The sequence below is a fragment of the Arthrobacter sp. yr096 genome, assembly GCF_900108925.1.
Lineage (GTDB): Bacteria > Actinomycetota > Actinomycetes > Actinomycetales > Micrococcaceae > Arthrobacter.
Genome location: NZ_FNYI01000003.1, coordinates 576,509 through 634,179 on the forward strand (window position 1 = coordinate 576,509; position 57,671 = coordinate 634,179).

Consider the following 57,671-nt stretch of genomic DNA (forward strand, 5'->3'; position numbering starts at 1 on the left):
GATGACGGCTTCGTAGCTGCGGCCCAGGTCCTTCGGATCGACGGGCAGGTACGGGACTTGCCAGGTGAAGTCATCCACCGGCTTGCCCGCTGCTGCGGCATCCTTCTCCAGCGCTTCAAAGCCCTTCTTGATAGCGTCCTGGTGCGATCCGGAGAAGGCGGTAAAGACGAGGTCGCCGCCGTAAGGGGAACGCTCCGGAACAGGCAGCTGGTTGCAGTACTCCACCGTGCGGCGGACTTCGTCGATATCGGAGAAATCGATCATTGGGTCCACACCCTGGACGAACATGTTCAAACCCAGTGTCACCAAGTCCACGTTGCCGGTCCGCTCACCGTTGCCGAACAAGCAGCCTTCGATGCGATCGGCGCCTGCCAGGTAACCGAGCTCGGCTGCGGCTACTCCAGTGCCGCGGTCATTGTGCGGGTGCAGGGAGATAATGATGCCCTCGCGGGGGTGCAGGTTCCGGTGCATCCACTCAATCGAGTCCGCGTAGACGTTCGGAGTTGCCATCTCCACGGTTGCCGGCAGGTTGATGATGACCTGATTGTCAGCAGAGGCCTCAAAGACATCAGCGATCGCATTGCAGACGCGTGCGGCGTACTCGAGCTCGGTGCCCGTGAAGGACTCCGGCGAGTATTCGTACGTGATGTGGGTGTCTTCCAAGGTCTCTTCGTACTTCTTGCACAGCCTGGCGCCCTGCAAGGCAATGTCCAGGATGCCGTCTTCATCCTGGTTGAACACGACGCGGCGTTGCAGAACAGACGTGGAGTTATACAGGTGCACGATGGCCTGCTTGGCGCCAACCAGGGACTCGTAAGTCCGCTCGATCAGGTGCTCACGCGCCTGCGTCAGGACCTGGATGCTGACATCGTCAGGAATATGGCCACCTTCAATGAGCTGGCGGACGAAGTCGAAGTCAGTCTGGGATGCCGATGGGAAACCAACTTCGATCTCCTTGTAGCCCATCTTGACGAGCAACTGGAACATTTTCAGCTTGCGGGCAGGACTCATGGGATCGATCAGCGCCTGATTGCCGTCACGCAGGTCCACTGCGCACCAGCGGGGCGCTTTGGTGATGACCTTGTCCGGCCACGTGCGGTCCGGTACCTCGACGGTGATCTGGTCCTGGAACGGCAGGTAGCGGTGAATCGGCATACCGGAGGGCTTTTGTGCATTACGCATGATGTGGCCTTTTCTCTAAGAACTAAGTGAAAGCTTAGCCGGACACAACGGAACTCCGCGGCGAGGATGGCCCAGCGTCAGATAGCTTTCAGGCCTCGCCGCGGCAGCTAAGAAGAAGCATTGCCGTACGCACAAAATGACAGTAACACGATGCGTATGATGACAGTGCAACACCTCATACAACGTCCACTATGCAGACGCCGCGACGGTGGAAACGCCTCCTGCAGCGTCCACACAAGGAGCCACAGTGCCACAGTCGGGGATCACTCTTTCCAACATCGATCACAGCGTCCGGCCCCAGGACGACCTGTACCAACACGTCAATGGCGCGTGGCTCAACAGCACAACGATCCCTGACGACCGGCCATTGGAAGGTACCTTCACCGCGCTGCGGGACGGCGCCGAGCTGGCGGTCAAGGCGATTATTGAGGAAGCTGCCAGCAAGGGTGAGTCAGCAACCGGCGTCGAACAACAAGTTGGCGGCCTGTATGCCAGCTTCATGGACGAGGCCACGGCAGAGGCGAAGGGCCTGGACCCTGTCCGCGGCCGCCTCAAAGATGTTGAGGCCACGGGGACAGCAACGGAACTTGCTGCGCTGATCGGCCGCCTCTTCCGCGCCGACGTCTCAGGTCTGTTCCCCATTTACCCTGCCCCGGATGCCGGAAATCCTGAGCGGATCCTCCTCTACATTGGACAGGGAGGCCTGGGATTGCCGGATGAGTCCTACTACCGGGATGAAAAATTTGCGGAAATTGTGGCAGCGTACGGCAAATACATCGCCAGGCTGTTCACCCTGGCCGGCCTTCCTGACGCAGAGGGAGCCTCGCAACGGATCGTGGGACTCGAAACCGCCCTGGCATCCCATCACTGGGACAACGTCACGCTGCGGGACCCGCAGAAGACCTACAACCTGAAAACTGCCGATCAGGCCGCAGCGCTTTTCCCCCTGCTGGACACATGGTTCGCGGCTGCACGCGTGGATGCGGCCAAACGCAATGAGATTGTGGTCAGCACCCCGGACTTCTTTGCCGGTGCCGCCGCACTGTTGGAGTCCGAGCCCCTGGACACGTGGAAGGAGTGGCTGGCGCTCAGGGTCCTTAGCTCCGCTGCCCCCTACCTGTCATCGGAATTCGTGACCACGAACTTCGATTTCTACGGAACCACCCTCAGTGGCACTCCCCAGAACAAGGAGCGGTGGAAGCGGGGCGTTGCTGTGGTTGAAGCAGCTCTCGGTGAGGCAGTCGGCCAGATCTACGTGGACCGCCACTTCCCTGCAGGCCACAAAGCCCGGATGGAGACCCTGGTGGGTAACTTGATCGCGGCGTACCGGGACAGCATCTCTTCCCTTGAGTGGATGGGCGAAGAAACCAAGAAGGAAGCGCTCAAGAAGTTGGAAGCGTTCCGCCCCAAGATCGGCTTCCCGGAGAAGTGGATAGACTACTCCGCCGTGGAGATCGACCCCACGGACCTTCTGGGCAACGTTGAGCGCGCCCATAATGCTGACGTCGATCGTCACCTCGATGAAATCGGGAAACCTGTTGATCTCACCAAATGGCTGATGACACCCCAAACGGTAAACGCCTATTACCACCCAATGCTGAACGAGATCGTGTTTCCGGCCGCCATCCTCCAGCCACCGTTCTTCAATGCCGACGCTGACGACGCCGTGAATTACGGCGGGATCGGTGCTGTGATCGGGCACGAAATCGGGCACGGGTTCGACGACCAAGGCTCGCAGTTCGATGGCAGCGGAGCCTTGCGGAATTGGTGGACAGAGGAAGACCGCACGGCGTTTGAGGCACTCACCGCACGGTTGGTGGCGCAGTACGATGCCCTGTCCCCTTATGCCGCTCCGGACCACAAAGTGAATGGCAAACTGACCCTCGGTGAGAACATCGGCGACCTCGGCGGACTCACCATTGCCTACAAGGCTTACCTGCTGAGTTTGGGCGGAGTAGAGCCGGAAGTCATCGACGGCTTTACCGGACAACAGCGGTTCTTCATGTCTTGGGCTGCCGGTTGGCGCCAGGTGATCCGCACGGAGGAAGCGATCCGCAGGCTGGCTACCGATCCGCACTCCCCCAATGAATTCCGTACGAACGCCATCGCCCGGAACCTCGACGCCTTCCACGAGGCCTTCAACGTGAGTGCCGAGGATGGCATGTGGATGGAATCCGGAGAGCGCGTCAGTATTTGGTAGAACAAGTGGAAAGGCCGGACCCGTTCTATGAGAACGGGTCCGGCCTTTTATTGTGGCTTGTTGATGCCAAGGCTTCTACTGATCGATATACAGCGGATTCACTTGCTGGCATACGGCATCCTTGGCCGTCTGGTTGACGACGTCGGAGGGAACAGCTGTGGCACCGTAGGCCGTGCCGCTCGCGAAGTCGGTTCCAACATACAGCTGTACACCTGCCACGCCGGGAGCCTGCTGAACCTGCGCCGCCGGAATTCCATACAGCGTGGCAACGTCGGCGGCCACATCGGCAAATCCGGCTCCGTAGTAAACAAAGGTCTGATCCACGGGGTTCGCCAGATACGAAACCGCCTGGGTAAAGCCATTGCCCGTCAGGACGGCCATCATTTCCTGTGCCCTCGCGGCAACACCGCTGCCGTTGGCAACCGCTACAGGTTGGATTGTTTTATCGTACGCAGGCGCCGCCGGAGTCGTTGCCGTGGGCTGGGGCGCGGGAGTCGCGCTGGACGACGGATTGGACGTTGCTCCTGGCGTCGTCAGGTCAAGGTCCGCACGCAGAGCGGAGAAGAGCTGGGACGCCTGCGGTTCAACGAGCTCCAATCGGTTCGGATCCACAGCAGCTGCCTGAGTGGGAACTGCGACGAACGCCACCTTGGAAACATCAATGTCCTTCAACCGGCCACCAATGGTCAACAAGGACGGCACGGATGCCAGCCCCTCATCAACTGTCAGGTTCTGCGTTACGACGTCGGCAATCTGGAGGAGCCGCTGCGGGTTGCCCAAGGTGCCTTCGTCCTTGAGTTTCCTTGTCAGGGAAGACAAGAACGCTTGCTGGCCCTTGATACGGCCGAGGTCACCGCCATCGCCGAAAGCGTGCCTGGTCCTCAGGAAGGCCAAAGCCTGTTCGCCCTCCACCAGCGAATCACCCTTGGGCAGGCGCAGGCGGGAGTCCGGGTCAAAGACCGGATCGCTGACGCAAACGTTGACTCCACCAACAGCATGGGAGAGCTCCTTGACGGCGTTGAAGTCCGCCATCATGAAGTGGTCGATCTCCAGGCCTGTCAGCTTGTTGACGGTATCCACCGCACAACCAATGCCGGCTTCAGCCATGGCCTCGTTAATCATCACGCCGCTGCGGGCGGGGAACGTCTGGTTGTTGGTGTGATCCGTGCATTGGGGGACGTCCACCAGGAGGTCGCGGGGGAAACTCATAACACTGACGCGTTTGTTGTCCGCGGAGATATCCAGCAGCATCATCACATCGGAGTGACCGTAGCCCGTGGAGTCCTCAGACGTTCCGTAGCCGGAGTTCTTGCCGTCACGGGTGTCCGAACCAAGTATCAGGATTTGCAGGCGGTCAGACTTGTCGTTGGCCAACGCTTCACCGGAATCGCGGGACTCCCCGGCACTCAGCGGCGCCTTGGTGATATTGCTCTGCAGGCGGATGAACCAAAAGGCGGCAAAGGCCACCCCGGCAACGAGGGCAACGGAGACTACTCCGGTGACAATCTTCAGCCAGAGCGGCAGGCCTTTGCGTTCCTTCATGTGGCGGGGAGTGCCCTCTGCATCCTCACCATGGCGGGCCGCAACGGAGCCAGCGGTGCCGGTGCCCTGCGGGCGGGCGTCACGACGTCGCACTATTCGGTTTACCTTTCCTCAAACACGTGGATTCCCGTCATCATAGTTGCCGATTCTGGGAAGTTCCTTATCGGGCCAAAGCCACGCCGGGACGTATGACGCCCTTAGAACCCGAGTTTGACCAACTGCTTGGGGTCCCGCTGCCAGTCTTTGGCTACCTTGACGTGCAAGTCGAGGTAAATCCGGGTTCCCAGAAGAGTCTCGATTCCCTTGCGGGCGTTGGTACCCACTTCACGCAACCTGCTTCCGCCCTTGCCGATGATGATTGCCTTCTGCGAAGGACGCTCTACATAGAGATTCACCCGAACATCCAGCAGCGGATTGTCCTCCGTACGACCTTCACGGGGAACGATTTCCTCCACCACTACCGCCAGCGAGTGAGGGAGTTCATCACGGACCCCTTCCAGAGCGGCCTCGCGGATCAGTTCGGCGATCATGACGGCCTCGGGCTCGTCCGTTAGCTCCCCATCCGGGTAGAGCGGTGGGGACGACGGCATGTGGCTGATCAGCACATCCGCAACAGTAGAGACCTGGAAACCATCTGCGGCGGATACGGGGACGATGTCCGCCCAGCCCTGCTCGCCAAGGACTTCGCGCCCCAAAGCCGCTACGGCCAGCAACTGCTCAGTCAGTGCCTGGCGGTCCACGAGGTCCGTTTTGGTCACGAGCGCAACAATAGGCTTGCGACCCACTGCGGCCAATTGCGCGGCGATGTACTTGTCGCCGGGGCCGATTTTTTCATTTGCGGGCAAGCAGAATCCGATGGCATCGACTTCCGCCAGCGTGTCTGCGACAAGTTCGTTAAGGCGCTTTCCCAGCAGGGTGCGCGGCCGGTGGAGTCCCGGTGTGTCCACCAAGATCAGCTGGGCGTCATCTCGATGGACGATCCCGCGAATGGTGTGGCGCGTTGTTTGCGGCTTGGCAGAAGTGATGGCCACCTTCTGGCCAACCAAGGCATTGGTCAGCGTTGATTTGCCGGCATTCGGGCGGCCCACCAGCACGGAGAAGCCTGCGTGGAAGCCGCCGAAATCACTATCGGCATCGAATTTCTTATTTTGCTTGCTCACGTGGAACTCCCTGTTGCGTTGAGTCGGCGTCATCGAGTAGGTCTTCAAAGTCAGTGTCTTCCTTTGGCATGGCTGCCGCAATGATGTGGCTGACCCTGTTTCGGCGACCCTCCAGCCTATCCGCCCTGAGTGATATTCCGTTCACTTCAACGGAGCTTCCGACAATGGGAACCTGACCCAAGGCCTTGGCGAGGAGACCACCGACGGTGTCTACCTCGTCGTCGTCGAGGTCAACGTCAAACAATTCGCCAAGGTCATCGATGCTCATGCGTGCACTTACGCGATAGGTACCGTCACCGAGCTCCACCGCTTCTTCCGCGGCTGCGTCGTATTCATCAACGATTTCGCCCACGATTTCCTCAATGAGGTCCTCGAGGGTCACCAGCCCTGCGGTACCGCCGTACTCGTCAATGACGATGGCCACGTGGGTGGACTCTTGCTGCAGCTCCCGGAGGAGATCGCTCACGGGTTTGGATTCCGGGACGTAGCGGACATCGCGCGCGAGTGAATCGACATCATGGGCTTGTAAGCCCGGTTCGCCACGATGCATGGCCGACGCGACGTCCTTGAGGTAGAGAATGCCACGGATCTGATCCGTATTCTCACCAATGACGGGGATCCTGGAATAGCCGGAACGCAGAAACAGGCCCATGGCCGTCTCCAGATCCGAACCCGTCCCAATGCTGACAATGTCCGTTCGGGGAACCATGACGGAACGCACCAGGGTGTCGCCAAAGTCGAACACTGAATGAATGAGCTCGGCCTCGTTGTCTTCGATCATGTCCGATTCCGCGGCACGATCCACGAACTCGCGGAACTCTTCTTCGCTGACGAAGGCGTCATCGCCGCTCGGAGCACCGGGAGCCACGGCCTGACCGAGTGCCACCAGCCAGCCGGGAATGGGGCCAAGGATCCAGCACAGGAAACGGATCAATGGAGCCGTGAACCGGACTACAGGGCCTGAGTGCGCCCGACCCAACTGCCTGGGCGACACACCCACCAGGACGAATCCGATCACGGCCATGATGCCAGTGGCGGCAAGGCCGGCAAGCCACACATTGTCCAGCAAGCTGTGCAGAACCACGGCCACGGCTACGGCGGCGGCCATTTCAAACCAGACGCGCCAGAAACGTAAAGCGCGCATATGGGCAATGGGTGCCTTGAGGATGCCACCCAGCGCTTTGCCTTTGCTCTTAAGAATCGATTGCTCTGCTTCATGCCGGGGCAGGAAGTTGAACGCGGCCTCGGCTGCAGTCAGCAGGGCGACGAAACTCAGGAAAACCAGCGCCATGCCAACCAGGATGATCCCGGTCACTGCATGGTCTCCATGGGGGCATCCTTGCCCAGGAATTCAGACAGCAGTTCCCGCTGCAAGCCGAACATCTCTTCCTTCTCCTCAGGCTCGGCATGATCGAACCCGAGCAGGTGGAGTATGCCGTGGGTGGTCAACAGCAACATCTCATCCTGGGTAGGGTGCCCGGCGTTCCGGGCCTGCACTTCGGCAACCTGTGGACAGATGGCAATGTCTCCCAACATCCCCTGTGGCGTTGGCCTGTCCGGAGTTCCGGGAGTGAGCTCATCCATCGGCACGGACAGCACGTCAGTTGCTCCGGGCTCGTCCATGAGCTCGATGTGGAGCTTCTCCATGGCCGGTTCATCCACCAGCAGAATGGAAAGCTCGGCCTGGGGGTGGATGTAGAGCCGCTCAAAGATGAAGCGGGACAACGTCACCAGTTGCGCCTCGTCCACGGCAACGCCGGACTCGTTATTGACTTCAATGCTCATTTACGTTCTCCACGCTTGAAATGTGTTCCTGCGGCGTCAGTAGTGTGCGCGTCATCCCACTTGCTGTAGGCGGAGACGATGTCCGCCACGAGCCGATGCCTGACGACGTCGGCCGCCTCCAGAAGTGAGAAATTGACGTCATCGATGCCGGTGAGGATTTCGCGGACTATTCGCAAGCCGGAGGTGGATCCGGAGGGCAGATCGATTTGTGTGACGTCACCGGTCACCACCATTTTTGATCCGAAGCCCAGGCGGGTCAGGAACATCTTCATCTGCTCCGGGGTGGTGTTCTGTGCTTCGTCCAAGATGATGAAGGCATCGTTCAACGTTCGTCCGCGCATGTAGGCCAGTGGTGCGACTTCAATGGTCCCCGCCGCCATAAGCCGCGGTATGGATTCAGGGTCCATCATGTCGTGCAACGCATCATAAAGAGGCCGCAGATAAGGATCGATCTTGTCGCTCAGGGTTCCGGGAAGGAATCCCAGCCGCTCCCCCGCCTCCACGGCGGGCCGCGTCAAAATGATCCGGCTGACTTCCTTCATTTGAAGCGCCTGAACAGCCTTTGCCATGGCCAGATATGTCTTGCCCGTACCTGCCGGGCCGATCCCGAAGATCACCGTGTTTGCGTCGATGGCATCCACATAGTTCTTCTGGTTCAGCGTCTTGGGCCGGATGGTTTTGCCCCTGCTGGACAGGATGTTGTGGGTCAGGACATCGGCAGGATTCTGCACTGACTGGGTGCTCAAGAGGGAGACGAGCTGCTGAAGGACGTCCGGTGTGACCACGGTGCCCTTCGACACCAGCCCGCGCACTTCCTCAAGGAGGCGCATGATTCGCGGGATAACCGTGGAAGGGCCGGTCATGGAAAGTTCGTTGCCCCGGACATGGAAATTGACGTCCTGGAACTGCTCCTCGATGTACCGCAGGGCCTCGTCGTGGCTGCCCAGCGAGTGAACCATCTGGTCGGAGTTGTCGAACGTGACAATCTCCGTGCGCGTGCCCGGTAACGTGTGCGGGAACTCGGTAGGCGACTGGTTGCCGTTACCGGTCCTGAGCCGCCCATTCAAAGATTCACTCATAGTGCTGGCCGTCAGGCCTGTTCTCCTCCGGTTGGGTCGTATTAACGCCATCGATTCGACATATGCGGCCGCCTGAAGACGCCCGCCTTGATGCCGGAATGAACTCAATCCTACGCCAGCACCGCCCACGGTGAACCTAACCGGCCGGGCGCATTCCGGCCCCCACGCTGATAGCGGACTCTATGTCTCAACTCGGCATCAAGCGGGTATCAATCACGTTTCAGTTGGCGCCCGGCCCCAAAAACCCGACCGACCGTCGTCGGCCATGTGCCAAGCTGGCATAGGCGGGGACCACCACTGCCCCGCAGCCAGCCACCGCCGACGGCTGTTTGAACATGAACTTCAGGACAGGAAACTCCATCAAGGATTCAGCCAACAACGCTAAAGGCGCGCGCCAACGGAAAAAATCCGCAATGGCCGTGCCTGCGATGTTTGCTGTCCTCTTCCTCACCGGATGCATCGCCAATGGCGAGGGCGCTCCAGCTACGTCAGGGCCGCCGTCTCTGACCGTCCAGGACGCACCTGCAAGCAATGCTCCCCTGGAAACGACCCAGGCCTCCACCAAGATTCCCGTGTATTGGATCGGGCGGAGCAAGGAAGAGGTCTACCTCTACCGTGAGTTCAGGGACATCTCCGGCGACGGAAATCCCGTGACAACTGCGCTGCGGATCATGATGGCCCAAAAGCCCCTGGACCACGATTTCTTCACGCCCTGGCAGGAACCTGCAAGCCTGGCCACCTCAATCTCCGGGAAGAACGTGATCACGGTCGATATTTCCCGTGATGCCTTCAATTCGAACCTTGATGCAGGGATGGCGCAGCGGGCCATCCAGCAATTGGTGTACACCGCTACGGCGGCGGCCTCGTCCTCCGGCCTGATCAATTCAGGCCAGCAAATCCAGGTGGTCATCCTGGTTGACGGACACAAGGACTATATGGCGTTCGGCCAAGTGCAGCTGGGCCAACCTATGGCGCGCGATGCATCGCTCGTGGCACCCCTGTGGATTATTGACCCGCAGGAAGATACGTCACTGCCGGCAGGTGCGGTCAAGTTCAACGGCCGCAGCACGGACGGTTCCAAACCCGTGAACTGGCAGATCCTCCAAGACACGGGCAAAGGCGAAAAAGCCAGCCTCCTGACCGGGCAGGTGAAGGCGACCGGCGAGCCTGGACAGTACGGCGTCTTCACCTTCAGTGCAACGCTGAAGCCCGGCAAGTACGAGTTGCGGGTCTCACAGGCCGATGATGCCGGCAAGACCATTGAAGCCACTACGGATACCCGGCTGTTCAGCGTCGGCTGATTTGTTCTACCAGCGGCCCAAAACGTCGCTGGCGAGAACGACGGCGGCGGGACCCGCCGTCGACGACCGCAGGACGTGGTGACCCAGGAGTGCCGTCACGGCCCCGGCGTCGCTGAGACGCGTCACCTCACGTGGCGAAATTCCGCCCTCCGGCCCCACAATCAAGAGAACTTCCCGAGGTGCGTCGCGACGCGCTTCACGGGACGCCTCCAATTCCTCGAGGACCGCACGCAAGGGATTCTTGGCGTCTTCATGAAGGATGATGGCCAGATCCGCGTTCTCTACGGCTTTGGCCAGCGCCCCGGTATCCAGGATTTGCCGCACTTCCGGTATCCATGCCCGCCGGGCCTGCTTGGCCGCAGCGGTGACCACAGACTGCCACTTGGCATGGGCCTTTGCCGCGCGATCTCCCTTCCACCGCACAATCGAGCGCTCCGACTGCCACGGAATCACGGCATCTATTCCGAGTTCCGTAGCAGTCTCAATGGCAAGTTCATCGCGATCACCCTTGGCCAGGGCTTGGACAAGCACCAAACGCACGTCCGGCTGATCCTCGAACACAACATCCGAGGCCGTGACCGTCAATGTGCCAGGCCCCGTTTCGGCAACTGTCCCTGTAAGCCTGGCCCCCTTACCATCAGCGATGTCAACGGGCTCTCCCACGGCCAGGCGCTTGACCGTGACGGCGTGCCGGGCCTCAGGCCCTTCCAGGACAAACGTGGAACCGGGGTTCACGTGGCCGAGGCTGCCGACTGGTGCGAAGAAAACGGGATTGCTCACCGCTACAGGTTACCGAGCTTGTCCCGCAGCTTGGCGAACATGCCGCCGCTGGCAACAAGCTTTCCCTCGGTGAACTGCTCCCCGCGAAGCTTGGCGAGCTGCTGCAACAATTCTTCCTGGGCGGGGTCGAGCTTGGTGGGTGTCTCAACGTGGAGGTGCACTTTGAGGTCCCCGCGGCCGTAACCCCGAAGATGAGTGACGCCGAGTCCGCGAAGGGTGATGATTTCACCTGACTGGGTGCCGGACTTCACATCAATGTCCTGCGCGCCATCGAAGGTCTCGAGCTTCAGTTCCGTGCCAAGGGCCGCGGCAGTCATGGGCACGCTCAGCGTGGCGTGAAGGTCATCGCCTTCGCGCATAAACATGGCATCGTTGTTGACCCGGATCTCCACGTAAAGGTCGCCTGCAGGGCCGCCCGCTGGCCCCGCCTCGCCCTGTCCGGACAGCTGGATCCGTGTACCGGTTGCAACGCCGGCAGGGACCTTGATGGTCAGGGACCGGCGGCTGCGAATACGCCCCTGTCCATTGCACTCGTTGCAGGGATCCTTGATAACAGATCCGAAGCCTTCGCAGGAACCACAGGGCGCGGTGGTCATGACCTGGCCCAGGATGGAGCGGACCGCACGCTGAACCTGGCCGCTGCCGCCACAAATATCGCAACGTTCCGGGTGGGTACCCGGGCGGCAGCAACTGCCGTCGCACGTGGGGCAGACAACGGCCGTGTCCACTTCAAGTTTCTTGTTGACGCCGAACACGGCATCCTTGAGGTCAATGCGGACGCTGATGAGTGCATCCTGGCCGCGACGGACACGGGACGCCGGTCCGCCATGCCCTCCACCACCGCCAAAGAAGGTGTCGAAGATATCCTGGAAGGCGAAGCCCTGGCCGGAGTATCCACCGCCGAAGCCGTTGTCAGTGCCGTTCTCGTTGCCCGTGGCATCGTAAACGCGGCGCTTCTGGGGGTCTGACAACACCTCGTAAGCATGGGTCACGGCCTTGAACTGCTCTGCGACGTCCTCACCGGGATTGACGTCCGGGTGAAGTTTCCTCGCCAACTTGCGGTACGCCTTTTTGATCTCTTCCCCGGTGGCTTCCGGAGAGACTCCCAAAACGTCATAGTGGCTGCTCAAAGTCGGTATCTCTTCCTTGTTGTACTGCGAATGTTTCCTCGGGCCGGCGTTCAGCCGCCGAGAATGCGTGAAAGGTAACGGGCCACTGCGCGAACCGCGGCCATGGTGGTGGGATAGTCCATCCTTGTAGGACCGAGAATCCCCACTTTGGCACCTGAGCCGTAGCCTGTGGCAACCACAGACGCCTCGGCCAAACCGTCGTAGGGGTTCTCACGGCCAATGCTCACTGTGACGCCACGGGGGTCATCCCCCATGTCGGACAACAACCGGAGCATGACAACTTGTTCCTCAAGCGCCTCCAGGACCGGACCAATGCTCAACGGGAAGTCCACATTGGATCGGGCGAGGTTCGCTGTGCCGGCCATCAGGATGCGCTCTTCCCGGCTGGTGTCGCTCAGCGACTGCAGCCCGTGAGCCAGTGTTTGGGCCAGACTGCGAAGCTCCGGCGGACACAGGGCAACCACAGATGGAAGTACCTGCGGCAAGAGTGCCAGCTGCGTCCCTGCGATGTTGCCGAGGAACCGCGACCTCAAAAGCATCAAGGCCTCATTGCTCGTGTCCGAACCGGCCTCAATGACTTTCTGGCCAACACTGCCGGTGTCCGCGATCAGGACGACAAGCACTTGCTTGGGTGCCAGCAGGACGAACTCAACGTGGCGGACCAGGGCCCTGTTGGAGTGCGGGTATTGAACGACGGCCACTTGGTTGGTCAGTTGCGACAGAAGCCTTACTGTGCGCTCCAGGATGTCATCGACATCATCGGGCCCCTCAAGCAATGAATGGATCGCGCGGCGTTCTGCCGCAGACAGCGGCTTGACCTGGGAGATACGGTCAACGAACAACCGGTAACCCTTGTCCGTTGGAATGCGGCCGGCGCTGGTGTGTGGCGCCGCAATGAGGCCTTCTTCTTCCAGGACAGCCATGTCGTTCCTGATGGTGGCGCTGGAAACACCAAGATGGTGCCGCTCGACGAGTGCCTTCGATCCGACAGGCTCCCTCGAATGCACGTAATCCTCAACGATGGCCCGCAGCACTTCCAATTTGCGTGGCTCACTCATTGCTCCACCTCCTGACGACTTCCGTGGTCACTCCGACCGGTCACCGCGGGACCGCAAACGGATCACCGCATTTAGCACTCAACATGCCCAAGTGCTAACAAGTCTAGTATGAGCCACCCCGTTGCTAGCATTGAAACCGCCCAACGCCCGGATCAGCCAGGTGGGGCGGCAACAGCAGCCACGGTGATCTGATGCCCGGCACAAACCAGCACAAAGGTAGGAACTCCTTGGCTTTCGACAATTGGGGTCCGCAGGATCTGTCCGCTCCTGCCAAACGCCAACTCCCAGAGGTACCAGTCCAGCGGGGAATGGTCCTTGAGGACGTCCAGTCGGGCTGGGTGGGTGAGGTCACGCGCGTAGAAAAGACCGGCGGCATGCACATTGTTTCCCTTGAGGACAGGCGCGGGAAGACGAAGTCGTTCCAGCTCGGATACGGCTTCTTGCTTGAAGGGCAGGCAATCCGTTTGATGCCGCCCGCCGCGCGCCCACCCGCTTCCGGTGCAGCTGCGGGGCGGACTGCCTCCGGCTCCGTCAGGGTGCAAGGCCAGCGCGCCCAGGTGGCCAAGGCCAGCCGCATCTGGGTAGAAGGAAAGCACGACGCCGAACTGGTCGAGAAAGTCTGGGGCGACGATCTGCGGGTCGAAGGAATCGTCGTAGAGCCCCTCCACGGCGTGGACGACCTGAAATCTGCGATCGCGGCCTTTAATCCAGGTCCCGCCCGCCGCCTCGGCATCCTGGTGGACCACCTCGTCGCCGGTTCCAAGGAGTCCCGCATTGCGGCCGAGGCCATGACCGTGCCAGGAGCTGCCGGAAATGTCCTGATCGTCGGTCACCCCTACATTGACGTGTGGCAAGCCATCCGGCCTAAGGTGCTGGGGATCGACGCGTGGCCTTCGGTGCCCCGGGGGATCGACTGGAAGACCGGGATTCTCCGTGCCTTCGGCTGGCCCCATGAGACCGCCGAGGCCATCGGCCTGGGCTGGCAACGGCTCCTCGGAGCGGTTCGAAGCTACGCCGACCTTGAGGCATCGTTGCTGGGCCGCGTCGAGGAAGTCATCGACTTCCTCACAGTCCCCTGACCGGGGCCCCCAAAGCGGCAGCAACTGACGTGTCATCGTGGTGCTTGTCCCGGGAAGCCCGCCAAGGCCGGTATTCTGGGACAGCAACACCGCAGCATCTTTACAGCAAAGGGAACACAACGTGGCAGAGAACGCTCCTGAAGAACCGGGCAGCGCCGCAGGCCAGCCCCAGTACCATGGTGCGCCTGCCAATGCGCTCCCGCTGACCGCCAGCGAAGACAGGCAGTGGGCTACTTTGGCGCACTTCGGCGGCATTTTGGGATGCCTGCCGTCCCTGCTTATCTATCTGATCTTCCGCGACCGGGGACCGTTTACGGCACAGGAATCGAAGGAAGCGCTGAATTTCACGCTGCCTCCCACTATTGCCGCTGTCCTGGCAAACATCCTCGTGCTGCTGCCGGTAGTGGGCAATATCTTCGCTGTGATTGCCACCGGCATCTGGGTTGCCCTGACGTGCTTCTCCGTATCCGCAGGAATTCGGGTCAACCATGGTCAGCCGCACCGCTACCGGCTCAACCTGCGCTGGATCAAGTAGCCTCCACGCGGCACGGTCGAGCCGAAGCCGGACTCTGCCGAAACACGGCTGTGCCGAAACGCGCTCAGCCAACCACCGCTAATCGGGAAGTATGCGCCTGACGACGGCGTCAGCCAGGAGCCGACCCTTAAGGGTCAGGACAAGGCGACCCTTGAACGCCTGCACTGGGTCAACCAGCTCATCAGCAATCAGCCCGGCCATCGCATGCCGTCCGATGGCATCCAGGGCGTCTACTGCCAGACCTGTCCCAAGCCGCGCTTCCAGCATGATGCGCTCGACTTCCCGGGTATCTGCGTCGAGCGTTTCCCTTCCGGCAGCCGGCGAACCACCGGACCCAAGCCGTGATGCATACGCTGTGGGGTGCTTGACGTTCCACCAACGGACGCCTCCCACGTGCGAGTGCGCACCCGGCCCAATGCCCCACCAGTCATCACCGCGCCAGTAGGCCAAGTTGTGCCGGCAAGCCTGCTCGGGTGTCCTGGACCAGTTGCTGACCTCGTACCAGCTCAAACCAGCTTCGGAGATCATCTGGTCAGCAAGCTCGTACTTCGCAGCATGGTCGTCGTCATCGATGCCAGGGACTTCGCCACGCCTGATCTGGGCAGCCAGCTTGGTACCATCCTCCACGATCAGCGCATAGGCACTGATATGGTCCGGGCCGTAGGACAGTGCGGTTTCAAGGGACAGCTGCCAGTCCGCCATGGACTCCCCCGGTGTCCCGTAAATGAGGTCGAGGCTGACGGCCAGTCCAGCCTCACGTGCCCACTGCACAACCAGTGGTACGCGGCTTGGCGTATGCGTCCGGTCCAGCACCTTCAAGACGTGCGGCACGGCAGACTGCATGCCAAACGAGACCCTGGTGAAGCCAGCGTCAGCCAACACCTTCAAGGACTCAGGCGTGACGGAATCGGGGTTGGCCTCGGTGGTCACCTCGGCGCCGGGTTCCAGCCCCCACTGCTCGACGGCGGCACGCAGGATCCGTGCCAGATCCTCCGCTGGGAGGAGGGTGGGGGTGCCACCACCGAAAAAGACGGTGCTGAGGGGCCGGCGAGGCAAACCTGAGGCGTCAAGGGCTACTGCCGCGAAGTCCAGCTCGGAAATAGCCGTGGAGGCGTAGGCATCCTGCGAGGCACCGCCCCCGAGTTCCGTGGCTGTATAGGTGTTGAAATCGCAGTAGCCGCACCGCACGGCACAAAAGGGGATGTGCACGTAGAGCCCGAATTTGCGATGCTCGACGCCGGCCAGCACCTGCGGCGGCAAGACGCCATCCGCAGGTGCTGGGTCGCCCAAAGGTAGGACGCTGGGCATTTACTTCTTGGCCTTGTCCTTGGACTCGTCAGTGGTCAGGGCTGCGATGAATGCTTCCTGCGGCACCTCAACGCGACCCACCATCTTCATGCGCTTCTTGCCTTCCTTCTGCTTCTCAAGCAGTTTGCGCTTACGGGTGATGTCACCGCCGTAGCACTTGGCAAGAACGTCCTTGCGGATGGCCCGGATGCTCTCGCGGGCAATAATGCGGGATCCGATGGCAGCCTGGATGGGCACCTCGAACTGCTGCCTGGGGATGAGTTCGCGAAGCTTGCCGGTCATCATCACACCGTAGGCATAAGCCTTGTCACGGTGCGTGATGGCACTGAAAGCATCCACCTGTTCACCCTGCAGGAGAATGTCCACCTTGACGAGGTCTGCGACCTGTTCGCCGTCGGCCTTCCAGTCCAGCGAAGCGTAGCCGCGGGTCTTGGATTTCAGGAGGTCGAAGAAGTCGAAGACGATCTCGGCCAGCGGGATCCAGTAGCGGAGCTCAACGCGGTCCTCGGACAAGTAGTCCATGCCCCGCATTTGCCCACGTCGGCTCTGGCACAGCTCCATGATGGAACCCACAAACTCGTTGGGCGCCAGGATGGTGGCAGAGACCATCGGCTCGCGGACCTCTGAGATCTTGCCGGTGGGGTACTCGCTGGGGTTGGTGACGTGGATGACCTTCTTGTCCTCGAGTGTCACCTCATACTCCACGTTGGGAGCCGTCGAGATGAGGTCAAGGTTGTACTCACGCTCCAGGCGCTCACGCGTGATTTCCAGGTGCAGCAATCCGAGGAACCCTACGCGGAAGCCGAAGCCCAGGGCTGCAGATGTCTCGGGCTCGTACACCAGCGCGGCGTCGTTGAGCATCAGCTTTTCGAGGGCGTCGCGGAGTACCGGATAATCCGTGCCGTCCAGGGGATAGAGACCGGAGAAGACCATGGGCTTCGCGTCGGCATAACCGCTGAGCGACTCCGACGCCGGCTTGGCCAGGTTGGTGACGGTATCGCCAACCTTGGACTGACGAACGTCCTTCACGCCTGTGATCAGGTATCCCACCTCACCCACGCCCAAGCCTTTGGACGGTGTTGGCTCCGGCGAGCTCACACCAATCTCCAGGAGCTCGTGTGTTGCCCGGGTGGACATCATCTGGATGCGTTCACGCGGATGGAGCATGCCGTCCACCACACGGACGTAGGTGACAACGCCGCGGTAAGTGTCATAGACGGAGTCGAAAATCATGGCCCGGGCGGGAGCATCCGGATCGCCTACGGGAGCCGGGAGATCGCGGACAATCTTGTCCAGCAGCGCCTCAACGCCGACGCCCGTTTTGCCGGATACCTTGAGGACGTCCTCGGGGTCGCCACCAATGAGGTTTGCAAGTTCGGCCGCGTACTTCTCGGGCTGGGCGGCCGGGAGGTCGATCTTGTTCAGCACAGGAATGATGGTGAGGTTGTTTTCCATCGCCAGATACAGGTTGGCGAGGGTCTGCGCCTCGATGCCCTGGGCTGCGTCAACCAGCAGCACTGCGCCTTCACAGGCCGCAAGGGAACGGGAGACTTCATAAGTGAAGTCGACGTGGCCAGGAGTATCGATCATGTTCAGCGCATAGCTGTTCCCATCGAGTTCCCAGGGCATGCGAACAGCCTGGGACTTGATGGTGATGCCGCGCTCACGTTCGATATCCATGCGGTCCAGATACTGGGCCTTCATGTCGCGTTGCTTAACGACGCCGGTGTACTGCAGCATGCGGTCGGCCAAGGTGGACTTACCGTGGTCAATGTGGGCAATGATGCAGAAGTTCCGGATGATGGCCGGATCTGTTGCGGCGGGCACCGGTGCGGTGCGGGCCATGGGAGACACGCAGGATCCTTACTGTCGACACTCACACGGCAATTCCTGGAACTGGGCATAGGCCAGCCGGAACACGCCGCGCATCTGATCCTCTAGTCTCCCATGAACCAGCGCTTCGCCGTACATCGCGTACGAGGCGTCCGCAGCGGGTAGTTGTAGCGTTGTCACATGGCTTTCGACTTCCGCCCCCTGGGCAAACTTCTCCGGCGAACATTCAAGGCGTTGGGAGGCAACGCCACCAAAGCCGGCGCGCCCGTCGGCGCTCCGAGGCAGCAAACCCGGCGAACCGCCGTCGAGCATCAACCAATCCCCTACCCCGGCGACTACAGAGGGCCCGTCAAGGTCAATTACTCCCCCAAACCGGACGGCCAACCCGACCCGGGAGAGATTGTCTGGAGTTGGGTCCCCTACGAAGAGGATCACACCCGGGGCAAAGACCGTCCTGTCCTTCTTGTTGGACGGGACAAGCAGTGGCTGCTTGGCCTGATGCTGACGTCCAAAGATCACGACAACGGGGCACGTTCGGGTGATTATGTGGACATCGGCTCTGGACCCTGGGACCGTCAAGGCAGGCCGAGCGAGGTCAACCTAGGCCGTGTCATTCGCATGGATTCCAACGCAATCAGGCGTGAAGGCGCTGTCCTGGGAAAGTCCGAATTCAGGGAAGTCTCACGCGCCTTGGCCGCGCGGCTCACGTCGAACTGAGCGCGGGTCGGCGTTACGCTCGACTTTCTGCTATCCTTTATAGCTGTGTGTCCGTGCAGGTCGACGGCCACTCATGGTTGGCTGCCATAGGCATCCCCACGCCGCTCAGTCGATGGCCAACCTGAAAACCCTCTAGACCATTTCCGCATTAAAAAGAGAGTTCATACGTGGCTAATATCAAGTCCCAGAAGAAGCGCATCCTCACCAACGAGAAGGCTCGCCTGCGTAACAACGCGGTCAAGTCCGAGCTGAAGACGGCCATCCGCGCCGTCAACACCGCCGTTGAGTCTGCTGACAAGGATGCTGCTGGAACTGCACTTGTTGCTGCCAGCCGCAAGCTGGACAAGGCTGTCAGCAAGGGCGTTATTCACAAGAACAACGCTGCAAACCGCAAGTCGGCGATCTCCAAGAAGGTCAACGCACTCTAAGGTTTTCCAGTTCGACTGAGCTGATCAAAAGGCCGGCACCCATTGGGTGCCGGCCTTTGGGTTTAATAAGCTGTGTGACCGGCGACGGCGTTACCCCTTTCCGGCGTCAGCGCTTGCCGGTGTCAGCGGCGACTGGCTGACGTGGCAATCACTGTCACCGCGTGCTCCACTGCATAGACAGGGTCCCGCGACTCGCCCTTCACTTGGGCATCCGCTTCCGCAATGACCTGGATTGAGCGGATCAGGCCCTCCGGCGTCCAGCGGCGGACATCACGCTGGGCCTGCTCCACGAGCCACGGCTGCATGCCGAGGTTCTTGGCGATGCTGGCCGGTGAACCATTGGCTCCTGCAACCTTGGCCAAGGTCCGCAGCTTTGCCGCCAACGCCGCAACCAGGGGAACCGGATCGACTCCGGTAGCCAAGGCATGCCGCAGGGTGGACAGTGCCACCGGCCCATTTCCGGCCATGGCAGCATCAGCCACCTTGAATGCTGTGGCTTCCACCCGGCCGCCGTAGTAACGTTCCACGGTCTCCGCCGTAACCGCGGTGGTGGCATCAGCGATGAGTTGGCTGCAAGCTGCCGCGAGTTCTGAAAGGTTGGCACCTACGGCATTGACCAAGGCTTGGACGGCTTCGCCCTCAATGCGACGCCCTCCAGCCCTGAATTCAGAGACAACAAATGCCGTCTTGTCCGAGTCCTTCTTCAGCGGCTGGCAATCTATGACGGGCCAGCCAGCGGACTTCACGGCGTCGAGCAACTTCTTGCCACGCACTCCCCCTGCATGGCGCAACACAAGGACGACGTCCTGGTCCGGATGCTGAAGGTAAGCCCAACAGTCGGCCAGGAAGGCATCATTCATCGCCTCGAGGCCCTCCACCTCAATGAGCTTTCCTTCGCCGAAGAGTGACGGCGTGACGGTCATCGCCAGAGACCCTGCCTCGTAAGCGCCGGCGTTGAGCCGGCTGAGCTCGACATCCGGGGTAGCTGTTCGGACCTGGGTGCGGATGCCATCCATGGCCCGGATTCCAAGGTACTCTTCCGGGCCCATGATCAGGACTACGGCGGCCGGTGCCGCATCCCGCCAGCTGACGGTGTTCGCCGCGACACTTTTGGCCCGGGTGTTTTGGGCAGCAGCCACAGGTGGTTCCTTCCGGACGTTTCTTTGGAGGCTTCAAGTCTGCCATGCCTGGGCGGGGCCACGCGCTCCAGGAGTACCACGATGGCACCGTGCAAGGACAAGACGTGATTCATCACACCTGCGGGGTGGAGAGCAGCCCAGACAAACCAAGCAGTCACCATTGAACAGATCGCCATGGACACGATTCCCACCGGGCCTTCTGCCCACGGCAGCGCCGCGCCGGGCAGGTGGGCGAGGAGCCTCGCGACACCAGCGACCGCCCCTGCACATGTCCCTGCTATAGCGATCACCACCACCGCCAGCCAAGGAAGGACTGTGGTCAGAGGCACTGCGATCGTCCCAAGTATGGTCACAGGTGCAACCAAGGGACCAGCAACCACGTTGGCGATCAGGGCGTACGGGGTGAACTGCGGCTGAAGTGCCACAATGACCGGGCCGCACACTAGCTGCGCCGACAATGGCACAGCCACCCCGGCCGCCAGCCATCGCGGCACGATGGCAGGAATCCACGATGTCAGGCGTCTGGCCAGCAGCACAATCCCCAGCGTCGCAAGAACCGACAAAAGAAAACCAACATTGGCTGCCATGGCCGGGTCCACCAACAACAGGAGCAGCGACGCAAGGCACAGGAAAGTCAGGGAGCGTCCCCGCAAGCCTCCAACCAATGCCGCAAGTCCAACGATTCCCATGACGGCCGCCCGAAGAACGCTCGCATCGGGGCCCACCAGCACCACAAATGCGGCCAGTCCAGCCGCAGCGAAAGCAGCAGCAACTGGTCGTGGCAGCTTTAGGCACCGCGCCAGAAGAATGAAGGCACCCAGGACAAGACTGCAATTGGCCCCGCTGACGGCAGTCAGGTGAGTCATGCCTGTAGTCTTCATATCCGCATCAAGGCTTTCCGGAAGCGCGCTGGTGTCACCGGTGACCATGCCCGGCAATAGCCCGGCCGCATCCGGCGGCAACCATTTGGCAGCGGTCACGAAGCTTTGACGCTGGGACGCGGCGGACCCCCGGATATCGACATCCGAGGCAGTGATGACCGGCGGGGAAGACGCAGCCAGAAGAGCCGCCTGGGACTGTCCCTGGCGGACTTCCTTGAGGGTGCCCGTGGTTCTCACACTCTGCCCCGGCAGCACACCTTGCCAGCCTTCACCACCAACCACCACAAGGTCTGCGTTGCCGCGCACCACCGTGCCCCCGGACGTGAGCTCAATCAGGTTCGCCGGAACACTCCACCGGGTTCCACTTGAGCGGCCCGGTGTGAGGACTGCGACGGGAGTGCCAGTGACCAGGACCTTGATGACAACACCGTCCCCGCCTGCCACAGCCTCAACCAATGGACCCTCCTCACGCCCGCCTGCCGTGACAGCACAGTGGACTGCCACCGAAGCTCCCAGCACGCACGCCAACGCAAGGGTGGCCGGGACGGTCCTTGCACGTGCCCCTGCGGGCCGCCGGCGCCGGCCCAGCACTGTCAACGCAACTCCCAGTACGGCCAACACACCTGCCAACGTCCAGGACCAGGCAGCGCCCAGGAAACCGCCAGCCAAGGCCGCGGACCACGTCACCAGTACGGCTGGCACCAGCCTGCCGTCCACCCGCTTGGAGGTAGACGCTTGGTCAGGAGCATCAGCCACCCTGCACCGTCACAAGGTCCTTGAGGGACTCCATAAGCTTGGGACCAATGCCATCAACGGCATCCAGTTCGTCCACGGAAGCAAACTGCCCGTGTTCTTTTCGCCAGTCCACAATTCTCTGCGCCGTCACTGGCCCCACGCGGGGCAACGTGCCTAACTCTTCCAGTGACGCCGTGTTGATGTTGATCTTTGCGCCACCTCCAGTGGAATTGCCGGTGCTGCCGGAAGCACTGCCGGCAGGCGCAGACGGGGAGGGCTGTTCTGCCTCGCCCAAGGCTGGAACACGGACTTTCGCCCCGTCCTGGACAACTTCAGCGAGGTTCAGGCCGCCGAGCTCGGCGTTGGTTGTGGCACCCCCGGCAGCATCTATGGCTTGGAAAACGCGGCTGCCGGGCGGCAACGAAACCACTCCGGGTTTCTGCACGGCGCCCGCTACGTGGACGAGCAGTTTGGTACTCGCTTCAGCGTCCGTGGCCACCGGCTGCGGGGATGATGATTGATCCGGTGGCCCCGGGCTGGACGACGTTGAGCGGCTCAGAGGTTCCGACGTCGGTTGTTCCGCGGCTGAGTGCCACACGTGCCAGGCCATGATGCCGGCTCCCACCATGGCCACCACCACCGCAACCCGCCAGGGGGTTCTCCACCGCGTCCGCGCACTGCGCGCCTGGGATTCGGAGCACGAGTCATCCGGCGCCTGATCAGGCTCAACGGGCAACTGTAATAGCGAAGTTTCCGTGGTGTCCGTGCCCATCCGGGAAGCAAACCGCTGCCGGACCGCCTGTGCTGCGGCATCTGGGGCAGCGTCCCGGTTCCGACGTGGCATGGAACGAGCCTATGGTTGCTGCTGCCATTACGGCGCGTAAGAAGTGAGCTATGTGGAAAAGGGCAAACGACGGATCAGCCGGTTGGAGTACTGCTCTCCCCTACGATGACTGCAAGAACACCAAGTCCGGCATGCGCCGCCAGGACAGCCGGGAGCGCGCTGATTTGGGGTGCCGGGCAGTCCGGACATTTCTCATTAAGCCGGGCAGCCAAAGCCTCGGCCTCCATCTGGTTGCCAAAATGGTGAACCGCCAATCGCTGCTGGCCCGCAGGTCTGGAGGCGACGTCCGCTGCAACGATCTCCTCGAGGCGGGCCACGGCGCGCGCAGCGGACCGAACCTTTTCGAGCGGGACGATCTTTCCGCCGTCGACCGCCAGAATGGGCTTGATGGCGAGGACCGTCCCCAGAAGTGACGCCGCCGCCCCGATTCGTCCGCCACGCCTCAACTGTTCCAGGCTGGGTACGTAGAAGTAGACCTTGGTCCGTTCCATGCGCCGCTCGGCAAAACCCCGTACTTCTGCGGCGTCCTGACCATCAGCCGCAGCCACCACGGCACTCTGTACTCCCATGCCCTGCGCCATTCCGACGGTGAGTGAGTCCACAACTTCCACCGGTATGGTGACGCGGGCAGCAGCAAGGCGTGCCGCATCAGCGGTCCCGGACAGCTCTGAAGATATGTGGATGGACACCACGGACTCGAAGCCGCGACGTTGGGCAGCAAGATACGCCTGCTCAAACTGACCGGGCGAGGGGCGGGATGTTTTCACCGACGCGCCCGAGGCCAAAGCCAGCGCCAGGGTTTGGGTGATGTCGTCTTCACCTTCACCGTAGATTTCGTTGCCCACCATCACAGGCATGGGAACGACGGCAAGGCGCCCATCGGCTGTAAAGGCGGACACCCAGTCGGTTGGCAGTGCAGCGGCAGAATCGGTGACCACTGCGGTCTTGACGACGGCGGCCAGCGGCTGGTCAGCGACAGGAACCGGCGCAGTGGGCTGTCGGAGTCGGGCAACTCGTTCCTTAAGCCATATCCATGCGGGTGGTTCTCGCTCAGGCACGCAACCTCCAAAGATGATGGCAGGCGGGCCGCCGGCACAGTGCCGGCGGCCGCACCATCCCTGCTAGGCAGGGACGATGTTCACCAGTTTAGGTGCCCGCACGATCACGGTGCGGATGCCGCGGCCGTCCAACGCACGCTGGACATTTTCGGAGGCCAAGGCGAGTTCGCGCAAGCCGTCCTCAGTGATGTCCGGCGAAACCTCCAGGCGGTCGCGGACCTTGCCTTGGACCTGCACGACGGCGGTGACAGTGTCCTGCACGAGCAGTGCGTCGTCGTGCTTCGGCCAGCCTGCATTCGCAACTGAAGCTGGGTGACCCAACGTGTTCCAAAGGTCTTCTGCGGTGTACGGAGCGAAGAGGCTCAGGATGACCGCTACAGCCTCCACGGCCTCGCGCACGGCCGGGTCAGCGGCGCCGGCGCCCGAGTCAATGGTCTTACGCGTGGCATTGACCAGTTCCATCAGGCGGGCAACCACCACGTTGAACTTGTTGTTGTCCAACAGATCCGCGGCATCGGCGATGGTCTTGTGGGTCACGGTGCGCAGGACCCGGTCACCATTCGCCGGGTCAACGCCCGGTTCGCTGCTGACGTCCTGGCCCAGACGCCAGGCACGGGCCAGGAACTTGGCCGAACCCGACGGCGAAACATCCGCCCAGTCGACGTCGTCCTCCGGTGGCGAAGCGAAGACCATGGTGAGGCGGACGGCGTCCACGCCGAACTTGTCCAGCTGCTCGCCGAGGTCCACACCGTTGCCCAAGGACTTGCTCATGGCCTTGCCACCGTTGAGCACCTGCCCTTGGTTGAGCAGCGCAGAGAACGGCTCGTTGGCTTCGATCAGGCCGATGTCCTTGATGACCTTGGTGAAGAAGCGCGCGTACAGCAGGTGCAGGATAGCGTGCTCTACGCCGCCCACATACTGGCCCACCGGCATCCAGTTGTTGATCTTTTCAGGATCGAACGGGCCATCGGTGTAGTCGGGCGACACGAAGCGCAGGAAGTACCAGGAGGAATCCACGAAGGTGTCCATGGTGTCGGTATCGCGCTGCGCAGCACGGCCGCAGTTGGGGCATTCGACGTTGACCCACTCGACGGCTGAGGCCAGCGGGGAAGTGCCCTTAGGGGACAACGCTTCGCCCCGCAGATTGTCCGGGAGCCTGACGGGCAGCTGGTCATCGGGTACAGGAACTTCGCCGCATTCACCGCAGTGGATGATGGGGATCGGCGTGCCCCAGAAACGCTGACGGCTCAGGAGCCAATCGCGCAACCGGAAGTTGACGAACTTCTCTCCGGTTCCCAGCTTCTCGAGGATCTCAATCGCTGCGGGAATGCCTTCAGACTTGGTGAGCCCGTCCAGTTCGCCGGAGTTCTTGAGCGTGCCTTCGCCAGCACTGGCGATGCCCGTCTCTGCCGGATCTTCGGCGCCGGTGTCCAGTACTGCCCGGACAGGCAGGTTGAAGGCCTTGGCGAAGTCGAGGTCGCGCTGATCGTGGGCAGGGACGGCCATAATGGCGCCGGTTCCGTAATCAGCGAGCACATAGTCAGCAGCCCAGACCGGGAGCTTTTCGCCGTTGAGCGGGTTGATGGCATAGCGGCCGGTGAACACACCCGTTTTCTCGCGCTCGGTGGACTGCCGCTCGATTTCGGAGAGGGCTTTAACCTTCTCCCGGTAGGCCATGAGTTCGTCATGCTGTTCCGGGGTCACCAGATCCAGGGCCAGGTGCGCGTCAGCAGCGACAACGAAGAACGTTGCACCGTAGAGGGTGTCCGGACGCGTGGTGAAGACGGTGACTTCGCGTTCGGCCCGGTCCCCGGTCTCCTCGATGACGAACCGTACGTGGGCGCCTTCGGAGCGACCAATCCAGTTGCGCTGCATGGCCAGAACGCGCTCCGGCCAGTGGCCCTGCAGCTGGTCCATGTCCTGGAGCAGACGGTCGGCGTAATCGGTGATCTTGAAGTACCACTGGTTCAGCGACTTCTTAGTGACCGGCGTGCCACAGCGCTCACAGGCGCCGTTGACAACCTGCTCGTTCGCGAGGACGGTCAGGTCCTTCGGGCACCAGTTGACCGGCGAATCCTTGCGGTAGGCCAGGCCACGCTCGTAGAAGCGCTTGAACAACCACTGGGTCCAGCGGTAGTACTCGGGATCCGAGGTGTGCAGGCGACGGGACCAGTCGGCGGAAATGGCGTAGCGCTTAAACGACGCTGCCTGGGTGTCGATGTTCGCGTAGGTCCACTCGCTGGGGTGGGCGTTGCGCTTGATGGCCGCGTTCTCGGCGGGCAGGCCAAAAGAGTCCCAGCCGATGGGATGCAGGACGTCGAAGCCCTTCTGGCGCAAGTAGCGTGCAACGACATCGCCCATGGCAAACGCTTCAGCGTGCCCCATGTGGAGATCGCCGGAAGGGTAAGGGAACATGTCCAGCACGTAGCGGCGTTCACGCGAGCCGTCGTCGGCAGGCGTGAAGACTTTAAGGTCTTCCCACACCTGTGGCCACTTGGCTTCCATCGCAGCGAAGCTGTAGACGCCTTCTTCTGGCGCTTCGGCTGCGGCTGGTTGTGCTGTTCCGGTCTCTGTCTCCGGCTTAACGCTCACTGCTGCCCTCTTCTGTTCTTCGATGGCGGTTTTGCCTCCTGCTGCATTCCCGGAAAGCCCCGGACACACAAAAGCCCCTCAACAATGGAGGGGCGGCCGCACGGCTGTTGAAAGCCGGGCGGCTAGCTAAGCAGAAGGATCGCACGCATAGATCTACAATAGCGCACGATCAAACTCCCACGTCGCATCGAGCGGCTTACAGAACTGATGGATGAGTTGACGGCAGCCGCGCCTCGCCCGGGTGTGGTGGGCACCGCGAAGCGGGCGGGGCAGGCGCGGCTGCCGTCAACGTCGGGAGATGACTACTTAACGTCCTCGTCGACCCAGTCCATGGACTTTGTTACTGCCTTCTTCCAGAGACGCAACTGGCGCTCCTGCTCCTCTGCCGGCAGTTGCGGTTCCCAGCGCTTGTCCTCGTTCCAGTTGGCACTCAGTTCTCCGAGATCCTTCCAGAATCCGACAGCCAGGCCCGCGGCATATGCAGCACCGAGGGCCGTGGTTTCAACAACCTTCGGGCGGACTACGGGTACGCCCAGAATGTCGGCCTGGAACTGCATGAGAGCCTCGTTGGCAACCATGCCGCCGTCGACCTTCAACTCGGTGAGCGGAACGCCCGAGTCGGCATTGACGGCGTCGAGTACCTCGCGGGTCTGGAAGGCTGTGGCTTCCAGCGCTGCACGGGCGATGTGTCCCTTGTTGGCGAACCGCGTGAGGCCAACGATCGCGCCACGTGCGTCTGCCCGCCAGTACGGAGCGAACAGGCCGGAGAAGGCGGGGACGATGTACACGCCACCGTTGTCCTCCACTGCTGCGGCCAGTTCCTCGACCTCCGGGGCGGAGCTGATCATGCCCAGGTTGTCGCGGAGCCACTGGATCAACGAGCCCGTGACGGCGATGGAGCCTTCAAGGGCGTAGTGCGGCTTGGCATCGCCCAGCTTGTAGCCGAGCGTGGTGAGCAGGCCATTCTTGGAGTGAACGATCTCCTCGCCCGTGTTGAAGATCAGGAAGCAACCCGTGCCGTAGGTGTTTTTGGCTTCGCCGGCCTGGAATGCAGCCTGGCCGAACGTAGCCGCCTGCTGGTCGCCGAGGATGCCGGCTACAGGAGTTTCACGGAGCAACTGCGAGGTGTGAACCTGGCCGTAGACCTCGGAGGAGGACTTGATGGTGGGCATCATGGACGCCGGGACACCGAAGATGTCCAGGATCTCCTGATCCCACTGCAGTGTCTCCAGGTCCATGAAAAGGGTGCGCGAGGCGTTGGTGACATCGGTGACGTGTACGCCCCCGTCAACACCGCCGGTCAGGTTCCACAGAACCCAGGCGTCGGTGTTGCCGAACAAGAGGTCGCCGGCTTCCGCACGCTCACGGGCTCCTTCGACGTTGTCCAGGATCCACTTGATCTTGGTACCCGAGAAGTAGGTAGCCAGTGGCAGGCCGACTTTCTGTTTGAAGCGCTCGAGCCCTCCGTCTTTGGCGAGTTCATCGACAATCGGCTGGGTGCGGGTGTCCTGCCAGACGATGGCGTTGTAGACGGCCTCGCCGGTGTTCTTGTCCCAGACGACAGCCGTTTCGCGCTGGTTGGTGATGCCGACGGCGGCGATGTCGTGCCGCGTCAGGTTCGCCTTGGAAAGGGCCGAGGCAATGACCTCGCGGGTGTTGTTCCAGATTTCGGCGGGGTTGTGCTCAACCCAGCCCGCCTGCGGGAAGATCTGCTCGTGTTCCATCTGACCCGTGGACACGATGTTGCCCGAGTGGTCGAACACGATGGCGCGGGAGCTGGTGGTGCCCTGATCAATGGCGATGACGTATTGATTCATGGTGACGTCCTTGTCTGAAGTTGTTATCTACTCAGGTGGTTATCTACGGCGTGCGGATTAGCGATGTGTTTCGTGCACGGCTAGCCGGCGAGTGCGGGCATGATGTCCGGGACCCAAATGGCCACCAGGCCTGCGAGGGCACCGCCAACCAGGGGTCCGACGACGGGGATCCAGGAGTAGGCCCAGTCGCTGGAGCCCTTGCCCTTGATGGGGAGGACAGCATGCGCGATACGCGGGCCAAGGTCACGTGCAGGGTTGATGGCGTAGCCCGTGGGGCCACCGAGGGATACACCGATACCGACAACCAGCAACGCAACTGCCAGCGGACCGAGGCCGGAGGGGGTTCCACCGAAGGTCAGGATGACGAACACCAGGACGAACGTACCGATGATTTCCGTGATGAGGTTCCACGGCGTGGACCGAATGGCCGGGCCTGTGGAGAAAGTACCCAGCTTGTTGGCTGCCAAGGGTTCCTCATCGAAGTGCTGCTTGTAAGCGAGCCAGCAGACAACGGCGCCCAGGAAGGCGCCCAGCAGTTCGCCGCCGAAGTACGTCAGGGTTGAGCCGAAAGTGACTGCAACATCCGGGGCGTATTCTTTGCTCCCCTTGACCAGCAGGCCCAAGGTGACGGCCGGGTTCAGGTGCGCACCGGACTTTGCGGCCACGAAAACGCCCGCGAAGACCGCAATACCCCAGCCCCACGTCACCATCAAGAATCCACCGTTGTTGCCCTTGGTGCCTTTGAGCGCAACGTTTGCCACGACGCCACAACCCAGCAGGGTCAGCATCATGGTTCCGAATACTTCGGAAAGGAAAACAATTCCAAGAGACATCTTTGACTCCTCATTTTTCTGTTGTCAGCCCCCTCGCGGGTGAAGAGGCCGTTTGGGACGGTTCCGTTGTCTCCGGAACCGTCCCGGTGCGGTGGTCCCCCTATCGGGCCCACCTACCCCATTCCGTCCCTGCCGCACGCCGGGACGGTCAAGCTGTTTTCCGCTGCTTGGTGTCAGGCTACGAGACTGTGCACGTCAACCTTGTGGAACCTTTGCAGTACTTCCTGTGCGTGGCGGATTTCCGCTTCGCGGGCAGCGGCGTCCCAACCGAGCGGCTCTGCCAGCGCTGCGGCGATCTCATTGAGCAATTCGCCGGTGACCAGGCCACGAAATGCGAGCGAGGTCCTGCGGATAAGGACATCTACCAGGTGCCCGATCTGCTCGTGCTCAGCCATGAAGGCCAGCTCCCGGACACTCAGTTCGCGGGTGGAACGCAGCGGCGCGTCGTGCCCGGCGTTCAAGTAGTCGATGACCGCGTCGGCGCGTGTTCCGTAGCGCGTCAGCAGGACGGCTACGCGGTCAGCGTCGAGGCCCGGTCCCATGTGCTTCTTGATCCATTCCTGCTCACCCTGCTCAGTGGAGGGGAAGCCGGCGCCACCCCCGATGGCGAGCTTCGCCGTCGAGACTTTGCGGTCCATGCCCAGTTCGCGCAGGACATCATTGGTCATGTGTTCGGCCAAGGCACGGAACGTGGTCCACTTACCGCCCACCAAGCTGAGTACGACGGCGGCCTTGCCGCCCGGCGTCGTGACGGCATCGCTGCCGGTACGGACGCTGCGTTCGATGCGGTAGTCGCGGGAGACGAATCCAGGCTGGGTTTCGTCGTGGCGGGGCAAGGGACGGACCCCGGCGAAGCTGTAGACGATCTGCTCGCGCTCCACCTTGATGGTGGGGAATACGTGGCCCACCAGGTCGAAGAAGTAGTCGATTTCTTCATCCGTGCACACGGCGTCTTCGGACATATCCGCATCAACGTCCGTTGTACCCACCAGCACGCGGTCACCCATGGGGTAGATCAGGACGATGCGGCCATCGGTGTGTTCAAAGAAGATCTCCCGGCCGTTACAGGCTGCCAGGAGTTCCGGATGGTCCAGCACGATGTGGGAACCCTTGGTGCCGCCCATGAACTTGCTGACTGCGCCCATGGCTTGGTTGGTGAGGTCCACCCACGCACCCGTGGTGTTGACGATGACGTCGGCTTGGAAATCGAATTCCTTGCCTGTCAGCTCATCGCGGAGCCGGACTCCGTCCGATCCCATGGAGACGAGCGATACGTAGTTGCTGGCGCGGGCGCTGCCTCCCGGAAGTCCTCCCCCACGGCCGGCCTTCTCACCATCCTGCAGGACATCGAGGGTCAAACGCTCCGGGTTATGGACGGAGGCATCGAAGTAGGTTGCCGCGTACTTGATGCCCGAATGGAGCTTGGGAAGCTCCGCCAAGGCCTTGGTCCGGCCACGGAACTGGTGCCGGGGAACGCTTCCACCGTCGCGGGAGAAGAAGTCATACATGCTCAGGCCCACCTTGATGAGGAACGCGCCACGTTCCTTGGGTTTGCCTTGTTTGTGGGTTAGGAATCGCATGGGCGCGGACAGGATGCCGGAGAAGGTGCTAAAGATCGGGATGGTTGTTTGCAGCGGCTTGACGTAGTGCGGTGCAATGCGGAGGAGTCGATTGCGTTCAACGACGGATTCCTGGACGAGGCGGAACTCGCCGTTCTCGAGGTAGCGGATACCGCCGTGGATCATGTGGGACGAGGCGCCGCTGGCTCCCTGGCAGTAGTCACCGCGCTCAACAAGTGCAACGTCCACACCCTGGAGAGCCAGGTCGCGGAACGTTCCGACACCATTGATGCCACCGCCGATGATGAGTACCTTTGCCGTGGGCCGCTCCTGCAGTGCAACGACGGAGTCGCGCTGCTGTGCGTGCTGTGAGGTACCGGAAATCCTGTTGTGTCCCAAAACTGCTCCCTTGGGCTTGGTTCGTGCGCCGCGCCAATCGCTGCTGCACCGTTCACCACTAATCTTGCGAAGGTGGAAAATGGAGTCAAGCTATTTGCACAAACGTGCAGTAAGGAAATGAGATGGCACGATCACGTCACTCGGATGCGCTCCGGGCTGCACAGATGTATTACCTGCAGGACCTGACCATGGATGCGATCGCCCGCGAGTTGCGGACGTCCCGATCCACCGTGTCCCGGCTGCTGTCCTCTGCCCGGGAAACCGGCCTGGTGCAGGTCCAGATTCGCAGCCCATTTGATACCGGTCCCGAGTTGGAGAGCCAGATCCGGAGCCAGTACGGGGTAGATGTCCACGTTGTCCCTGTACTGGACACCCTCAACGAAGCAGAGACCCTGGACCGCGTGGCCATGCAGGCCGCGCGAACCATTGGCCCCCTGGTGGATTCGAATGCCATCATCGGCGTGGCGTGGGGCGCGACGCTCAGCGCGGTCAGCCGTCACCTGACCCGGAAGGTGACCCACGACAGCATCGTGGTACAGCTCAACGGGGCGGGAAACATGCAAACTACCGGTATCACCTACGCCAGCGACATCATGCGGCGCTTCGGCAGTGCCTACGGCGCACGGGTGGAACAGTTCCCCGTTCCTGCCTTTTTTGACCACGCATCCACCAAGACGGCCATGTGGAATGAGCGCAGCGTGCAACGCATCCTGGATTTACAGGCCCGCATGAGCATCGCCATCTTTGGCGTGGGCTCCGTGGATTCGGACTACCCCAGCCACGTGTACGCCGGCGGTTACCTGGATGAACACGATCTCACCGTGCTGGCTGCCGACGATGTGGTGGGCGATGTAGCAACCGTCTTCTTCCGCAGCGATGGATCTTCGGACGGGATCACGCTGAATGAGCGATCCACCGGGCCCAGCCACGAACAACTCCGTCAGGTCAGGCGCCGGATCTGCGTCGTATCAGGTGCTTCAAAGATCAATGGGCTCCAGGGGGCACTGGCCGCCGGCCTGGCAACAGACCTCATTCTGGACGAAGCTTCTGCGCGACGCCTGGTCACTTTCAACGGCCATGCCTGAAGCATTCGTGCAGGGAATGGGTAGAGTCGTTGCTATGAGATCCCCAGCCCGGCTGACATTAAACAACGGCGTACAGATGGAACGCCTGGGATTTGGCCTCTATAAGGTTCCGCCCAAAGACGCAGATGCTCTGGTGGCCACCGCCCTGGGCGAGGGCTACAGGCGTTTCGATACCGCAGCGATGTACGGCAACGAGGTAGGCGTCGGCCGGGGCATAGGCGGCGCCATCGGAGATGCTGCGGCTGCCAACAACGGCACTGGAGGTTCCGGGGAGTCGGTCCACGCCCTTTCACGCGAGGATCTGTTCGTCACCACAAAGGTCTGGAACGACGACCAAGGCTACGACGCCACCCTCCGGGCGTTCGACACCTCCATCTCCAACCTGGGCCTCGATTACGTGGACCTCTACCTCATCCACTGGCCTTGCGCCGGGCGGGGCCTGTTTGCAGAGACCTACAAAGCCATGGAGACCCTGTACAGGGAAGGCAAAGTGCGGGCAATCGGTGTGTCCAATTTCCAGCCGGGACACCTGGAAGAACTCATGCAGAAGGCCGAGGTGGTTCCGGCCGTCAACCAGATCGAACTGCACCCGTGGCTGCAGCAGACCCGGCTCCGGACGTTGCACGAACAACTCGGCATCGCCACTGAGGCCTGGAGTCCCCTTGGCCGCGGACAGGTCCTGGCCGATCCGGCGATCGTGGCCTTGTCGGAGAAGTACAACCGGACCCCGGCGCAGGTTATTCTCCGCTGGCATCTTCAGCTGGGCAATCTGGTCATCCCCAAGGCAAGCTCTGCGGGACGCATCAAGGAAAACTTCGCCATTTTCGACTTCGATCTGGATGGCACCGACATGGATGGCATCGCAACTCTGGAACGCCACCACCGCACCGGCTCGCATCCGGACAACGTGAACTAGGAACACCATATGGATAACGTGGACACCGCGCACTCGCCCCAAGGTGCGCAGGCCCCCAGCGATTTCTTCAGCAGCTCCTTGGCGGGGCGCACACACGCCTCAGACGTGGAGGTAGACGGCAGCGCCGTGGCGTACTGGACATACGAACCGGTCAGTACAACCCCCAAGACCCGTACCATCCTGGTCATCCACGGCTTCCGCGGAGACCACCACGGCCTGCTGCGCGTTGCGGACCAGCTCCCGGAGATGCGCATCATCATGCCTGATCTGCCGGCGTTCGGAAGCTCTGAACCTTTCGTCGACGGCGAGCACAGCGTTGAACGCTACGGCCAGTTCATCAGCGGCTTCATGGCCGCCCTCGGTCTGGGGCCCAAAACTGTGCTGCTTGGCCACTCGTTTGGTTCGATCGTGGCAAGCCATTTTGCGGCCTCGCATCCAGGCGCCGTCTACCCCCTGATCCTGGTTAACCCCATTGCCGCACCGGCACTGGAAGGTCCCAAGGGAATCATGACCAAACTGGCAGTGCTCTACTATCAGGTCTCAGCCAAGCTCCCCAGCCGCCTGGGACTCGCCGTCCTCCGCAATCGGGCGATCGTCCGCGTCATGAGCATCACTATGGCCAAAACCAAGGACAAGAACCTGCGTCGCTTCATCCACGGTCAACACGACGCCTATTTCAGCGCGTTCTCGGACCGGAAAAGCCTGCTGGAATCCTTCAAAGCCTCGGTCTCGGGACATGTGGCCGAGGTTGCCGGTCAATTGACGCTTCCTGTGCTCCTCGTCGCCGGCGAAAAAGATGAGATTGCCACCCTTCCCAACCAGCACAAACTCATGGCGCTCCTTCCCGATGCGGCGCTGGAAGTCATCCCCGGCGTCGGGCACTTAATCCACTATGAGACGCCGGTCCCGGCAGCAGCAGCCATCCGCACTTTCCTGGAGGAACATCCCGCGTGAAAATTGTCATCGATGCCCGCTTTACCAGAACGGACCACCACGATGGCATCAGCCGCTACGGTTCTAGCCTCATAGCCGCGACATCAAAGATCGCCGATGTCACCATGCTGATCAGCGACAAGCGCCAACTCACCCTGCTGCCCGACGTCCCCTACGTAATGGTCAACAGCCCCTTGTCTCCGCTGGAGTTGTTCGTGGCCCGGAAAGTCAACCCGTTGGGTGCCGACGTCGTAGTGTGTCCCATGCAGACCATGGGCACCCTGGGTCGACGTTATGGGCTGGTCCTCACCCTGCACGACCTCATCTACTACGAACACCCAACTCCCCCGGGCTTCCTCCCAGCGCCCGTGCGCTTGTTGTGGCGGCTGTACCACAAGGCCTTCTGGCCGCAGCGGCTCCTGCTGAACCGGGCGGACGTGGTGGCCACCATCAGCCGCACCACTGAGGCTTTGATGGCCAAGTACAAGCTGACCAAGCGGCCGGTGCGGATTGTGGGCAACGCTCCCCAACCCGGCCAGACACCCCGCGACCCCGACGCCGGCGCCGACAAGACCCTGCTCTATATGGGTTCGTTCATGCCGTACAAGAACGTGGAAACCATGATCCGGGGGATGGCCGGCCTGCCGGACTACACTCTTCATCTTCTGAGCCGGATCACGCCCCAGCGCAGGGCAGAACTGCAGGCCATGGTTCCCGAGGGCGCGAAGGTACAGTTCCACAACGGTGTGACCGATGCCCAATACGACCAACTCCTGGTCCGGGCCACCGCCCTCATCAGCCTCTCCCGCGCAGAGGGGTACGGCCTGCCCTTGGTGGAAGCGATGGCCTTGGGGACGCCGGTGATCGCCAGCGACATCCCGATCTTCCGGGAAGTTGGCGGCGACGCCGTCAGTTACGTTGACCCCGAATCGCCCACGGAATTCGCTGATGCTGTGACTGCACTGGGAAGCGACGGTCTCTGGCAGCAGCGCTCACGCAAGTCCGTGGAGCGGGCATCGGAATTCAACTGGGACGCTTCAGCACAGCAACTTCTTGCCGCAGCCAGGGAAGTTGTGGCCCTCCGTCTGCGAAAGGCTTAGCCGCCTGCTAGAGGACGTCAACGCCGTCCAGGCGGAGTTGTACCGGACCGGACGTACGTTTGGCAGCGCTGGCTACCTTGACAGCCCGCAGGGCCCGCGTGGTTTCCGCGGCGTCCGTGTAGGGAATGAAGTAAAGCGTACGCACGTCTGCCTCCGCCTCTCCGGAGCTTCCCGGCCCGGAGTACAACTGCACTGGAGCGGGACCGGCCTTACGAAGTTTGGTGCCGGTTACCGCCCCGGCGCTAGCTTCGAAAGCGTCAGAAAAAAGCCCGACGTCGGCCCTGGAACCGGTGACGGATGCTACCCGGACCGCCGGGGGCAGTTGAAGTTCCTTCCGAAGGGCCAGTTCCCGTGACGCGTACCCCGGAGCGTCCCACCGCAGGAGGGCTCCTGTGGCAGTAGTGTCGTCCGCAGTGATGACCACCAGACCGCCTTGGCTGGCAGGCTTCACCAGGGCTGCAGCGTTGAACCAGCGCCGGACGGTGTCTTCCCCTGCCCGAAGATTTTCCCGCCGAAGCAGTGAATTCCCATCCAGCAGCAATGCAGCCGCATAACCGTGAGGTGCCACGGGCTCTGCCCCCACAGTAGCCACCACCAAAGCAGGACTGTCCGGAACAGTTGCCTTGATGTGCTCTCCGGAGGAAGTCACAACTGATGCGCCCGGGAAAGCCCGCCCCAGTTCCTCTGCGGTCCTCATGACGCCGGCCGCTCCCCTGCGCAACCTGGTCCCGCTGCAGTGCGTGCAGCGCCACTGGGGAGCCGGTGTTGAGCACCAGCGGCATGATGGCACAGCAGAACTGCTGGAGACTGCCAGAGGCCCCTGGCAGGCGTTGCAGCGGGCAAGCTCACGGCATGTCTCGCACACCAAGGATGGTGCATAACCTGCACGTGCAACCTGCACCAGGACGGGTCCACGTTCCAGCCCCTCCTTGGCGGCACGCCAGGCCGCACCTGGCAAACGCGCAATGCGCGCCAAGGGGTCGCGCTCCTGCTCGAAGCTGTCCGCGGTGTTGAGGACCCGGGGAACAGTGGAACGGACAGCTGTGCGTGGTGCATCAAGGGGCACCGCCCACTGCATTTCCACCAGGCGTTGAAGTTCGGTACTCCGGCTATGGGCAGCCATCAAGCAGGCTGACCCCTCCTGCTCGGCGCGTAGCAACAGGACTTCACGCGTATGCGCGTAGGGGGCCCGCTGCTCGATGTGGAGGTCATCACCGTCATCCCAGCACACCACCAGGCCGAGATCCCGCACTGGCGCATAGGCCGCTGAACGGGTGCCGATGGCCACCCCGGCACTTCCGCTCAGTAGTCGCAGGAAATTCCTGTAGCGAGGCGTTTGACCGTCATCCGCGGTGAGCCGGGCAACATCGGATGCCGGCAGTACCTGGGTGAGGGCAGCCTCCAATTGTTCAAGGTCCCGATAGTCCGGCACAACCACCACCGCTCCACGGCCGGAGGACCGGACCGTGGCAACGGCCGACGCGATGAGGGCCGGCCATCCTTCAGGACCGAATCCCTGGAGGGCCGTGAGCACAGCCTTGGGAGAACCGCCACTGGCAAGGTGCTGCAGAAAAGATGCGCCGTTGGAGTAGGCGGCCCAGGCATGGGCGTCCGTGAACGGCTTAAGGTCCACTGCGTCGGCGTCGAAATCCCCTGCCAACAGTTCCTTCTCCACTTTGGCAACCCGGGGCGGAACAGCCGTCCGGAGAACATCGCTGAGCGTCCCGGCGTACCGGGCAGCCACCGTTCCGGCCAACCTGGAGACAGCAGGGACCAGGACAGCCACCGGGGAGACGACCTTATGCAAGGGCGTCAGCGGGTGGGCTGCATCCGAGTCATCACGCCGCTCGACAATAAAGCCGTTCAGTTCCTGACCGTTGAATTTAACCTTCACGCGGACACCGGGAGCAGCCGCCTCCGCGAGCTCTGCGGGAACGCTGTAGTCAAAGGGCCTGTCCAGATGCGGCAGGGATGACTCCAGGATGACGCGGGCAACAGGGTTAACCGCGGCCAGTGGAGGACCGCTGACCTGTGCCCGCGCCGGAAAACCTTGCAGCAATGATGGTTGGAGCAGCGACGGCTGGGCCTCGTGTCCTGCCATGCTCTTCACCTCCAATTCATCGCGCGGCCACTACCGCGCACCATCAACGCAGAAAGCCCGCAGCGGGATCGACCCGCTGCGGGCATCTCTCTGGCTCCAGCCAACCACGAACCACCGACAAAACAACATCGGCCGTGCGGACCCGGCGGGAGGGAAGGAATCAGGCGTTGAAGTATTCCTTCAGGTCATCAACCCGGTCCAGGCGCTCCCACGTGAAGTCAGGTTCGTCGCGGCCAAAGTGACCGTGGGCCGCCGTCTTGGCGTAGATGGGCCTCTTGAGGTCCAAGGCGTCGATGATGGCGCGGGGACGGAGGTCGAAGAGTTCGTCGATCGCCTCGCTGATGCGGGCGGGGTCAACCGTTTCTGTGCCGAAGGTCTCAACGTAGGTTCCAACAGGACGTGCCTGACCAATGGCATACGCGATCTGGATCTCGGCGCGCTTGGCCAATCCAGCGGCCACCACATTCTTGGCAACCCAGCGCATGGCGTAAGCAGCCGAGCGGTCCACCTTGGACGGATCCTTGCCGGAAAACGCGCCGCCGCCGTGACGGGAGAACCCGCCATAGGTGTCGACGATGATCTTGCGTCCGGTGAGGCCGGCGTCGCCTACCGGGCCGCCGATGACGAAGGCACCGGCGGGGTTGAGGATGTTGGCCGTCCGCGAGAGGTCGAGGCTTGACGCCGCCAGAACGGGATCAATGACGTAACTGGCGAGGTCGGCCCGAAGCTGCTCCAGGCTTGCTTCCTCGGCGTGCTGGCTGGAAATGACCACCGTTTCCACCGAAACCGGCCGGTCGCCGTCGTACCCTACCGTAACCTGGGTCTTGCCGTCCGGGCGGAGGTATGCCAACTCGCCGTTCTTGCGGACCTCTGTGAGGCGTTCAGACAGGCGGTGGGCCAGCCAGATGGGAGTGGGCATGTATGACGCCGTCTCATCGCTGGCGTAGCCGAACATGATCCCTTGGTCACCTGCGCCCTGGAGGTCGTAGTCATCTTCCTGACGTCCCTCACGGGCCTCTAAGGAATTGAACACTCCCCCGGCAATGTCATTGGACTGCTGCCCGATGGAAACGGAAACCCCACATCGGGCGCCGTCGAAGCCATTGGCGGACGAGTCATAGCCGATGCCGAGGATGGTCTCGCGAACAATCTGCGGAATCTCTACATAGGCGTCGGTGGTGACCTCACCAGCCACGTGCACCAGCCCCGTGGTGGCCATGGTCTCAACGGCCACGCGGGATTCAGGGTCCGCGGCCAGCAGCGCATCAAGGATGGCGTCGCTGATTTGGTCACAGATCTTGTCCGGGTGCCCTTCGGTGACCGACTCGGAGGTGAAGAGCCGGAGCTTGGACGGGGTGCCATGGGGTTCATGGTGCAGCGGTAAAGTCACTCGACCACCTTACTGGGTTGCGGGACGGCGGCATCTGCCGTGTGTCCCTATGCTAAGAATTCGGGTGTGGGATCGGTTACAAGGCCGGGAAGACCCGTGCGAGCTCGGCGCCCACCCGGTCCACCACGGCAGCAGCAACGTCAGCCTTTGAGCCAGCGGCCGACTGCGGCTCGGCACCGTGGCCGGACAGAATGACCACAGAGTTCTCATCCTGGCCGAAGACGCGGCCAACGCCCACCTGGTTAACCACCAGCAGATCGCAGCCCTTGCGTTTGAGCTTGGCCGTGGCGTGCTCAAGGACATCGCCCTGCGCGTCGCCCGTTTCGGCGGCGAATCCAACAATCAGCTGCTGACCGCCTTCGGCGTTCCGTCGCTCAACCAACTCGTGAAGGATGTCCGGGTTCCGGACCAGCCGCACCACCGGCGCATCCTCGCCGTCCACCTTTTTGATCTTCGTGTCCGAAATCTCTGCCGGGCGGAAGTCCGCCACAGCAGCGGCCATGATGACGACGTCGGAATCCACCGCAGCTTTCAGCGCCGCTTCCCGCAGTTCCAAAGCTGATTCAACGCGGATGAGCTCGACGCCGGCAGGCGGCTCGACGTCCATATGCGCGGCCAGGAACCGGACCGTTGCTCCGGCGGCCAGTGCAGCCGCGGCCAGTGCTGTACCTTGCTTGCCCGAAGAACGGTTACCGAGGAAGCGCACAGGGTCCAGGGCTTCCCGGGTCCCACCGGCGGAAATCGTGACCTTCCGACCAGCCAAGGGGGTGTAGGCGGCGGGCGACGCCTTCGGCTCGCCGTCCACGGCAACCTCTGCCAGCGCCATGGCGGCGGCATAGATTGCTTCCGGCTCGGGCAGCCGGCCCGGACCGGAGTCAGAACCGGTGAGGCGACCGGAGGCTGGTTCAAGCACAGTCACGCCTCGGCTGCGCAGCGTCTCCACGTTGGCCTGGGTGGCGGCGTGCTGCCACATTTCAGTGTGCATCGCCGGAGCGAAGAGCACCGGCCCGTGGGCCATCAGGAGTGTGTTGGTGAGGAGGTCGCCCGCTTGCCCGGTTGCTGCTTTGGCCAGGAGATCGGCAGTGGCCGGGGCAACCACGATCAGGTCAGCCTCATGCCCCAAGCGGACATGATTGACCCTCTCAACGTCGTCAAAGACGCTGTTGCTCACCGGATTCCCCGAGAGTGCTTCCCAGGTGGCCACCCCAACGAAGCGGGTTGCCGCTTCTGTGGGGATGACCGTCACCTTGTGACCGGCTTCAGTAAAAAGCCGGAGGAGCGATGCAACCTTATAGGCTGCGATCCCTCCCCCGACTCCGAGGACTATGCGCACGTGACCTCCGTCAACAGGCAGTCTGCTTATTCTGCGGGCTCGATCGGCGTGGAGACCAGGAGGCCTTCGTTGATCTCGCGGAGGGCGATCGAGAGCGACTTCTCGTTCAGCTTGGTGTCGACCAACGGACCGACGTACTCAAACAGGCCCTCGTGCAGCTGTGCGTAGTAGGCGTTGATCTGACGGGCACGCTTGGCACCGAAGATGACCAGGCCGTACTTGGAATCGGCAGCCTCAAGCAGCGAATCGATCGGCGGGTTGATGATGCCTTCAAGGTTCGTGGACACGAATTCTCCAAATTCTAGCGGGCCAACAATTGCAAGCGCTTTAGCGCTCGTGCGGGGTAAGCCCCATGAGTGAAACAAGCTCGTCCGCTGCCCGGCGAACGTCGTCATTGATGACGGTGTGGTCAAACTCCGGTTCAGCAGCAAGTTCCAGTTTAGCGGTTTCCAGCCTGCGCTGCTGTTCCTCCGGCGTTTCGGTGCCACGCCCCACCAGGCGGCGGACCATTTCATCCCAGCTGGGCGGGGCCAGGAACACAAAGTTTGCGTCAGGGACAGCAGCCTTGACCTGGCGCGCGCCCTGGAGGTCGATCTCCAGAAGAACGGACTTGCCCTCGGCGATGGCGGCATTGACCGTACTGCGGAGCGTGCCATAGCGGTTGTGGCCGTGCACCACTGCCCACTCCAGGAGCTCGCCCTGGGCGATCAGCGAGTCAAACTCCTCCGCAGATTTGAAGAAGTAATGGACGCCATCCTCTTCACCAGGACGGGCCGCCCGGGTGGTGGCGGAGACTGAGAGCCAAACCTCTGGATAGTTGTCCCTGATGTACGTTGATACGGTTCCCTTGCCAACGGCAGTGGGGCCTGCAAGGACAGTCAGTCCAGGATTCTTGCTCACGGATTCCTTCGGGGAGATGCGTCAAATGCTTTGCTGGGTATCCATAAAATCTACCAGCGCCCGGGCCTGGTGAATTCCCAGCCCCCGGATCCTCCGGGATCCGGCAATGCCAATCTCTGCCATGATCCCGGCCGCCCTGACGGGTCCAATGCCCGGCAGGGCCTCCAACAGTTCCACCACCCGCATACGCGCGATCGCCTCGTCAGTGGTGCCCGAGGAGATCAACTCCGCAATGCTCACCTCACCGCGCTTAAGCCTTTCCTTGGCTGCGGCACGCACGGCCCGCGCCTTGGCGGCCTTTTCGAGGGCATCGGAACGTTCCTGCGGTGTCAGCTCTTTAAGGCCCACTGCCAAACCCCTGTCAGATCGAGATTGTGATCCAGATCACGCGGACTGATCCTGAACCTACCGGCAGGAGTCCGCTTGCGCAATGCGGGTTGGCAACTTACTCCCCGCGAAGCCCGTCCAGTGTCTCCTCGGTTGCGGCGCGCAGCGCGGAAACGTCAGGTCCGGCCACCAAAATCCCGCGGCTGGACGTGGCCAGCACGCTGGAGTACGCGTCTCCAAAGGTCGCGCGGAGATCAGCCGGCGTAGCACCCTGGGCGCCAAGGCCCGGAGCCAGGATGGCCCCGCGGACAGGCCCAAGATCAATCGCCAGCTCCTCAAGCGCAGAACCGATGGTTGCGCCCACTACCAGCCCAACCGAACCAAGGACGCCGTCGTAGCGCTGGTTCTCCGCGGCGGCTGCTGCGACAATCCGTCGGGCAACCGAATCGCTTCCGCCAACATGCTGGACTGACTTTCCTTCCGGATTGGACGTCAGTGCAAGGACGAACACTCCCCTGCCGTACTGGGCCGCGAGGTCCAGCGCAGGACGCAGCGACTCAAAGCCAAGGTATGGGCTCAACGTCACAGAGTCTGCGGCCAAGGAGGAACCATCACGCATCCAGGCGTCGGCGTAGGCAGCCATCGTGGAGCCAATGTCCCCACGCTTGGCATCGGCGATGCTGAGTACACCGGCATCCGTGGACGCAGCCAACGTTCGCTCCAGGACAGCCATTCCTGCTGATCCGTGTCGCTCGTACAGTGCCACCTGCGGCTTCACCGCTGCAGCCAGGGAAGCCACAGCCTCCACGACGGTCAACGAGAAGCGCTCCAGCCCGGCGGCGTCGTCGTTCAATCCCCACTGCGCCAACAACTGCGGGTGCGGGTCGATGCCGACGCACAGCGGGCCGCGGGTGGCCATGGCCGCAGCCAGCCGGGAGCCGAAAGACTCCCGGAGCGGCTGCTGCCCTTGTTGCGTTGCGGCGGACTCAGGCATGCGCAGCTTCCACGGCGGCAGCCAGGTTGGCTGCGTGCTCCTGCAGGCTTGTCACCGACCATTCGTAGGTGCGAAGCGCCTCAATGGCCTGAACGGCGGCGTTGAACTCGGCAACCGTGGTGATGCAGGGAATACCGATGGACGTTGCTGCAGCGCGGAGCTCGTACCCGTCGCTGCGGGCTTCACCACCGGAAGGGGTGTTGAAGACCATGTCGATCTCGCCCGCAATGACGAGGTCCGCAATGGTGCCCTCACCTTCGGCGCTGCTGCCCTCAGCCACCTTGCGCACCGGCGTCGCCTGGATGCCGTTGCGGCGCAGAACGTCTGCAGTACCGCCGGTGGAGACGATTTCGAATCCGAGGTCAGAGAGCCGCTTGACGCCCATGATCACGGAGCGCTTGTCGCGGTTCGCCACGGAGACGAAGATCTTGCCTTCGGTGGGCAGCGCATTGTTGGCAGCTGCCTGGCTTTTCGCGAAAGCGGTATCGAAGTGCTTGTCGATACCCATGACCTCACCGGTGGAACGCATTTCCGGACCGAGCAGGGAGTCTACGACCTTGCCCTCCGGTGTGCGGAACCGGCTGAACGGCAGGACGGCTTCCTTTACGGCAACCGGTGCATCCAAAGGCAGCGTGGAACCGTCACCGGTCTCCGGCAACATCTTGTAGGCGCTGCGGAGCTGGTTGATGGTGACACCGGTACCGATCAGCGCGGCAGCCTTCGCCATCTGCACGCCCGTTGCCTTGGAAACGAACGGAACAGTGCGGGATGCCCGCGGGTTGGCTTCCAGGACGTACAGGACGTCGGAAGCCAAGGCGAACTGGATGTTGATGAGACCGCGGACGCCCACACCTTCGGCGATGGCACGGGTTGCGGTGCGCACGCGCTCGATCACGTTGTTGCCGAGGGTGATGGGGGGAAGGACACACGCGGAGTCACCGGAGTGGATACCGGCCTCCTCAATGTGCTCCATGATGCCGCCAAGGTACATGTCGGTGCCGTCGAAGAGCGCGTCGACGTCGATTTCGACGGCGTCTTCAAGGAAGCGGTCGATCAGCACCGGGTGGTCCGGGGTGATTTCCGTGGCGTTGGCAATGTAGCGGGACAGGTTGGCTTCGTCGTAGACGATCTCCATGCCACGGCCGCCCAGGACGTAGGACGGACGCACCAGAACCGGGTAGCCGATCTCGTCAGCGATCTTCTTGGCGTCCTCGAAGGATACGGCGGTGCCGTTCTTCGGGGAGGTCAGGCCGGCTTCATCCAGCACGCGGGCAAACGCGCCACGGTGCTCAGCGAGGTCGATCGCTTCGGGGGACGTGCCCAGGATGGGAACGCCGGCGTCGGCGAGCTGCTGGGCCAACTTCAGCGGAGTCTGGCCTCCCAGCTGCACGAACACGCCCATAACGCCGCCAGTACGCTCTTCAGCGGCGATGACTTCGAGGACATCCTCAAGAGTCAGCGGCTCGAAGTACAGGCGCGTGGAAACGTCGTAGTCCGTGGAGACGGTTTCAGGGTTGCAGTTGACCATGACGGTCTCATAGCCGGCTTTGCGCAGTGCCATGGAGGCGTGCACGCAGGAGTAGTCGAACTCAATGCCCTGGCCAATGCGGTTGGGGCCCGAGCCGAGGATGATGACGGAGGGCTTGGAGTGCAGGCCTACCTCGTCTTCCTCGTCATAGGAGGAGTAGTGGTACGGCGTGTAGGCGGCGAACTCTGCGGCACAGGTGTCCACCGTCTTGTAGACCGGGCGAATACCCAGGGCCTGGCGGACGCCACGAACCACAGCCTCGTTGTTGTGCGTCAAGGCACCAATTTGCTCGTCGGAGAAGCCGTGGCGCTTGGCGTTGCGCAGCATTTCCTCAGTGAGTACGCCCGCCTTGCGGATCTCCTGCGCGGTTTCGTTGAGCAGCTGCAGCTGGTCCAGGAACCAGGGATCGATCTTGGTGGCTTCGAAGAGGTCCTCGACGCTGGCGCCACCCAGCATTGCACGCTGCACCTGGTGCAGGCGGTCCGTGGTGGGACGCTTGGCCTTCTCGATGAGCTCAGCAACCTCGTATTCGGGCACGGAGCTGAAGTCCAGCTGGGACCCCTTCTGCTCCAGGGAGCGCAGGGCCTTTTGCAGGGCTTCGGTGAAGTTGCGGCCCATGGCCATGGCCTCGCCCACCGATTTCATGGTGGTGGTCAGCGTGTTGTCTGCTGCCGGGAACTTCTCGAAGGCGAAGCGGGGAACCTTGACCACAACGTAGTCGAGTGTCGGCTCGAACGAGGCCGGCGTCTTCTGCGTGATGTCGTTGGGGATCTCGTCCAGCGTGTAGCCAAGTGAGAGCTTGGTGGCGATCTTGGCGATGGCGAAGCCGGTGGCCTTGGATGCCAGGGCGGAGGAACGGGAGACTCGCGGGTTCATTTCGATGACCACCACCCGACCAGTGGCGGGGTCGATGGCGAACTGGATGTTGCAACCACCGGTGTCCACGCCAACTTCACGGATCACGGCAATGGAGACGTCGCGCAATTTCTGGTACTCACGGTCGGTCAGAGTCAGGGCAGGAGCAACCGTGATGGAGTCGCCGGTGTGGACACCCACGGGATCGAAGTTCTCGATGGAACACACAACAACGACGTTGTCGTTCTTGTCGCGCATCATCTCGAGCTCGTATTCCTTCCAGCCGAGGATGCTCTCTTCGAGCAGGACCTCGGTGGTGGGGCTGTACTGGAGGCCTTGGCCGACGATGCGGCGAAGGTCGTCCTCGTTGTAGGCCAAGCCGGAGCCCAGTCCACCCATGGTGAAGGACGGGCGGACGACCATCGGGTAGCCGAGGTCTTCCGCAGCAGCAAAGGCCTCGTCCATGGTGTGGATGATGTGGCTGCGGGCAGATTCAGCACCGCAACGCTCAACGACGCCCTTGAACTTCTCGCGGTCCTCGCCAAGCTCAATGGCAGCGATGTTCGCACCAATGAGTTCCACGTTGTACTTCTCCAGCACGCCGTTCTTGTCCAGCGCGATGGCCGTGTTCAGCGCCGTCTGGCCTCCCAGAGTGGGCAGGATGGCGTCCGGACGCTCCTTGGCGATGATCTTTTCCACCACCTCGGGAGTGATGGGCTCAACGTAGGTGGCATCGGCGAACTCAGGGTCCGTCATGATGGTGGCCGGGTTGGAGTTTACGAGGATGACCCGCAGGCCTTCCTCCTTGAGGACACGCAGCGCCTGGGTACCGGAGTAGTCGAACTCGGCAGCCTGGCCGATGACGATGGGGCCGGAACCGATGACAAGGACGCTCTTGAGATCTGTACGCTTGGGCATTACTTCTTGTCCTCAGTCTTGGAGTCGGTGGTGGTGGCAGCGCCGGACTTCGTCTCAGCCATGAGATCGATGAAGCGGTCGAAGAGGTAGGCGGCATCGTGTGGACCTGCCGCGGCCTCAGGGTGGTACTGGACCGAGAACGCCGGGATGTCGAGGCACGCTAGCCCCTCAACGACGTCGTCATTCAACGAAACGTGGCTGACTTCCACGCGACCGTAACGCTCCTCCGGTGCCACGGTGGCACCGTTCATCGGAGCATCAACGGCGAAGCCGTGGTTCTGTGACGTGATTTCAACCTTGCCGGTGCGGCGGTCCATCACCGGCTGGTTGATGCCACGGTGGCCGTAACGGAGCTTGTACGTGCCGAAGCCAAGGGCGCGGCCCAGGATCTGGTTGCCGAAGCAGATGCCGAAGTAGGGCAGCTTCTCGTCCAGAACTGAACGCAACAACGACACTTGGTGGTCCGCCGTGGCGGGGTCGCCAGGTCCGTTGGACATGAAGAAGCCATCCGGGTTGACGGCGTTGACGTCCTCCAGCGTGGACGTGGCCGGCAGGACGTGGACCCGGACGCCGCGCTCTGCAAAGCGCACCGGTGTCATGGCCTTGATGCCCAGGTCAACAGCTGCGATGGAAAAGCGCGGTTCGCCCTCCCAGCCGTGGTCCTTGGGTTCCACGACGTAGGCCTCATCGATGGAGACTTCCTCAGCGAGGGCTGCACCTTCCATGGGGGCACTGGCCAGGACGGTGTCCAGCAGTTCCTTGTCGGTAGCCTGCGCGGCGTCACCCGAGAAGATGCCTGCACGCATGGTTTTGTGCTCGCGCAGGTGGCGGGTGATGGCGCGGGTGTCTACGCCCTGGATACCGACGATTCCCTGCTCCACCAGTTCGTCATCGAGGCTGCGTTCGGAGCGCCAGTTGGAGGGGCGTCGGGCAGCGTCGCGCACGATGTACCCGGCCACCCAGATGCGGCGGGATTCAGCGTCCTCGCTGTTGACGCCTGTGTTGCCGATGTGCGGAGCCGTCTGGACTACCAGTTGCCGGGCGTAGGAGGGGTCCGTGATGGTCTCCTGGTAGCCGGTCATGCCGGTGGCGAAGACGGCCTCACCCAGGGCGGTTCCCTGGGCTCCGTAGCTGCGGCCGCGGAACATGCGGCCGTCTTCGAGCACCAGCACTGCTGCTGAGGGGGTGGGTGTGGTGGCTGCTGTACTATCCGTCACTTTATTACTTTCCACTATCGGCATCTGCCTGAGGGGCTGCGGAGATCAATTCCTGGAGGGCTTCGAGGAGGAGGTGCTTGTCGGCTGCGTGCCTGGACCTGAATCCAGTGTCGAGCTCCCTGGCGCCAAGCTTCCAACTGATGACCAGGAGACCGTCTTTCTCGACGAACTTCCCAGCCATCCCGTTTGACTCACGGCTGTCGGCCAGGGCTGCGCTGGGGATGAACACCGGGGCGGCACCGGACCGGTCGAACAGCACGCCTTCAGCGTGGATGCTCAGTTCCGCATTTGTCCGGATACCAAGGCCCTGGACCGCGATCCGGTCCAGCCAGTCGCCGGCCGTGGTGGTGGCCACATACTGGCCATCTGCCACCACGGTGGCCGGGGTCAGCTGCTCCGGAACCGCGGGGAGGCGTCCGAGGTCGGCTTGTCGCCTCAGCCGGTTCCGCCATCCCAACCAGATCATCGCCAGGACGACGACGATCAACGGCACCGTGATGAGCACGGTCAGTGTTTGGTTGTCCATTAGTTGCTGCTGACTGCCGGGTACCTGTAAGGCGTGTTGAGCTGACCATTGAGGACCGTGGGGTGGCCCTTGAAGAAGGTCGCCACCACGGATCCGGGCAGCTCCTTGCCCTTGAACGGTGAATTGCGGCCCATGGTTGCCATTTTATGCGGGTCAACGGTCCAACGCGCAGCCGGGTCCACCAGGATGACGTTCGCAGGTTCGCCAACCTCCAACGGGCGGCCCTGGTCAGCAACGCGGCCGATGACAGCTGGCGTGAAGGATGTAACCCTCGCGAAGTCGGCCCACGTCATGAGGCCGGTCTCGATCATGGTCTCCTGGACCACGGAGAGGGCGGTTTCGAGTCCCGTCATACCCATGGCTGCCTGCGCCCATTCGCATTCCTTGTGCTCGCTGGGATGCGGGGCGTGGTCCGTGCCAACAACATCGATGGTGCCATCCGCAAGGCCCGCGCGCAGTGCTTGCACGTCGGCGTCCGTGCGCAGCGGCGGATTGACCTTGTACACGGGGTCGTAGCTGCGGACCAGTTCGTCGGTCAAGAGCAGGTGGTGTGGGGTTACCTCGGCAGTGACGTTGATACCTCGAGCCTTGGCCCAGCGCACAATCTCCACGGATCCGGCCGTGGACACATGGCAGACGTGCAGGCGGGAACCAACATGCTGTGCCAGCAGGACGTCGCGGGCAATGATGCTTTCCTCAGCAACAGCCGGCCATCCGGTCAGCCCGAGCACTGCAGAGACAGCGCCTTCGTTCATCTGTGCCCCGGCCGTCAGGCGGGGTTCCTGCGCGTGCTGGGCCACCACGCCGTCGAACGCTTTCACGTATTCCAGGGCGCGGCGCATGATGACGGGATCGTGAACGCAGATGCCGTCATCGGAGAACATCCGGACCTGGGCGCGGGAATCCGCCATGGCGCCCAGCTCTGCCAGTTGTTCCCCGGCCAAACCTACGGTGACTGCACCAACAGGGCGTACATCCACCCAGCCGGATGCGCGGCCCAGGCTGTGGACCTGCTCAACGACGCCTGCGGTGTCTGCCACCGGGTTGCTGTTGGCCATCGCGTGGACAGCGGTGAAGCCGCCCAACGCTGCAGCGCGGGTACCGGTCTCCACGGTCTCTGCGTCTTCGCGGCCGGGTTCGCGCAGGTGTGTGTGGACGTCAACCATTCCGGGAAGGGCAACCAGGCCCTGGGCGTCAATGACGGTGGCGCCCTCGCCGGAGAGGTCCTTACCACGTGCTTCGATGATTCCGTCGCGGATCAACAGGTCTTCAGCGTCGCCGCCGAGGATGGCTGCCCCACGAATCAGGTAGGTGTTCTCTGCCATCAGTTGGTCTCCTTGCTGGACTGGATTGCATTCGGGGCGGCTTCGCGGGAGTCCCCGGACAGCAGCAGATAGAGGGCGGCCATGCGGACCGAAACGCCGTTTCGCACTTGGGCAAGCACAGTGGAACGCGGCGAATCTGCGGCGGCCGACGAAATTTCCAGGCCCCTGTTCATGGGACCCGGGTGCATGATGATGGTGTCCTTCATGCCGAGCTCGTCCAACGCACGGAGCCGGGCGTCGTCGAATCCCCAGCGTCGCGAATACTCGCGGGTTGAGGGGAAGAATGAAGCGTTCATGCGCTCACCCTGGACACGCAGCATCATCATGGCATCGATGCCGGCCTCAAGAGTCTGGTCCAGGTTGTAGCTGACCTTGCAGGGCCAGTGCTCGACGCCGATAGGCAGCAATGTGGGTGGCGCCACCAAGGTGACCTCTGCCCCGAGGGTCTTCAGCAACCAGACGTTCGAGCGGGCAACGCGTGAGTGCAGGACGTCGCCCGCGATCGCTACCCGCATGCCCTTGAGGTCCGCCCCCGTGGAAGCAGTTCCCCTGAGCTGCGCCCAATGCCGGCGCATGGTGAAAGCGTCCAGAAGTGCCTGCGTGGGATGTTCGTGGGTACCGTCGCCGGCGTTGATGACTGCCGCATCGATCCAGTCCGTGGCGGCCAGGCGGTGCGGAGCACCCGAGGCCCAGTGGCGGATGACCACTGCATCCGCCCCCATGGCGGCCAGTGTTTGCGCCGTATCCTTGAGCGACTCACCCTTGGAAACCGAGGAGCCCTTGGCTGCGAAGTTAATCACGTCGGCTGAGAGGCGCTTGGCTGCGGCTTCGAAGGAGATCCGGGTGCGGGTGGAATCCTCAAAGAAGAGGTTCACCACGGTCCGACCCCGTAGTGCGGGCAGCTTCTTCACTTCACGCTCGCCTACCGCGGACATCTCTTCAGCGGTGTCCAGAACCCGAATGGCGTCAAAGGCGCTGAGGTTTTCTGTAGAAAGGAGGTGCTTCACTTGCCGGCCTCGATAACTACCTCGTTGACGGGCACACCATCCATGGAGTCAATTTCCTCGAGGTGGACACGGACCTTTTCAGAGGACGAGGTGGGCAGGTTCTTGCCCACATGGTCGGCACGGATCGGAAGCTCGCGGTGGCCCCTGTCCACCAGGACGGCCAAACGGACAATCCTGGGGCGGCCGAGGTCCACCAGCGCGTCCAAAGCGGCGCGGATAGTGCGTCCCGAGTAGAGGACGTCGTCAATCAGGACAACAACTTTATTGTCGATGCCTGACAACGGAAGCCGGGTGTGACGCGGCGGCCGGGTGGGCTGGTGGGAAAGATCGTCACGGAACATCGTGACATCCAGTTGGCCAACGATCGCCTGGGCGTTGACCGTGGGATCAGCTGCTGCGATTTTGTTGGCAAGCCGCACGGCCAAGGGATAGCCACGGCTGGGAATGCCCAGAAGAACCAGGTCCTGGGAGCCTTTGTTGGCTTCGAGGATCTCGTGGGCGATACGAGTGAGCGCACGATCAATGTCTGCCTGGTTGAGGACAACCCGCGACGGCATGTGCGCTGAAGTGACTTCAGTCATCGCTCGTCTCCCCTTTCCCCGCCTCACGGGACGGAATTAAAAAAGGAATATTTGCTTTTCAAAGCTACCACAGCAGCACTTTCCCGCCTCACGCCCGGCGGCAACCTTGGCGTGAGTTTAAGCTCACATTCCCACGGGTGGAATAGGCTCTTGCCCATGACCTCGAACCCTCATGGGCAGCCCGGCGGACAACCCTATCCGCGGCCCTATCTGGAACCCTCAGCCAATCCCACATGGATTGGCCGCGTCCTGCCCGGCAACTACCAGCCCGCTCCGGGGAATCCGACGTCGCTCCCCCAGCAAAGCTGGGCCATCCCTCCGGTCCCGGTACGCCGGTCAATGGAGACACTCCCTTTGGTCATCACAGGCGCGGTGTTGGCCATTGCCAGCCTCCTTCTGGTGGTCCCGTTCCTGCTGGGCAACACTGGAATTACAGGCTTCGTGATCGGCTTCATCGCCTCCCTCATCCCCCTGTCCGTGGTGCTGCTGACGGTACGCCTCATTGATCGCTGGGAACCCGAGCCCAAACGGCTCCTCTGGTTCGCTTTCACCTGGGGTGCTGCTGTGTCCATTGCCGGGACACTCCTGATCCAGCCACTCTTCGCACTCGCCGCGCCTACAAGCAGCGAAGAAGCATTTACCTACTTCATGGCAACGGTCCAGGCCCCCATCGTGGAGGAATTCACCAAGTCACTGGGGTTGCTGGTGCTGGTCCTGGCAGCCCGGAAATATTTTGACGGTCCTGTGGATGGGGTCGTGTTCGCGTTCACCATTGCCGCCGGATTCGCGTTCACGGAAAACATCCTCTACTTCGGACGCGAAATCGCATCGTCCACGGATCCCGGCACGGACCTGGTACGCATTTTCATCCTCCGCGGCGTCATGTCGCCTTTCGCGCATGCCATCTTCACGGGGACGACCGGCCTGGTCATGGGTTTCGCAGCCAGGAAGTGGCACCCGGGATATGCGGTGCTGGCATTCTTCATTGGTTTGCTGCCCGCCATGTTCCTGCACAATCGCTGGAACAGCATGGGCCAGGATTTCCTGGCGGAGTACTTTGTGGTCCAGGTGCCGATTTTCCTGGTAGCGGCCGTGGGCATCATCTTGCTGCGGGCCGCTGAAGGCAAGCTCACGCGCCAGCGGCTCATGGAGTACGCCCGGGCGGGTTGGTTCACGCCTGCCGAAGTGGAAATGCTGGCCACATCCAGGGGCCGGCGGCATGCTCTTCGTTGGGCTTCATCCCGGGCGCGCGGGCAGCAGATGAAGGCCTTCATCAGAGGGGCCACAACATTGGCATTCACGCGTCAGCGAATTCTCAGTGGCCGGGATGTCCAGGTTCATCAGCACGATGAACTGGAAGCCCTCCGCGCCATTCCAGGACTACGGGCAGCTGTGCTGCACTAACGCAAAGGACCCGCCTTGAACACAAAAGGACCCGCGGTGACAGTTTCCTGTCAGCGGGTCCTTTGATGTCATGCCGGGCGGAGGCAGTTGCCTAGGCCAGCAAAGACGGCTTGAGCTTCTGAAGCCGGCCAAGCAGTCCGTTGATGAAGGCCGGCGACTCGTCCGTGGACATGGTCTTGGCGAGGGCCACAGCTTCGCTCACTGCCACGCCGTCCGGAACTTCATCATTGTAAAGAAGCTCCCAAGCACCAATCCGAAGGATGATGCGGTCTACCGACGGCATCCGCTCCAACGTCCAGCCCTGGGCGTACGTCTGCAGGAACTCATCAATGGTTGCCTGCATGGAAACAACGCCTTCCACGATTTCCACCGTGTAGGGGTTGATGACCAGGTCGGTCTTCTCCCGGCGCGCTGTCATCGCGTCAAAAGCCGAAACGGAGCGTTGCTCTGCCTCGAAAAGTACTTCCAGTGCCCTGCTACGGGCTTTACCGCGGGCGCTCACTAGTCGTTGACCCGGCCCAGGTAGCTGCCATCACGGGTGTCGACCTTGACCTTGGTGCCCTGCTCAACGAACAGCGGAACCTGGATTTCGTAACCGGTTTCAACGGTGGCCGGCTTGGTTCCTGCCGAGGAGCGGTCACCCTGGAGGCCCGGCTCGGTGTAGGTGATTTCGAGCACGACGCTCGGCGGCAACTCGATGTACAGCGGGGTGCCCTCGTGGATGGCGATGTTGACCATCTGGTTCTCAAGCATGAAGTTGGTGGCATCGCCAACAGTGGCGCCGGAGACGGTGATTTGGTCGTAGTCCTGGGTGTCCATGAAGACAAAGTCTTCACCGTCCTGGTACAGGTACTGGTAATCACGGCGGTCAACCGTGGCGGTCTCGATCTTGAGGCCGGCGTTGAATGTCTTATCGACTACCTTGCCGGACATAACATTGCGCATCTTGGTGCGGACGAACGCGCCGCCCTTGCCCGGCTTGACGTGCTGGAACTCGATGATGTTCCAGAGCTGGCCCTCGAGCTTCAGTACGGTCCCGTTCTTGATGTCGTTTGTGGTTGCCACTCGTATCCTCAGGTTTCTCTCACTGGTTCAAGCTGCCAGTTCGTCTATGCCAAGCAGGCATGCCAAACGGCCCGCCAGCGCGTATTTATCAAAAATCCAAGAACCATTCTACCGGTAAATAGCCCGGAGCCTTGCGAACGGTGATTTCAGCGGCGTTCACGAAGCCATTTCAAGCACGTTGCGGGCACGCTGCAGGGCTACCGCAGAGGAGTAGATCAGCGCCGCATCGGCTGCCATGGCCACCCGCAAGTCCAGTGCCCTGGCGAACTCTTCGGAAGCTGCCAGCGGGTTGCCACTCACAAAATAGGCACGGCCCAAATACTGGCGGACGATTGCTTCCTTGGAACTCCCCTGAACTTCATGGAGCAAGTGCCGGAACAGCTGAACCGCACGGTCCAACCGGTTTGTGGCCCGGTGCACCTCCGCTTCGAAGATCCGGAGACGGAACGACTCAGGATCTTTGTAACGAGCTTCAGCCAACAGCTCCGCCGCTTCCTTGGGCTGGTTTTCCAGCAGGAGCGCCATAATGCGATCAGCAGGGTCCTCGGAAGCCGCCAGAGCAGTCTCCATGACGTCCTCGTTGACCACCACGGGCAGCAACGTGTCCGGATTCATTCGAACTCCGGGGAAGCCTGCTGTCGGCCAATCGCTGACGCCTTCCCGCAGGGTGATCGTCATGATGCGATCTCCTGGTAGGCGGCAAACAGAAGGGAGGTGTCAGGAACGTCCAGGATGCCCGGCTTCGCCACACCATCAAGGACAACGAAGCGAAGGAGGTCGCCGCGGGATTTCTTGTCCCGGCGCATGCCGTCAAGCAAACCCTGCCAGCGGTCACGGCGGTAGGTGACCGGCAGTCCCAAGCCCTCCAGGATGGTGCGGTGGCGGTCGGCGTCAGCGTCGGACAACCGCCCAACACTGCGGGACAACTCAGCAGCAAACATCATGCCCACGGAGACGGCGGCGCCGTGACGCCAGGAGTAGCGTTCCACCAACTCGATGGCGTGGCCCAGAGTATGGCCGTAGTTCAGGATCTCGCGAAGGCCTGACTCCTTAAGGTCCTGGGACACCACTTCCGCCTTTACGGAGATGGCACGCTCGATCAGTTCGCGGACCACATCCGAGCCGGCGTCCATGACGGCGTCGTTGTTCTTCTCAACAAGATCCAGGATCACGGGGTCGGCAATGAACCCGCACTTGATGACCTCGGCCATGCCGGAAATCAACTCGTTCTTGGGCAACGTCTGGAGGGTATCCAGATCCACCAGCACGGCAGCAGGCGGGTGGAAGGAACCCACGAGGTTCTTGCCCTCTGCGGTATTGATTCCGGTCTTACCGCCAACAGAGGCATCCACCATGCCCAGCAGGCTGGTGGGCATGTGGATGACCTTGACGCCACGGAGCCACGTTGCTGCCACAAAACCGGCGAGGTCGGTCACCGCACCGCCTCCAACGGCCACAATGGCGTCAGAGCGGGTGAAGTCGTTCTGGCCGAGCACCTGCCAGCAAAACGCCGCCACCTGGATGTGCTTGCCCTCTTCGGCATCCGGAATCTCAGCCGTAAGCGCGGTAAAACCAGCTGCCTCGAGCTCGGCGCGGACAGTATCACCGGTCAAACGCAGGGCGCGGGGGTGGATAACCAAAACGCGCCGCACACGTTCACCAAGTTTGGCGGGAAGGGTGTCCAGAAGGCCACGGCCCACCACGACGTCGTAGTTTTCGTTAATTGACTGGCCGGTCACCTTGATGACAGTTGCTTCGTTGCTCACTTTTCAACTTCCTCTTTCAAGGCTGCATACTGGCGCAGCCGCTCCTCCAACTGGAGGCCGATTTCCGCGACGGATCCTGAACGGACGTCCATGACGATATCCGCTAGTCGCTCGTAGACAGGACGTCGGGTGGCAAACAACGCTTCCCAACGGATCATGGCGTCGCCCTGAAGCAAAGGCCTGCCGGTATTGCGGGCTATTCGATCTGCCACCGTCTCCGCGTCACACTCAAGGTAAACAACAGTGCACTCCCCCAGCAGTTGCTGGGTGCCCGAGTCAAGGACCGCGCCTCCGCCCAGCGAAATAATCGCTGGGCTCAGCGTGGCAGATTCGATGGACTTGGCGACGGCCCGGGCTTCAATCTCGCGGAACGCATGCTCACCCCGGCCCGCGAAGATATCGGCGATGCTGCCGTGCGCAGCGACAACCACCGCGTCGGTGTCAACAAAGGGAAGACCCAGCTGCTGGGCCAGCTGCTGGCCAATGGCCGACTTGCCAACAGCCATGGGCCCCACCAGAACAACGGGACGGCCGGGACAGCCATCCTGAACAGGGCGGACCACTACCGGCCGACCGAGTCCAGGGTGGCAGGGATGTTGTCGAGGTAGCTCTGCAGGTTTCGCTGGGTCTCGGCGACGGAGTCTCCACCGAACTTCTCGGCAACAGCCTCGGCCAGCACCAGGGCCACCATGGCCTCGGCAACGACGCCGGCTGCGGGCACTGCACACACATCTGAACGCTGGTGGTGGGCCTTGGCGGGCTCACCGGTGCTCACGTCGATGGTGCGCAGAGCACGCGGAACGGTGGCGATCGGCTTCATGGCAGCGCGAACCCGCAGGACTTCACCGATGCTCATGCCGCCTTCGATGCCACCGGCCCGGTTGGTCTGGCGAACGATCCTGCCATTCCCGTCCTTGACGATCTCATCATGGGCTGCAGAACCACGGCGGGCAGCCGTCAGGAAACCGTCACCGACTTCCACACCCTTAATGGCCTGGATGCCCATCAGTGCCGCAGCCAACCGCGAGTCGAGCCGACGATCCCAGTGCACGTAGCTGCCCAGTCCGGGCGGCAGACCGTATGCGAGGACCTCAACAACTCCACCGAGGGTTTCGCCTTCTTTGTGGGCAGCGTCAACCTCGGACACCATAGCGTCCGACGTTTCGCGGTCGAAACAGCGGAGAGGGTCAGCGTCCAGTGCCAGGACGTCCTGCGGCAGCGGCAGCGGCCGGCCCTCAGGAACAGTCACGCTGGCAATGGACACGGTGTGGCTTACCAACTCGATGCCCAACTGCTTCAGGAATTGGGCAGCAACGGTACCAAGTGCCACGCGGGTGGCGGTCTCGCGGGCACTGGCACGCTCAAGAACCGGTCGGGCTTCGTCGAAACCGTACTTCTGCATACCCGTGAAGTCGGCGTGCCCGGGACGGGGACGCGTCAAGGGGGCATTGCGCGCTTGATCGGCGAGGACTTCCGGATCCACGGGATCCGCAGACATGATCTGCTCCCACTTGGGCCACTCAGTGTTACCAACCTGGATGGCCACTGGCCCGCCTTGGGTCAGTCCATGGCGGACGCCGCCCATAATGGTGACCTCGTCCTGCTCAAACTTCATGCGGGCTCCCCGCCCATAGCCCAGGCGGCGACGCGCCAGGGCGTCGCGAATCTGCCCGCTGGTGAGTTCAACACCGGCAGGCACGCCTTCAACAATTCCGATCAGAGCCGGACCGTGGGATTCACCGGCAGTCAACCAACGCAACATATAACCAATCCTGCCATGTAAGGCCTCTAGAACACTCGCCGGGGAAGCCCGACTGAGTCGCACATCACATCTATGACGGCGGCATCAACGTCACAGCCGCTGAAGCGCCTGATCTGCTCCGCCGCTTGGTACATCAGCATCTCAAGCCCAGGTACCACCGCTCCCCCGTGCCCGTGCCACACGTCCGCGAGGCGGCTGGGCCAAGGATCATAAGCGACATCCAGCAGGACCCCTGCGCCCGTTCCGGGGAGCGCGGCGAGCTCTTCCGCCACAGCATCCGCTGCGCGCGGTGGGAAGGTGGAAATCACCAAGTCTGTACCAGCAATGGCCGTGGCTGCTTGTGTGAGCGGCCGGACGGTCAGGGAAATTCCGACGGCGGCAGCAGCAGCTTCCGCGTCGCCGGCCCGTCCCGCGTCGCGAACAAAAACATCGACGTGGCCGGCACCGAGTTCGTGCACGGCAGCCACGGCGGCTGCCGAGGTACCGCCGCCACCAAGAATGGCGGCATGGGGCGTGGAAACCACTCCGGCATACCTGACCGACTCGACGATCCCGGCGACGTCGGTGTTGTAGCCCACACGACGCACCAATCCGCCGTCGTGCTCAAAAACAACAGTGTTGATGACCCCCAGGTGGGCGCCTGCGCCTCGGACCTCGTCCACTTCACGGACCATGGCCGATTTCAGCGGCATGGTCACCGAGAGGCCACACCATGTGTCATCGCCACGCAGCGAGTTCATGAAGGACGGGAGCGCCTCGACGGTGACGTCAATCGCCGAGTAGTCAATGTCGACACCAAGCTTGGCGTAGGCGGCTGTGTGCAAGGCCGGGGACTTCGAATGCGAGATCGGATGCCCCAGGACTGCGGCACGACGACTCACACACACCGTCCAGCATTTGCCTGGCACCACGCGTTGTACTGCTCAACGTAAGTGTTGTGCTCAGCCAGGGTCTTGGAGAACTTGGTCTCCTTGGTATCCAGGTTGATGGTCACCCAGTAGAGGTAGTCATTTTGCGTGGGCTTGGCGGCGGCATCGATGGCAGTCTTGCCAGGTGAACCAATGGGGCCGGCCGGGAGCCCGACATTTGCATACGTGTTGTACGTGTTGGACTTGTCAGCCTTTTCTTCCTCCGTGAGGTGGAAGGATTTCTTGCCCAAACCGTAGGTCACGGTGGCATCCGATTGGATAAGGCCACTGGTTTCGACGTTGTTGGGCTTCAGCCTGTTGTAGATGGCACCGGCCACGTTTCCGTAGTCCGCCTGCCCACCCTCTGCCTGGACAATACTGGCAATTGTCACGGTGTCGTACTGCTTGGCGGGATCAGTGATGCCCTGGGACTTGAGCTCGTCCAGTGTGGTTGAGACCAGCTTCTGGATGATGTCCTTGGCCGGCGTACCCAGCTCAAAACGGTACTCTCCGGGAGCCAGGAAGCCTTCAAGGTTCTTGGCCTTGGCCGGGACCCCAAATTGTGCAGGCGCCTGGTTAAACGCGTTGAGTTGCTCCATGGAGATACCCGAGCCCTTGGAGATAGCTTCCAACGACTCATTGATGCGTAAGCCCGCGCTCAGGGCAAAGTACATGACCTTCGATGCGTCCTTGTTCGCCAGGACCGCCACGGCGTCTGAGTTCTTCATTTCCGTGCGGAACGTGAATTCGCCCGGA

51 protein-coding genes (2 of these 51 running past the window's edge) are annotated in these 57,671 nt (G+C 62.1%); 11 read left to right on the top strand and 40 right to left on the bottom strand.

The features are described from left to right. Positions 1–1,182, bottom strand: partial view of a 2-isopropylmalate synthase gene (gene leuA / locus BMY91_RS10530; protein ID WP_090821594.1) — the 5' portion only. The gene continues 558 nt to the left of window position 1, outside the view; only the first 1,182 of its 1,740 coding nucleotides appear in the window; it begins with the start codon at positions 1,180–1,182; its stop codon lies beyond the left edge, outside the window. Positions 1,183–1,429: 247 nt separating this feature from the next. On the opposite strand from leuA, the gene BMY91_RS10535 reads away from it, so the two are divergent. Further along, positions 1,430–3,382 (top strand): M13 family metallopeptidase, encoded by a 1,953-nt coding sequence (locus BMY91_RS10535; RefSeq protein ID WP_090821596.1) that lies wholly within the window; start codon positions 1,430–1,432, stop codon positions 3,380–3,382. A 75-nt stretch (positions 3,383–3,457) separates the two neighbouring features. Here BMY91_RS10535 and BMY91_RS10540 read toward each other — a convergent pair whose 3' ends face one another. From BMY91_RS10540 to BMY91_RS10560, 5 genes are all read right to left on the bottom strand, one after another. Then, entirely contained in the window at positions 3,458–5,017 is a 1,560-nt protein-coding gene (locus tag BMY91_RS10540; protein ID WP_090821598.1) for an LCP family protein, read from the bottom strand. Between the two features lie 104 nt (positions 5,018–5,121). After that, on the bottom strand, positions 5,122–6,084 hold the full coding sequence (gene era / locus BMY91_RS10545; RefSeq protein WP_090821600.1) for a GTPase Era: 963 nt from the start codon (positions 6,082–6,084) through the stop codon (positions 5,122–5,124). Continuing rightward, positions 6,068–7,399 carry a hemolysin family protein gene (locus BMY91_RS10550; RefSeq protein WP_090821602.1) on the bottom strand — a complete coding sequence of 444 codons (1,332 nt, stop codon included), beginning with the start codon at positions 7,397–7,399 and terminating at the stop codon, positions 6,068–6,070. Before BMY91_RS10550 ends, era begins: the two co-directional genes overlap by 17 nt. Beyond that, positions 7,396–7,869 carry an rRNA maturation RNase YbeY gene (gene ybeY / locus BMY91_RS10555; protein ID WP_026540771.1) on the bottom strand — a complete coding sequence of 158 codons (474 nt, stop codon included), beginning with the start codon at positions 7,867–7,869 and terminating at the stop codon, positions 7,396–7,398. The genes BMY91_RS10550 and ybeY overlap by 4 nt, the downstream gene beginning before the upstream one ends. Then, positions 7,866–8,948 (bottom strand): PhoH family protein, encoded by a 1,083-nt coding sequence (locus tag BMY91_RS10560; protein ID WP_090821604.1) that lies wholly within the window; start codon positions 8,946–8,948, stop codon positions 7,866–7,868. The genes ybeY and BMY91_RS10560 overlap by 4 nt, the downstream gene beginning before the upstream one ends. Positions 8,949–9,361: 413 nt before the next feature. Between BMY91_RS10560 and BMY91_RS10565 the strand changes: the two genes are divergently transcribed. Next, positions 9,362–10,249 (top strand): GerMN domain-containing protein, encoded by an 888-nt coding sequence (locus BMY91_RS10565; protein ID WP_256212686.1) that lies wholly within the window; start codon positions 9,362–9,364, stop codon positions 10,247–10,249. 6 nt (positions 10,250–10,255) lie between these two features. On the opposite strand, the gene BMY91_RS10570 is transcribed toward BMY91_RS10565, so the two are convergent. The 3 genes from BMY91_RS10570 to hrcA are packed head-to-tail and all read right to left on the bottom strand — an operon-like array spanning position 10,256 to position 13,217. Further along, on the bottom strand, positions 10,256–11,029 hold the full coding sequence (locus tag BMY91_RS10570) for a 16S rRNA (uracil(1498)-N(3))-methyltransferase (protein ID WP_090821606.1): 774 nt from the start codon (positions 11,027–11,029) through the stop codon (positions 10,256–10,258). Between the two features lie 2 nt (positions 11,030–11,031). Next, the gene (gene dnaJ, locus BMY91_RS10575; RefSeq protein ID WP_090821608.1) at positions 11,032–12,159 is read right to left on the bottom strand and encodes a molecular chaperone DnaJ; all 1,128 of its coding nucleotides are present in this window, start codon (positions 12,157–12,159) and stop codon (positions 11,032–11,034) included. 50 nt (positions 12,160–12,209) lie between these two features. Next, a complete protein-coding gene (hrcA, locus tag BMY91_RS10580; RefSeq protein WP_090821610.1) occupies positions 12,210–13,217 on the bottom strand; it encodes a heat-inducible transcriptional repressor HrcA in 1,008 nt (335 codons plus the stop codon). 227 nt (positions 13,218–13,444) lie between these two features. Between hrcA and BMY91_RS10585 the strand changes: the two genes are divergently transcribed. Both BMY91_RS10585 and BMY91_RS10590 read left to right on the top strand, forming a co-directional pair. Next, the gene (locus tag BMY91_RS10585) at positions 13,445–14,296 is read left to right on the top strand and encodes a DUF3097 domain-containing protein (RefSeq protein WP_090821612.1); all 852 of its coding nucleotides are present in this window, start codon (positions 13,445–13,447) and stop codon (positions 14,294–14,296) included. Between the two features lie 121 nt (positions 14,297–14,417). Continuing rightward, on the top strand, positions 14,418–14,831 hold the full coding sequence (locus BMY91_RS10590) for a DUF4870 domain-containing protein (protein ID WP_090821614.1): 414 nt from the start codon (positions 14,418–14,420) through the stop codon (positions 14,829–14,831). A 78-nt stretch (positions 14,832–14,909) separates the two neighbouring features. Here the strand turns inward: BMY91_RS10590 and hemW are convergent, their stop codons facing one another. Beyond that, positions 14,910–16,139: a radical SAM family heme chaperone HemW gene (gene hemW, locus BMY91_RS10595; protein ID WP_090821616.1), complete on the bottom strand. Its 1,230-nt coding sequence runs from the start codon at positions 16,137–16,139 to the stop codon at positions 14,910–14,912. After that, a complete protein-coding gene (gene lepA, locus BMY91_RS10600; RefSeq protein ID WP_026540780.1) occupies positions 16,140–17,993 on the bottom strand; it encodes a translation elongation factor 4 in 1,854 nt (617 codons plus the stop codon). A gap of 159 nt (positions 17,994–18,152) precedes the next feature. On the opposite strand from lepA, the gene BMY91_RS10605 reads away from it, so the two are divergent. Together BMY91_RS10605 and rpsT are read left to right on the top strand one after the other, a co-directional pair. After that, positions 18,153–18,689 carry a type II toxin-antitoxin system PemK/MazF family toxin gene (locus tag BMY91_RS10605; protein WP_090821618.1) on the top strand — a complete coding sequence of 179 codons (537 nt, stop codon included), beginning with the start codon at positions 18,153–18,155 and terminating at the stop codon, positions 18,687–18,689. Positions 18,690–18,856: 167 nt separating this feature from the next. Beyond that, positions 18,857–19,117: a 30S ribosomal protein S20 gene (gene rpsT / locus BMY91_RS10610; RefSeq protein WP_011774926.1), complete on the top strand. Its 261-nt coding sequence runs from the start codon at positions 18,857–18,859 to the stop codon at positions 19,115–19,117. 122 nt (positions 19,118–19,239) lie between these two features. Here the strand turns inward: rpsT and holA are convergent, their stop codons facing one another. From holA to BMY91_RS10650, 8 genes are all read right to left on the bottom strand, one after another. Then, entirely contained in the window at positions 19,240–20,256 is a 1,017-nt protein-coding gene (gene holA / locus BMY91_RS10615; RefSeq protein WP_090821619.1) for a DNA polymerase III subunit delta, read from the bottom strand. Continuing rightward, on the bottom strand, positions 20,175–21,893 hold the full coding sequence (locus tag BMY91_RS10620) for a ComEC/Rec2 family competence protein (protein WP_090821621.1): 1,719 nt from the start codon (positions 21,891–21,893) through the stop codon (positions 20,175–20,177). The genes holA and BMY91_RS10620 overlap by 82 nt, the downstream gene beginning before the upstream one ends. Beyond that, on the bottom strand, positions 21,886–22,716 hold the full coding sequence (locus BMY91_RS10625; RefSeq protein WP_090821623.1) for a helix-hairpin-helix domain-containing protein: 831 nt from the start codon (positions 22,714–22,716) through the stop codon (positions 21,886–21,888). The genes BMY91_RS10620 and BMY91_RS10625 overlap by 8 nt, the downstream gene beginning before the upstream one ends. Before the next feature lie 74 nt (positions 22,717–22,790). Then, on the bottom strand, positions 22,791–23,774 hold the full coding sequence (locus BMY91_RS10630; RefSeq protein WP_090821625.1) for a DegV family protein: 984 nt from the start codon (positions 23,772–23,774) through the stop codon (positions 22,791–22,793). A 63-nt stretch (positions 23,775–23,837) separates the two neighbouring features. Then, positions 23,838–26,366: a leucine--tRNA ligase gene (gene leuS / locus BMY91_RS10635; protein ID WP_090821781.1), complete on the bottom strand. Its 2,529-nt coding sequence runs from the start codon at positions 26,364–26,366 to the stop codon at positions 23,838–23,840. Positions 26,367–26,668: 302 nt separating this feature from the next. Continuing rightward, on the bottom strand, positions 26,669–28,183 hold the full coding sequence (glpK, locus tag BMY91_RS10640; protein WP_090821627.1) for a glycerol kinase GlpK: 1,515 nt from the start codon (positions 28,181–28,183) through the stop codon (positions 26,669–26,671). Between the two features lie 80 nt (positions 28,184–28,263). Further along, entirely contained in the window at positions 28,264–29,016 is a 753-nt protein-coding gene (locus BMY91_RS10645) for an MIP/aquaporin family protein (RefSeq protein WP_090821629.1), read from the bottom strand. A gap of 173 nt (positions 29,017–29,189) precedes the next feature. After that, on the bottom strand, positions 29,190–30,974 hold the full coding sequence (locus BMY91_RS10650) for a glycerol-3-phosphate dehydrogenase/oxidase (RefSeq protein ID WP_090821631.1): 1,785 nt from the start codon (positions 30,972–30,974) through the stop codon (positions 29,190–29,192). A gap of 122 nt (positions 30,975–31,096) precedes the next feature. On the opposite strand from BMY91_RS10650, the gene BMY91_RS10655 reads away from it, so the two are divergent. The 4 genes from BMY91_RS10655 to BMY91_RS10670 are packed head-to-tail and all read left to right on the top strand — an operon-like array spanning position 31,097 to position 35,008. Continuing rightward, positions 31,097–32,059: a sugar-binding transcriptional regulator gene (locus tag BMY91_RS10655; RefSeq protein ID WP_090821633.1), complete on the top strand. Its 963-nt coding sequence runs from the start codon at positions 31,097–31,099 to the stop codon at positions 32,057–32,059. A 34-nt stretch (positions 32,060–32,093) separates the two neighbouring features. Next, positions 32,094–32,975, top strand: a complete 882-nt coding sequence (locus BMY91_RS10660) for an aldo/keto reductase (protein ID WP_090821635.1) — start codon at positions 32,094–32,096, stop codon at positions 32,973–32,975. A gap of 9 nt (positions 32,976–32,984) precedes the next feature. Next, positions 32,985–33,929, top strand: coding sequence for an alpha/beta fold hydrolase (locus tag BMY91_RS10665; protein ID WP_090821637.1), 945 nt, complete (start codon positions 32,985–32,987; stop codon positions 33,927–33,929). Then, the gene (locus BMY91_RS10670; protein ID WP_090821639.1) at positions 33,926–35,008 is read left to right on the top strand and encodes a glycosyltransferase family 4 protein; all 1,083 of its coding nucleotides are present in this window, start codon (positions 33,926–33,928) and stop codon (positions 35,006–35,008) included. The genes BMY91_RS10665 and BMY91_RS10670 overlap by 4 nt, the downstream gene beginning before the upstream one ends. Positions 35,009–35,015: 7 nt before the next feature. Here BMY91_RS10670 and BMY91_RS10675 read toward each other — a convergent pair whose 3' ends face one another. The 13 genes from BMY91_RS10675 to pyrR all read right to left on the bottom strand — a co-directional run bounded on the left by BMY91_RS10675 (position 35,016) and on the right by pyrR (position 50,010). After that, positions 35,016–37,109: a primosomal protein N' gene (locus tag BMY91_RS10675; protein WP_090821782.1), complete on the bottom strand. Its 2,094-nt coding sequence runs from the start codon at positions 37,107–37,109 to the stop codon at positions 35,016–35,018. A gap of 160 nt (positions 37,110–37,269) precedes the next feature. Then, complete coding sequence (gene metK / locus BMY91_RS10680) at positions 37,270–38,499, bottom strand: methionine adenosyltransferase (RefSeq protein ID WP_090821641.1); 1,230 nt, start codon at positions 38,497–38,499, stop codon at positions 37,270–37,272. A gap of 76 nt (positions 38,500–38,575) precedes the next feature. Beyond that, a complete protein-coding gene (gene coaBC / locus BMY91_RS10685) occupies positions 38,576–39,832 on the bottom strand; it encodes a bifunctional phosphopantothenoylcysteine decarboxylase/phosphopantothenate--cysteine ligase CoaBC (protein WP_090821643.1) in 1,257 nt (418 codons plus the stop codon). Between the two features lie 26 nt (positions 39,833–39,858). Next, a complete protein-coding gene (rpoZ, locus tag BMY91_RS10690; RefSeq protein ID WP_017197559.1) occupies positions 39,859–40,119 on the bottom strand; it encodes a DNA-directed RNA polymerase subunit omega in 261 nt (86 codons plus the stop codon). A gap of 40 nt (positions 40,120–40,159) precedes the next feature. Further along, complete coding sequence (gmk, locus tag BMY91_RS10695; RefSeq protein ID WP_090821645.1) at positions 40,160–40,732, bottom strand: guanylate kinase; 573 nt, start codon at positions 40,730–40,732, stop codon at positions 40,160–40,162. 21 nt (positions 40,733–40,753) lie between these two features. Continuing rightward, a complete protein-coding gene (mihF, locus tag BMY91_RS10700) occupies positions 40,754–41,080 on the bottom strand; it encodes an integration host factor, actinobacterial type (RefSeq protein WP_090821647.1) in 327 nt (108 codons plus the stop codon). 97 nt (positions 41,081–41,177) lie between these two features. After that, a complete protein-coding gene (pyrF, locus tag BMY91_RS10705; protein WP_090821649.1) occupies positions 41,178–42,053 on the bottom strand; it encodes an orotidine-5'-phosphate decarboxylase in 876 nt (291 codons plus the stop codon). Further along, a complete protein-coding gene (gene carB / locus BMY91_RS10710) occupies positions 42,046–45,354 on the bottom strand; it encodes a carbamoyl-phosphate synthase large subunit (RefSeq protein WP_090821651.1) in 3,309 nt (1,102 codons plus the stop codon). Before carB ends, pyrF begins: the two co-directional genes overlap by 8 nt. Then, a complete protein-coding gene (gene carA, locus BMY91_RS10715) occupies positions 45,354–46,595 on the bottom strand; it encodes a glutamine-hydrolyzing carbamoyl-phosphate synthase small subunit (protein ID WP_090821653.1) in 1,242 nt (413 codons plus the stop codon). Before carA ends, carB begins: the two co-directional genes overlap by 1 nt. Continuing rightward, positions 46,576–47,097 carry a PH-like domain-containing protein gene (locus BMY91_RS10720; RefSeq protein ID WP_090821655.1) on the bottom strand — a complete coding sequence of 174 codons (522 nt, stop codon included), beginning with the start codon at positions 47,095–47,097 and terminating at the stop codon, positions 46,576–46,578. The genes carA and BMY91_RS10720 overlap by 20 nt, the downstream gene beginning before the upstream one ends. Continuing rightward, positions 47,097–48,422, bottom strand: a complete 1,326-nt coding sequence (locus BMY91_RS10725; protein WP_090821657.1) for a dihydroorotase — start codon at positions 48,420–48,422, stop codon at positions 47,097–47,099. The genes BMY91_RS10720 and BMY91_RS10725 overlap by 1 nt, the downstream gene beginning before the upstream one ends. Next, positions 48,422–49,429, bottom strand: a complete 1,008-nt coding sequence (locus BMY91_RS10730) for an aspartate carbamoyltransferase catalytic subunit (RefSeq protein WP_090821659.1) — start codon at positions 49,427–49,429, stop codon at positions 48,422–48,424. The genes BMY91_RS10725 and BMY91_RS10730 overlap by 1 nt, the downstream gene beginning before the upstream one ends. Next, the gene (pyrR, locus tag BMY91_RS10735) at positions 49,426–50,010 is read right to left on the bottom strand and encodes a bifunctional pyr operon transcriptional regulator/uracil phosphoribosyltransferase PyrR (protein ID WP_090821661.1); all 585 of its coding nucleotides are present in this window, start codon (positions 50,008–50,010) and stop codon (positions 49,426–49,428) included. The genes BMY91_RS10730 and pyrR overlap by 4 nt, the downstream gene beginning before the upstream one ends. Before the next feature lie 111 nt (positions 50,011–50,121). Between pyrR and BMY91_RS10740 the strand changes: the two genes are divergently transcribed. Next, the gene (locus BMY91_RS10740) at positions 50,122–51,414 is read left to right on the top strand and encodes a PrsW family intramembrane metalloprotease (protein WP_090821784.1); all 1,293 of its coding nucleotides are present in this window, start codon (positions 50,122–50,124) and stop codon (positions 51,412–51,414) included. A 91-nt stretch (positions 51,415–51,505) separates the two neighbouring features. On the opposite strand, the gene nusB is transcribed toward BMY91_RS10740, so the two are convergent. From nusB to mltG, 8 genes are all read right to left on the bottom strand, one after another. Beyond that, the gene (gene nusB / locus BMY91_RS10745) at positions 51,506–51,916 is read right to left on the bottom strand and encodes a transcription antitermination factor NusB (protein ID WP_011774956.1); all 411 of its coding nucleotides are present in this window, start codon (positions 51,914–51,916) and stop codon (positions 51,506–51,508) included. Beyond that, positions 51,916–52,479 (bottom strand): elongation factor P, encoded by a 564-nt coding sequence (gene efp / locus BMY91_RS10750; protein ID WP_011774957.1) that lies wholly within the window; start codon positions 52,477–52,479, stop codon positions 51,916–51,918. The genes nusB and efp overlap by 1 nt, the downstream gene beginning before the upstream one ends. 156 nt (positions 52,480–52,635) lie before the next feature. Next, positions 52,636–53,157 (bottom strand): tetratricopeptide repeat protein, encoded by a 522-nt coding sequence (locus BMY91_RS10755; RefSeq protein WP_090821663.1) that lies wholly within the window; start codon positions 53,155–53,157, stop codon positions 52,636–52,638. Further along, complete coding sequence (aroB, locus tag BMY91_RS10760; RefSeq protein ID WP_090821665.1) at positions 53,154–54,245, bottom strand: 3-dehydroquinate synthase; 1,092 nt, start codon at positions 54,243–54,245, stop codon at positions 53,154–53,156. Before aroB ends, BMY91_RS10755 begins: the two co-directional genes overlap by 4 nt. Beyond that, positions 54,242–54,808 carry a shikimate kinase gene (locus BMY91_RS10765; protein ID WP_371261039.1) on the bottom strand — a complete coding sequence of 189 codons (567 nt, stop codon included), beginning with the start codon at positions 54,806–54,808 and terminating at the stop codon, positions 54,242–54,244. Before BMY91_RS10765 ends, aroB begins: the two co-directional genes overlap by 4 nt. After that, a complete protein-coding gene (gene aroC, locus BMY91_RS10770; protein WP_090821667.1) occupies positions 54,808–56,007 on the bottom strand; it encodes a chorismate synthase in 1,200 nt (399 codons plus the stop codon). The genes BMY91_RS10765 and aroC overlap by 1 nt, the downstream gene beginning before the upstream one ends. A gap of 26 nt (positions 56,008–56,033) precedes the next feature. Next, on the bottom strand, positions 56,034–56,888 hold the full coding sequence (locus BMY91_RS10775; protein WP_090821669.1) for a shikimate dehydrogenase family protein: 855 nt from the start codon (positions 56,886–56,888) through the stop codon (positions 56,034–56,036). After that, positions 56,885–57,671: the end of an endolytic transglycosylase MltG gene (mltG, locus tag BMY91_RS10780; protein WP_090821671.1), read on the bottom strand. It continues 989 nt past the right edge of the window; the window shows 787 of its 1,776 coding nt (coding positions 990–1,776); its start codon lies off the right edge, out of view — the gene reads right to left on this strand; its stop codon occupies positions 56,885–56,887. The genes BMY91_RS10775 and mltG overlap by 4 nt, the downstream gene beginning before the upstream one ends.

Bases quoted from the DNA above. Each gene is read 5' to 3' on its own strand.
- carA (WP_090821653.1), bottom strand. From the start codon at position 46,595: ATGCCGATAGTGGAAAGTAATAAAGTGACGGATAGTACAGCAGCCACC.
- hrcA (WP_090821610.1), bottom strand. From the start codon at position 13,217: ATGAGTGAGCCACGCAAATTGGAAGTGCTGCGGGCCATCGTTGAGGAT.
- BMY91_RS10565 (WP_256212686.1), top strand. From the start codon at position 9,362: ATGGCCGTGCCTGCGATGTTTGCTGTCCTCTTCCTCACCGGATGCATC.
- BMY91_RS10725 (WP_090821657.1), bottom strand. From the start codon at position 48,422: ATGGCAGAGAACACCTACCTGATTCGTGGGGCAGCCATCCTCGGCGGC.
- BMY91_RS10665 (WP_090821637.1), top strand. From the start codon at position 32,985: ATGGATAACGTGGACACCGCGCACTCGCCCCAAGGTGCGCAGGCCCCC.
- hemW (WP_090821616.1), bottom strand. From the start codon at position 16,139: ATGCCCAGCGTCCTACCTTTGGGCGACCCAGCACCTGCGGATGGCGTC.
- carB (WP_090821651.1), bottom strand. From the start codon at position 45,354: ATGCCCAAGCGTACAGATCTCAAGAGCGTCCTTGTCATCGGTTCCGGC.
- ybeY (WP_026540771.1), bottom strand. From the start codon at position 7,869: ATGAGCATTGAAGTCAATAACGAGTCCGGCGTTGCCGTGGACGAGGCG.
- pyrR (WP_090821661.1), bottom strand. From the start codon at position 50,010: ATGACTGAAGTCACTTCAGCGCACATGCCGTCGCGGGTTGTCCTCAAC.
- BMY91_RS10645 (WP_090821629.1), bottom strand. From the start codon at position 29,016: ATGTCTCTTGGAATTGTTTTCCTTTCCGAAGTATTCGGAACCATGATG.
- BMY91_RS10605 (WP_090821618.1), top strand. From the start codon at position 18,153: ATGGCTTTCGACTTCCGCCCCCTGGGCAAACTTCTCCGGCGAACATTC.
- glpK (WP_090821627.1), bottom strand. From the start codon at position 28,183: ATGAATCAATACGTCATCGCCATTGATCAGGGCACCACCAGCTCCCGC.
- pyrF (WP_090821649.1), bottom strand. From the start codon at position 42,053: ATGCCTGAGTCCGCCGCAACGCAACAAGGGCAGCAGCCGCTCCGGGAG.
- BMY91_RS10675 (WP_090821782.1), bottom strand. From the start codon at position 37,109: ATGGCAGGACACGAGGCCCAGCCGTCGCTGCTCCAACCATCATTGCTG.
- BMY91_RS10755 (WP_090821663.1), bottom strand. From the start codon at position 53,157: ATGACGATCACCCTGCGGGAAGGCGTCAGCGATTGGCCGACAGCAGGC.
- BMY91_RS10655 (WP_090821633.1), top strand. From the start codon at position 31,097: ATGGCACGATCACGTCACTCGGATGCGCTCCGGGCTGCACAGATGTAT.
- BMY91_RS10625 (WP_090821623.1), bottom strand. From the start codon at position 22,716: ATGCCACGTCGGAACCGGGACGCTGCCCCAGATGCCGCAGCACAGGCG.
- BMY91_RS10720 (WP_090821655.1), bottom strand. From the start codon at position 47,097: ATGGACAACCAAACACTGACCGTGCTCATCACGGTGCCGTTGATCGTC.
- BMY91_RS10660 (WP_090821635.1), top strand. From the start codon at position 32,094: ATGAGATCCCCAGCCCGGCTGACATTAAACAACGGCGTACAGATGGAA.
- aroC (WP_090821667.1), bottom strand. From the start codon at position 56,007: ATGTTGCGTTGGTTGACTGCCGGTGAATCCCACGGTCCGGCTCTGATC.
- BMY91_RS10560 (WP_090821604.1), bottom strand. From the start codon at position 8,948: ATGAGTGAATCTTTGAATGGGCGGCTCAGGACCGGTAACGGCAACCAG.